General features: G+C 53.2%; 35 protein-coding genes (1 of these 35 cut by a window edge). 7 read left to right on the top strand and 28 right to left on the bottom strand.

Annotated elements, in window-relative coordinates; genetic code table 11:
* Window positions 1–154: 154 nt before the first annotated feature.
* The 6 genes from ACAN56_RS31900 to ACAN56_RS31875 all read right to left on the bottom strand — a co-directional run bounded on the left by ACAN56_RS31900 (window position 155) and on the right by ACAN56_RS31875 (window position 10321).
* The gene (locus tag ACAN56_RS31900; RefSeq protein ID WP_038596658.1) at window positions 155–1171 is read right to left on the bottom strand and encodes a glycoside hydrolase family 130 protein; all 1017 of its coding nucleotides are present in this window, start codon (window positions 1169–1171) and stop codon (window positions 155–157) included.
* 2 nt (window positions 1172–1173) lie between these two features.
* A complete protein-coding gene (locus ACAN56_RS31895; protein WP_379147837.1) occupies window positions 1174–4323 on the bottom strand; it encodes an alpha-mannosidase in 3150 nt (1049 codons plus the stop codon).
* Between the two features lie 3 nt (window positions 4324–4326).
* Complete coding sequence (locus ACAN56_RS31890; RefSeq protein ID WP_379147835.1) at window positions 4327–6630, bottom strand: glycoside hydrolase family 3 N-terminal domain-containing protein; 2304 nt, start codon at window positions 6628–6630, stop codon at window positions 4327–4329.
* Window positions 6631–6793: 163 nt separating this feature from the next.
* Window positions 6794–8404 (bottom strand): extracellular solute-binding protein, encoded by a 1611-nt coding sequence (locus ACAN56_RS31885; protein WP_379147833.1) that lies wholly within the window; start codon window positions 8402–8404, stop codon window positions 6794–6796.
* 38 nt (window positions 8405–8442) lie between these two features.
* Window positions 8443–9354, bottom strand: a complete 912-nt coding sequence (locus ACAN56_RS31880; RefSeq protein ID WP_038596669.1) for a carbohydrate ABC transporter permease — start codon at window positions 9352–9354, stop codon at window positions 8443–8445.
* Window positions 9355–9370: 16 nt separating this feature from the next.
* Entirely contained in the window at window positions 9371–10321 is a 951-nt protein-coding gene (locus tag ACAN56_RS31875) for an ABC transporter permease (RefSeq protein WP_038596672.1), read from the bottom strand.
* A 357-nt stretch (window positions 10322–10678) separates the two neighbouring features.
* Between ACAN56_RS31875 and ACAN56_RS31870 the strand changes: the two genes are divergently transcribed.
* Together ACAN56_RS31870 and ACAN56_RS31865 are read left to right on the top strand one after the other, a co-directional pair.
* Window positions 10679–13432: an alpha-mannosidase gene (locus tag ACAN56_RS31870; RefSeq protein ID WP_379147830.1), complete on the top strand. Its 2754-nt coding sequence runs from the start codon at window positions 10679–10681 to the stop codon at window positions 13430–13432.
* A gap of 28 nt (window positions 13433–13460) precedes the next feature.
* Window positions 13461–14741, top strand: a complete 1281-nt coding sequence (locus ACAN56_RS31865) for a glycoside hydrolase family 125 protein (protein WP_379147828.1) — start codon at window positions 13461–13463, stop codon at window positions 14739–14741.
* Between the two features lie 180 nt (window positions 14742–14921).
* On the opposite strand, the gene deoC is transcribed toward ACAN56_RS31865, so the two are convergent.
* Complete coding sequence (gene deoC / locus ACAN56_RS31860; RefSeq protein ID WP_340896456.1) at window positions 14922–15599, bottom strand: deoxyribose-phosphate aldolase; 678 nt, start codon at window positions 15597–15599, stop codon at window positions 14922–14924.
* Between the two features lie 285 nt (window positions 15600–15884).
* On the opposite strand from deoC, the gene ACAN56_RS31855 reads away from it, so the two are divergent.
* Both ACAN56_RS31855 and ACAN56_RS31850 read left to right on the top strand, forming a co-directional pair.
* Window positions 15885–16226 (top strand): hypothetical protein, encoded by a 342-nt coding sequence (locus tag ACAN56_RS31855; protein WP_038596681.1) that lies wholly within the window; start codon window positions 15885–15887, stop codon window positions 16224–16226.
* 9 nt (window positions 16227–16235) lie between these two features.
* The gene (locus ACAN56_RS31850) at window positions 16236–17240 is read left to right on the top strand and encodes a ketoacyl-ACP synthase III (RefSeq protein ID WP_038596683.1); all 1005 of its coding nucleotides are present in this window, start codon (window positions 16236–16238) and stop codon (window positions 17238–17240) included.
* Between the two features lie 95 nt (window positions 17241–17335).
* Here ACAN56_RS31850 and ACAN56_RS31845 read toward each other — a convergent pair whose 3' ends face one another.
* The 8 genes from ACAN56_RS31845 to ACAN56_RS31810 form a co-directional block, all read right to left on the bottom strand.
* Window positions 17336–18166 (bottom strand): prohibitin family protein, encoded by an 831-nt coding sequence (locus ACAN56_RS31845; RefSeq protein ID WP_340896452.1) that lies wholly within the window; start codon window positions 18164–18166, stop codon window positions 17336–17338.
* A 112-nt stretch (window positions 18167–18278) separates the two neighbouring features.
* Window positions 18279–19124 carry a hypothetical protein gene (locus ACAN56_RS31840; protein WP_379147825.1) on the bottom strand — a complete coding sequence of 282 codons (846 nt, stop codon included), beginning with the start codon at window positions 19122–19124 and terminating at the stop codon, window positions 18279–18281.
* 108 nt (window positions 19125–19232) lie between these two features.
* Complete coding sequence (locus ACAN56_RS31835) at window positions 19233–20687, bottom strand: SulP family inorganic anion transporter (protein ID WP_379147823.1); 1455 nt, start codon at window positions 20685–20687, stop codon at window positions 19233–19235.
* Between the two features lie 194 nt (window positions 20688–20881).
* Window positions 20882–21958, bottom strand: coding sequence for a bifunctional 3-deoxy-7-phosphoheptulonate synthase/chorismate mutase (locus ACAN56_RS31830; RefSeq protein WP_076114024.1), 1077 nt, complete (start codon window positions 21956–21958; stop codon window positions 20882–20884).
* 492 nt (window positions 21959–22450) lie between these two features.
* Window positions 22451–24712, bottom strand: a complete 2262-nt coding sequence (locus ACAN56_RS31825; RefSeq protein WP_379147820.1) for a PAS domain S-box protein — start codon at window positions 24710–24712, stop codon at window positions 22451–22453.
* Between the two features lie 152 nt (window positions 24713–24864).
* A complete protein-coding gene (locus ACAN56_RS31820; protein WP_379147818.1) occupies window positions 24865–25860 on the bottom strand; it encodes a phosphotransferase enzyme family protein in 996 nt (331 codons plus the stop codon).
* A gap of 216 nt (window positions 25861–26076) precedes the next feature.
* Window positions 26077–26466: a response regulator gene (locus ACAN56_RS31815; protein ID WP_379147816.1), complete on the bottom strand. Its 390-nt coding sequence runs from the start codon at window positions 26464–26466 to the stop codon at window positions 26077–26079.
* A 144-nt stretch (window positions 26467–26610) separates the two neighbouring features.
* Window positions 26611–27285 (bottom strand): Na-translocating system protein MpsC family protein, encoded by a 675-nt coding sequence (locus ACAN56_RS31810; protein WP_342437284.1) that lies wholly within the window; start codon window positions 27283–27285, stop codon window positions 26611–26613.
* Window positions 27286–27501: 216 nt separating this feature from the next.
* Between ACAN56_RS31810 and ACAN56_RS31805 the strand changes: the two genes are divergently transcribed.
* Complete coding sequence (locus ACAN56_RS31805; RefSeq protein WP_076114027.1) at window positions 27502–28044, top strand: glutathione peroxidase; 543 nt, start codon at window positions 27502–27504, stop codon at window positions 28042–28044.
* Window positions 28045–28166: 122 nt separating this feature from the next.
* Here ACAN56_RS31805 and ACAN56_RS31800 read toward each other — a convergent pair whose 3' ends face one another.
* The 9 genes from ACAN56_RS31800 to ACAN56_RS31760 all read right to left on the bottom strand — a co-directional run bounded on the left by ACAN56_RS31800 (window position 28167) and on the right by ACAN56_RS31760 (window position 36663).
* Window positions 28167–28511: a 4Fe-4S binding protein gene (locus ACAN56_RS31800; RefSeq protein ID WP_379147813.1), complete on the bottom strand. Its 345-nt coding sequence runs from the start codon at window positions 28509–28511 to the stop codon at window positions 28167–28169.
* Window positions 28508–30115, bottom strand: a complete 1608-nt coding sequence (locus ACAN56_RS31795; protein WP_379147811.1) for an FAD-binding protein — start codon at window positions 30113–30115, stop codon at window positions 28508–28510. The genes ACAN56_RS31800 and ACAN56_RS31795 overlap by 4 nt, the downstream gene beginning before the upstream one ends.
* 44 nt (window positions 30116–30159) lie before the next feature.
* Window positions 30160–30960, bottom strand: coding sequence for an alpha/beta hydrolase family protein (locus ACAN56_RS31790; protein ID WP_379147809.1), 801 nt, complete (start codon window positions 30958–30960; stop codon window positions 30160–30162).
* A 24-nt stretch (window positions 30961–30984) separates the two neighbouring features.
* Window positions 30985–32052, bottom strand: coding sequence for an ABC transporter substrate-binding protein (locus tag ACAN56_RS31785; protein ID WP_379147807.1), 1068 nt, complete (start codon window positions 32050–32052; stop codon window positions 30985–30987).
* Between the two features lie 65 nt (window positions 32053–32117).
* A complete protein-coding gene (locus tag ACAN56_RS31780; protein ID WP_038596708.1) occupies window positions 32118–32450 on the bottom strand; it encodes a 4Fe-4S dicluster domain-containing protein in 333 nt (110 codons plus the stop codon).
* Window positions 32447–34057 (bottom strand): FAD-dependent oxidoreductase, encoded by a 1611-nt coding sequence (locus tag ACAN56_RS31775; RefSeq protein WP_379147804.1) that lies wholly within the window; start codon window positions 34055–34057, stop codon window positions 32447–32449. The genes ACAN56_RS31780 and ACAN56_RS31775 overlap by 4 nt, the downstream gene beginning before the upstream one ends.
* Window positions 34058–34080: 23 nt before the next feature.
* On the bottom strand, window positions 34081–34968 hold the full coding sequence (locus ACAN56_RS31770; RefSeq protein WP_379147802.1) for an ABC transporter permease: 888 nt from the start codon (window positions 34966–34968) through the stop codon (window positions 34081–34083).
* A 15-nt stretch (window positions 34969–34983) separates the two neighbouring features.
* Entirely contained in the window at window positions 34984–35787 is an 804-nt protein-coding gene (locus ACAN56_RS31765) for an ABC transporter permease (RefSeq protein ID WP_379147800.1), read from the bottom strand.
* 99 nt (window positions 35788–35886) lie between these two features.
* On the bottom strand, window positions 35887–36663 hold the full coding sequence (locus tag ACAN56_RS31760) for an ABC transporter ATP-binding protein (RefSeq protein WP_379147798.1): 777 nt from the start codon (window positions 36661–36663) through the stop codon (window positions 35887–35889).
* Window positions 36664–37081: 418 nt separating this feature from the next.
* Here ACAN56_RS31760 and ACAN56_RS31755 point away from each other — a divergent pair, with 418 nt between their 5' ends.
* On the top strand, window positions 37082–38188 hold the full coding sequence (locus tag ACAN56_RS31755; RefSeq protein ID WP_038596717.1) for an LLM class flavin-dependent oxidoreductase: 1107 nt from the start codon (window positions 37082–37084) through the stop codon (window positions 38186–38188).
* Between the two features lie 152 nt (window positions 38189–38340).
* Here the strand turns inward: ACAN56_RS31755 and ACAN56_RS31750 are convergent, their stop codons facing one another.
* A complete protein-coding gene (locus tag ACAN56_RS31750) occupies window positions 38341–38580 on the bottom strand; it encodes a hypothetical protein (RefSeq protein WP_038596719.1) in 240 nt (79 codons plus the stop codon).
* 4 nt (window positions 38581–38584) lie between these two features.
* Window positions 38585–39586 (bottom strand): TIR domain-containing protein, encoded by a 1002-nt coding sequence (locus ACAN56_RS31745; RefSeq protein WP_379147795.1) that lies wholly within the window; start codon window positions 39584–39586, stop codon window positions 38585–38587.
* A gap of 160 nt (window positions 39587–39746) precedes the next feature.
* On the opposite strand from ACAN56_RS31745, the gene ACAN56_RS31740 reads away from it, so the two are divergent.
* Entirely contained in the window at window positions 39747–40877 is a 1131-nt protein-coding gene (locus tag ACAN56_RS31740) for an N-acetylmuramoyl-L-alanine amidase family protein (RefSeq protein WP_038596724.1), read from the top strand.
* Window positions 40878–40888: 11 nt separating this feature from the next.
* On the opposite strand, the gene ACAN56_RS31735 is transcribed toward ACAN56_RS31740, so the two are convergent.
* On the bottom strand, window positions 40889–41893 hold the full coding sequence (locus ACAN56_RS31735; protein WP_379147792.1) for an HD-GYP domain-containing protein: 1005 nt from the start codon (window positions 41891–41893) through the stop codon (window positions 40889–40891).
* Window positions 41894–42025: 132 nt separating this feature from the next.
* On the bottom strand, window positions 42026–42966 hold the 3' portion of the coding sequence (locus ACAN56_RS31730) for a response regulator (RefSeq protein WP_038596728.1). 640 nt of this gene lie beyond the right edge of the window; 941 of the gene's 1581 nt are visible here — the last part of the coding sequence; its start codon lies beyond the right edge, outside the window; it ends in the stop codon at window positions 42026–42028.

The raw sequence follows: 42966 nt of genomic DNA, 5'->3' as shown, positions 1-42966 counted from the left end.
TCTTATATGCGGGTTCGTATCACCAAGAATTTCCGACCTACCTTCGCCAGCCCACTACCCAGTATCGCCCATATTTTCATTCCTCAGTGGTGCCGCGCAGCGGCATGGGGGTCTTATATTTGAAGCTAAGGCCCCACTTTGTGGGGTTATTTTGCTACTGTGCTTCCTTCAGGATATGCTCTACCAGCTCATCCAGTGGAACGGTTGCGAGCGCAATCGCCGTGTCCGTTACCCCGTAATAGATGTAAAGCAATCCGTCTTTGACTACATTCCCAGTCGGGAAGATGACATTGGGGATCTGAAAACCGAATTTCTCATAATACGTCTCCGGCTCCATAATGAAATTATGTGTCCGGGCAATGATCTTCTCCGGCTGCTCCAAATCCAGCAGCATGGCTCCTACACGGTAGACAATGTCCTCATCGACGCCGTGATAGAGCACCAGCCAGCCCTTGTCTGTACGTATCGGAGGTGTAGAGCCTCCGATCTTCCGCGATTCCCAGGATAGATTCCCGGCTGTGGCAAGCAGCTTGGGTTCTTCCCAATGGATAAGATCCTCGGAGTACGTAATCCACATGGCCGCCTTCTCGGTTCCGTAGGCTTCACCCACGTATTCCTCGGGACGGCGCAGCAGCACGAATTTGCCGCCTATTTTCTCAGGGAACAGAATATTATCCCGGTCATTGATATCCAGTGGTGTCGTGTCCGCAACAAACTCCCAGTCCAGCAGATTATCCGATTTCAGAATGGATGACCGGGTCAGCCAATGCCCCTCCTCTTCCCCCCAGCCATCCGGGTATTCCGGAATGGAGCGCTCCGGGACACCCGCCCCGGTAGGATAATAGCTCATGGCGCAGGGGCGCAGGGCATAGTTCAGATAAAAGGTTCCGTCGATTTTGACAATCCGCGGGTCCTGCACACTGCCGTAAGGAAATCCCAGCATATCGGGTGTCACAATCGGCTCATCCTTCACATGGGTAAAGTTCACGCCGTCCTCGCTCTCCAGCAGGCCCAGAAAGTTCTTGCACGGGGTCAGGGAACCTGCGGTGCGCTCGATCATATAGAATTTCCCGTTATCGATGATGACCGCAGGATTGAAGACCGTAACCTTTCGCCATTCATAACCGCCAGGGACGACGATCGGATTATTCGGATGTCTTGTGATTTGCATGTCTATTCCTCCTGCGAATAATGTTCATGGTATAGTTTGATTGTTTGAACCTCATAGGGTTTAAAAGAAAGCGGGATAACTCCGCCGGAAGATTCCACGGGACCCGTCTCAGTCTCCAGCAGATTCACCCGGCAGGCGCGGATATCATCAGCCTTCCAGTTCAGAACGGCCGTATCTCTGCTGCCTGCGGATTCATACAGCCGGACAATGGTCCCGCTGCCGTCCTCTGCACTCTTGATCGTATCGAGCACCACATGCCCGCTCTGAAAACCAAGCCAGGCATAGGTACCGGGATAGCTGCCAGGATGAGACTCTTCGCTGACCGCCAGCAAGGGTTCGTTCAACTCCGCCGCTTCCCGCACAACAGCACTCTGACGCCATTCGCCAGCGTGGGGATACAGAGAATACGTAAATTCATGTTCCCCCTGATCCGCATAGCGGTCCGGCCAGCGCGGGGCGCGCAGCAGTGAGAGGCGCAGCACCCCGTCATGGATGTCATAGCCGTATTTGCAGTCATTCAGCAGACTGACGCCATAGCCTCCCTCGGACAAATCCGCCCAGCGGTGGCCGCAGACCTCGAATTGTGCCTGCTCCCAGCTGGTGTTGCGGTGGGTCGGACGCTCCAGTGCTCCGAACGGAATCTCATACGTAGCCTTCGCGGCCACAATGTCCACCGGAAAAGCAGCCTTCAGCACTTTGTGCTCCTCTTTCCAGCTCACACGGGTCTGAAAATCTACCCTGCGGCTGTGCCGGGGCAGAATGATCTCCTGCTCAATCAGGGATTCATTCAGCTGCCAGCGGAATTTCAGCACCGTCAGTGCAGGTCCGCTGACCAGGACCTCCCGGTCCAGCAGCTTCGCCCGGCCTGCAGGCTGCTGCTCATAACGCGGGTCCAGGTCCCAGGCATCCCATAGAGGGGGAGTATCATGATAGAACTGCAGCTGGTTGCCGGTCTGTCCGGGCTGAAGCAGCTCCCGGCTGGCACTCTTGTCGTACCAGCGGCTGATTTCCCCGTCTTCATTAAACTTAAGAATATAATGCTCTGTCTCCCATTGCTCCGGGAAGGCTTCTCCGGCGCTGAGTTGTCCCTGAGGCTCATGCCGTCCGCCGGCTTGTTCCGCTTCCCGCAGCCAGAATGTCCGGCAGCCAAAGGCGGGGACCCTGCGGACCCGGACTGCCAGCGTATAGCTGCCGCCGGCTCCATCCGTGTTCCAGCATTCGCTATCCAGCAAGCCGTCTTCATCGAACGCCTGCACCGCAGTCAGACTGCTGTCCCCCTCAAGCCGGATCAGCTCCGTCCGCTCCCAGCCCAGGCTGTTGAAGACTACATAGGGACGGCCCTCCCCCGAAGTATCCACTCCGCTTGCCAATGCACGGAGTGAAGTGTCCAGCACCTGCTGGCCCAGGCTGAATATTTCCGCGTATTGCTCCCGCGAGGTGGTGTACACTTCCGGAATTGAAGTACCCGGGATGATGTCATGGAACTGATTAAGCAGCAGCAGCTTCCATCCTTCGGCAAGCTCCGGATATTCCGGTTCCAGATGCTTCAGAAGCCCGCTCTTTTCCGCGAGTACGCTCCAGATCTCTGCTTGCCGGTACAGGACCTCCGCTTTGCGGTTGCTGCGTTTATTAAAGGCATGTGTAGTGAACGTTCCCCGGTGAAGCTCCAGATAGAGGTCGCCGTGCCATGCGGGAAGCTCCGGCTGGCGCAAGCCGATCTCCGAGAAAAAAGCCTCCGCAGTAGAGAATCTGCTGACGGGCTGGCCCGGCGTCAGGCCGGTACGGGCCACGTATTCCAGCATTTCATGGGTGACCCCTCCTCCGCCGTCACCGTGGCCGTAGAGCAGCATCAGCTCATCATGCCGGTCCTTCTGGGCATAGGCCTGCCAGTGCTCCTGGACATCCTTCGGATGGGTATGCTCGTTTACCCCGTGGTTCTGATAGGCCACGATCTTCGTTCCGTCAATGCCGACCCAGTGGAACAGCGTATGCGGGAAGGGATTGGTATCATTCCAGCCGAGCTTGGTTGTCATGAAATAATCAATTCCAGCCTGCTTCAACAGTTGTGGCAGAGAAGCGCAATAGCCGAAGGTATCAGGCAGCCATTCAATCGTGGACCACTTGCCGAATTCCTCCATATAGAAGCCCTGACCATACAGCATCTGCCGCACCAGCGATTCCCCGCTGGGGATGTTTAAATCCGGTTCCACCCACATGCCTCCGACCAGCTCCCACCGGCCCTCGGCAATCCGTTCCTTAATCCGTTCGTACAGCTGCGGATAGTTCGCCTTGGCAAAGGCATACAGCTGTGGCTGGCTCTGGGAGTAGCGGAAGTCCGGATACTTATCCATCAATGCGCAGACCGTAGAGAAGGTCCGGCTGACCTTGCGTACCGTTTCCCGGACCGGCCACAGCCAGGCAATATCAATATGCGACTGGCCCACCATGTGCATCGTCCCGGCGGACAGCCCATCTGACCTTTCCGCCGCTACCTCCGCCCGCAGCTGCTGTTCAGCACCTGCGATGGCATCGCTGTCACGGAGCAGATGCTCCTTCATGTAGAGCTTATCCATCACCCGCTCCAGCGCCTTCAGGGTACGTATGCGGCGCATATCCTCTACAGGCAGCAGCAGGGCCGCTTCATGCGCCGTCTTCACCGTATGCAGCAGGCTGTATACGGGAGGATTCACACGCACAAGTGTGAATTCGATCCCGGTCAGCGGCGGCTTAATCACCGCCTGGCGGTTCAGGGGATCCTCCGGCTCAGGCACCGGATCATACAGCTCGATACCGAGCTGAAGCTCCTCTCCTGCAGCGCCGGGAGGCAGAGGAATGAACCAATGATTGCTGTCCAGGCCATGGTGCGGCACTCCATTAATACTCAGGAGGCCTTCCCCGCGGCCCAGATAGAGCAGTGCAGTCTCTTCGCGCGGCCAGTCTTCCGGAACCGCGACCTGATGCTCAAGGAAATACGTGGTACCATAGCCTCCGTCGAGCCGTGAAATCTTGTAATTCTGATGAAGCTCCTCTTCGTGCTCGTATAAGCCGGGAGAGACGTAGCGGGACCTCTGCAGACTCCATTCCTTCAGCTCTATCTTCTCCGCCCACTGGCCTTCCGCCAGCCAGCCGATAAAACGGTTCATACGCTTCATAGCTCAGACTTCCTCCCTGACATGGAGCGGTGCCGTCAAATATTCTGCGGAGTGAGGTCCCGCCATGATCGTAAATTCCCCTGTCTCCACGATCCGCGTTAAATCTGCCGATACGTATTCCAGTTGCTCCCTGCCGACCTTGAACGTAACCGTCTGCATGTCTCCCGGCTGGAGGCTGATCTTGCGGAAGGCCTTAAGCTGCTTCTCAGGACGCGTTATGCTGGAGGCCAGGTCTGAAATATACAGCTGAACCACCTCACTCCCCGTCCGGGCACTCGAATTGGTTACATCAACGGATACACGCGCTTCACCATCCGCAGAAATGACGGAGGGCTCCACCTTCAAGTTGCTGTATTTGAATTCGCTGAAGCTAAGTCCGTAGCCGAACGGATACTCGGCATTAAAGTCCGTCTCCAGGTACCGCTTGCCTCTCGTCCGCCGCTTGTAGTAATACACGGGGAGCTGACCGGCATGTTTCGGAATACTGATGGTCAGCCGCCCGGAAGGGTTCACTGCGCCGAAGAGAATGTCGGCAATGGCATGCCCGCCTTCCTGACCGGGGTACCAGGCTTCCAGAATGGCATCGGCATGCTCTACAATCCATGGCTCGGCAATTGGACGGCCATTGATATAGACCACAATCAGCGGCTTACCCAGCTTGTGGATTTCCTGCACCAGCTCAAGCTGCACGCCCATCAGATTCAGTGTGGCACGGTCAATGCCCTCGCCGCACTCCATATCACTCCAGGAATGTTCGGTCACGACAGAAGCACCGGTGAGCAGATCAATCGTCCCTTCGCCAAAGTCTCGGCTACTTGAGCCGCCAATCGCCATCACAACGGCATCCGCCTCGGCTGCACAGGCCAGTGCATGCGCGAAGCCTTCCCGGGAATCGCCTTTAATCCGGCAGCCCGGAGCATACAGCACTCTGTCCAGCCCGCCGCCCAGCGCATTTCGAATCCCGTCCAGCACAGTGACAATAGCGCCTTTGGGCTGAGGCGAGGTATAATCGCCCAGCTGATTGTACGATGCATCCGCATTGGGTCCTATAACTGCGAGCTTCCCGATCCGCTTGCTTAGCGGCAGCGTTCCGCCCTCATTCTTCAGCATAACAATGCTCTCGCCGGCAATACGCCGCGCCAGCTCCCGGTGCTCCGGCTTGCCTATAGTCCACTCGGCCTGCTCAGGATCGGCAAAGGGACGGTCGAACAGCCCGAGCTTGAACTTCAGCTCCAGAATCCGGGCAGCAGCGCGATCCAGGTCGGACTCCTGCAGCCGTCCATGCTGGATAGCGCCGGAAATATGCTTCTCGAACATCTCCCCCGACATCTCCATATCGATTCCGGCCAGCAGCGCCTGGACCACCGCCGCTTCCCCGCTGTCCGCTGTGTTATGCCCGTTCGTCAGCATGCCCAGCGCTCCGCAATCCGTGATCACGAACCCGTCAAAGCCCCATTGTTCCCGCAGCACATCCTGCAGAAGATATCGGTTCGTCGTGCAAGGAACACCGTCAATTTCATTGTAAGCAGTCATAATAGACAAGGCTCCGGCTTCCACCGCTTTACGGAAGGGCAGCAGATCCACCTCATGCAGCTCGCGGAGCCCCATATGCACGGGCGCGGAATTCCGTCCGCCTTCCGAGCTGCCATAGGCGGCGAAATGCTTCAGAGTCGCCAGAACGGAGTCATCTGCATCCAGCCGGTCGCCCTGCAATCCCTTTACCGCCTCCACTCCCATCGTGGCAATCAGGAACGGGTCTTCGCCAAAAGTCTCCTCTGTCCGCCCCCAACGCGGATCCCGCACCACATCCAGCACCGGCGAATAGGTCGCCGCTCCGCCCTGGCTGCGGGTCTCGAGTGCCACTACCCGGCACATCTCCCGGTACAATTCGGGATTCCACATACTACCCAGGGCCAGCGGCACTGGAAATACAGTCGCACCAATAGCCATATGCCCGTGTGAGCATTCCTCGCCGAACAGGATCGGAATGCCAAGACGGCTCTCCTTCATGGCATAAGCCTGAATGGCATTAACCGCCTCCGCCCCCTCCTTCGGGGACAAGCCCGTCTCCAGTGTGACGCCAGTCCATGGATCTGCACGCAGAGTTCCATACAAAGAGCCAACGCCTCCGCTTGCGACCTGTCGCTTGAAGGCTTCCGTCATCCCCGTGGTTCCGTTCGGACGCTTCTCATAACATTGCCACCCGAAAGGCTGGACTAATTGCCCAGCCTTCTCTCCAAGTGTCATGCGCTGCAACAGGTCCTGTACCCGATCCGCCACAGGGCTTGTTTTATCCTTATAGATCATTTCTACAGCACCTTTCTGCAATAGACAATCATGCCGCTCTTTGGCGGCACTTCAGAGGATGAAATTTCGAAGAAGATAGCCCTCAATTTGGCTTCGCCAAATTCGAGGCTTCCATAACAATGTCCTTAGTATGGACACTGTTATTTCAGGATAGAGACCTGAATTAGTTGGATTTCCAGCGGTCATATGCAGCCTGATTGATCTCAGCCACACGCTCACCGCCCATTTTCTTGACAGTCGCCACATAATTATCCCAGCCGGAGAGCGGCTCGGCACCGGTGATGAACTTCGCTTCCATCTGCTTCACATACGTGCTCAGATCCGAATTCAGACTGCTGATTTCGGTCTGCTCTTCCACGGTGAGGAACAAGGCCGGGAACGGAATCCGCGCTCCCTTATCGAGAAGCTTTTGCTTAGTCTCCTGCTCCACCCAAAGGTCAAAGTCCGTCTTCAGACCCTTGTTGATATCATCCATGGAGAGGGTTGGGGCCGGGATGCCGTAGTTAGGCGTCAAGGTCGCCCGGTAATCTTCCATTTCCTTGCCGTCCGGTACAGGCAGGTACTCCTTGACTCTATTTTCTTTATCAGTGTAATTCCAGAGTGTTCCCTCCGGCCCTTTATTGAAGAACAGCGCGCCTTCATAGGAATACAGATAATCTACCCAACGGATGGAAGCTTCAGGCTGCGGGTTGCTCTCGGAGATGGCGAACGCGCCGGTAGTAATCCCTCTGTTCTTGGCAATCGCCGGGGCGGCAACCGATTCGCTGTGAACCGGCGCGAACATCGGATCTGCCGTCGAAGGCTCTCCGCCTTTAGTCATATAAGCATGCCAGTCGGAGAACAGGGCAACGCGGTTGTCCTGCGCTTTGGCCTTTTTCTGCTCTGCGGTCTGCGAGAAGCTCTCTTGATCCAGCAGCTCTTCGGACCACAGACGGTTCATGTAGGTCAAATACTCCTTAAAGCCTTCCTCAAGCGGTGTATAATGCACCGTGTCGTTGTCATCCACGTAGATTTCTTCCTCATAGATGCCGAAAGCGCCCAGCAGCCATGTGCGGATATCGCGGAGATTCGCTGCGGTTGTCGTCACCGAGGAGATGGGAATTTCGTCTGCGACACCGTTGCCGTTCGGATCTTCCTCCTTCACACGCTTCAGATAGGTATACAGCTCTTCGGTCGTTTCAGGAAGCTTGTCAATATTCAGCGCCTTCAGGAAATCCCCGTTATACCACATCGGGTTGCGGTACCAGTGCTGGCTGAGCTCCACCACCGGCAAGGAATAGATATGCCCGTCCGGTGCTGTAATCGACTTGCGGACATCGGGATTCTCCTCCAGCAGCGCCTTGAAGTTCGGGGCATATTCATCAATCAGATCCTCCAGGGGAATCAGGATACCCTGTTCTCCATAATTCATCTGTTCTGCAGTCGTCAGACCGGCAGCATAAAAAATATCCGGGTAATCCCCGCTCGCAAACACCAGATTCTTTTTGGTCTCAAAGCTGTCCTTCGGCGCATTCTGGTATTCCAGCGTAATGCCGGTAAGCTCCTGCATCTGCTGAAGCACAGCCATGTTCTCCCAGTTCTGAATCCCTACATCCGGTGCCAGCATCGTTAACGTAACGGGTTCATTTACAATCGGAAATCCTTCCTTGCTCACAGTGACTTCTGCGGTACCGCTGTTCGCTGCCCCTTCTTTCGAATTGCCGCAGCCTGCCAGCAGTGTCAGGATCACAGCCGAAGACAGCAGAAGCTTCCATGGTTTACGTGTGGTCTGCATAGATGATTCCTCCCTTATTATCATTAGATTTTATACACTTACCCTTTGACAGAGCCAATCATGACCCCTTGGACAAAGTAACGCTGCAGGAACGGATAGACAGCCACAATGGGCAGGGTGGAGACGACAATGACTCCATATTTGATCAGCGATGCCGTTTCTGCCTTCGAATTCATGGCCATCGCCACCTCGCTGTTAATCGCGGCACCCGTGGTTTCGGCCGACATTTCCTGAAGGACAAGGATCTGACGCAGAACCATCTGCAGCGGATACTTGGCTTCATCATTCAAATAGATCAGGGACGGAAAATAACTGTTCCAGTGGCCTACACCATAGAACAAGGCCATAACGGCTACAATCGGTGCGGATAGCGGCAAAATAATGCGGATAAACAGCTTCAGATTGGTACAGCCGTCAATGTGCGCCGCTTCCTGCAGCTCCTTAGGGATGGTCGTCTGAAAAAATGTGCGGGCCACGACAATGTTCCAGACTGAAGCGGCCACCGGCAGTATCAAAGCACCCATACTATTAATGAGGCCCAGGTTCTTGACCAGCAGATACGTCGGCACCAGTCCGCCGCTGAAGAACATCGTGAACAGAATGATGCCCATAAACAGCTGGCGTCCGACAAAATCAGATCTGCTGAGCGCATAAGAGGCCGGCAGGGTAACGGCGAGATTGAGCAGGGTGCCTGCCGCCGTGTAGATAATTGTGTTCAAATAACCATTCCATATCTTAGGGTTCTCAAAAACAAGCCTGTAGCCGTCCAGAGTCACATTCTTCGGAAACAGCCACATGGCCCCCGAATTGACGTCCTGCGGGGAGCTGATTGAAGCGCTGAGAATATAGATCAGCGGATAAAGGACAACCACCAGCGCAAGACATAAATAAATATAGGTGCTGATCAGAAACAGCTTATCCCCCCTGGATTCTTTCATTGCAGTAACCATAGACTTCAACTCCTTTCTACCAGAGGCTGTTCTCACTGGTGCGTTTGGCAATCCGGTTGACGGTAACCAGCAGAATGACGTTGACCACCGAGTTGAACAATCCGACAGCCGTTGAGAAACTGTATTGGGCGTTCACCAGGCCGGCGCGGTATACATAGGTGGAGATTACATCGGAAGCTTCCATATTGAGCGAGTTCTGCAGCAGCAGAATTTTCTCGAAGCCAAGGCCGAGAATATTACCCATATTCAAGATCAGCATGATCGTAATCGTGGGCACAATTGTCGGCAGATTGATATGCAGCACCCGTTTGAGCCGGCTCGCTCCATCCACTATAGCTGCTTCATGCAGCTGGGGGTCTACGCCCGACAGGGCCGCAAGGTAAATAATGGTCCCCCACCCCGTGCTCTGCCAGACGCCCGAGAAGACATACACCGTCTTGAACCAGGCCGGATCGGTCAGAAACTGTGCAGGCTGAAATCCGAGGAACTCAATGACCCGCACAATCATTCCGATGGAGGGTGATAAAAAGGTAATGATCATCCCCGCCATGACAACTACAGAAATGAAATGCGGTGCATAGGTGACCGTCTGGACCGTTTTTTTGAACGGACCGTTGCGGACCTCATTGAAGGCCAGCGCCAGAATAATCGGCAGCGGAAACCCGATCGCAAGTTCATAGAAGCTGATGCTGAAGGTATTCCAGAGCAGATCCCAGAAAAAATAGGAATTGAAGAACCGTTCGAAATGGTCAAAACCAACCCATTCACTGCCCGTGATTCCTTTGGAAGGCACGAAGTTCTTAAAAGCAATCTGGATGCCGTACATCGGACCATAATGAAAAACGAAGAAATACAGTAATGCGGGAAGCATGAACAGATAAAGCTCCCAGTTTTTCCAGATCCTTTTGCCAAGGGACTTGTTCTTCAATGAAGGACTTCCGGATACCGCAGCGTTACTCCCCTTCATTCTTCCACTCCTCTCTATGTTAGTTTACGTAACATTAAGTCGTATAGCTGCTTCGCATTCTTCACAATGCAACTCTTGCTAACGCTTACAACACAAATTGTAGTGAAACTAAGCTGACATCGTAAATATGTAGGTTCTGCATTGTCATGTTAAGGGAGTGTAAAACCGCACTGCTGCGGCACTTTCCGGCCTGCTCTGCTATTGTCACCTTCATATGGCCCACCGCCTGAAATGTGTGAATTATGAACCTCCCTCCGGGCTGCAAAAGTTACATATTGTGATCACAGGACAGGTATGCAAACATTTGCTACGAATGCCTGACTAAATGATTGACTGACGATATAGGAGGTTTCTGTTATGACCCGTACAACCGCCCACCTGATCTCCCACACGCATTGGGACCGGGAATGGTACATGCCTTACGAGCGTCATCATGCTCTGCTGGCGAAGCTGATGAATGAACTGCTGGAGACCCTGGAGAAGGACGAACGCTACCGTTATTTCCACCTGGACGGACAGACCATTATTATTGAAGACTATCTTCAGGTGCATCCTGAGAAAAGAGAAATCCTGGAGCAATTCATCCGTGAAGGACGCATTGTCATCGGACCCTGGTATGTGCTTCAGGATGAATTCCTGACGAGCTCGGAAGCCAATGTCCGCAATCTGCTGATCGGCCATCAGGATGCGGCCAAGTATGGCGTCATCTCCAAGCTGGGCTATTTTCCGGATTCCTTTGGCAATATGGGACAAGCGCCGCAGCTGCTCCGGCAGGCAGATATTGAGACTGCAGTGTTCGGACGCGGTGTGAAGCCGACTGGCTTTGACAATATGGTCGGTGAGCTGAACAGTGCAAGCTATGAATCACCTTATTCCGAAATGTTCTGGGAGTCTCCCGACGGCTCAAGCGTGCTTGGACTGCTCTTCGCGAACTGGTACAGCAACGGTAACGAGGTGCCTGTGGAGGCGCAGGAGGCCACGGCCTTCTGGGACAAAAAGCTTGCCGATGCCGGTAAATATGCCTCCACCCCGGAGCTGCTATTCATGAACGGCTGTGATCATCAGCCTGTGCAGCGCAATCTCGCCGATGCCCTGGAGACCGCCAGGGAGCTGTATCCGGATGTGGATTTCGTCCATTCCAGCTTCGAGCAGTATTTGCAGGCGCTTAAGCCCTCGCTGCCTGAAGATCTCGTGACCGTGAACGGCGAGCTGCGCAGCCAGCACACCGACGGCTGGGGCACGCTTGTGAACACCGCTTCCGCCCGCGTCTACCTGAAGCAGATGAACCAGCGGGGGCAGACCCTGCTGGAGAAGGGCGCCGAGCCTCTGGCTACACTGGCTTATCTGGTCAGCGGGAAGGCTTACCCCCATGCATTGCTAACCTACGCCTGGAAGACCCTGATGCAGAATCATCCGCATGACAGCATCTGCGGCTGCAGCGTGGATGAGGTTCACCGCGAAATGATTGGACGCTTCGAGAAGAGCAGACATGTGGGTGAAGCCATTATTGAAGAAAGCCTGAAGGCTATAACCGGAGTTATCGGTACTGCAAACACGGCTTCCTGGGGAGAATCCGCCATTCCGGCAGCCGTCTTCAATACCACAGGCTGGGAACGCAGCGGTACGGTAAGTGTGGAGATCATTGCCGCCAAACGCTATTTCAAGGAAGGGCCGAACCCGGCGGCGATTGCCGAGGCGCTGGACCGGCTGCCGCTTGATCTGGGCAACGGCCGGCTGCTGGACAGTGAAGGGCGGAGCATTTCCTGCCGGGCGGAAGATCTGGGCACCCAGTTCGGCTATGAGCTGCCGGACGACCAATTCCGCAAGCCTTATATGGCCCGCAAACTCCGTCTGACCTTCGAGGCCGCACAGGTACCACCGCTCGGCTACAAAACATATGCCTGGATACAGTCACCGGATGTCCGTACCGAAGCTGCTGCCAGTCCACTAAGACTCATGGAACAGGGAATGGCCAACGACTTCCTCGCTATTGGGATCCGGGAGGACGGCTCCTATGATGTAACGGACAAGCATACCGGTAAAGTCTTTAAGGGACTCGGCGTCTATGAGAACTGCGGCGATGTGGGGAATGAGTATGTGTTCCGTCAGCCGGAGGGCGATGTACCGCTGACTACCCGTGGCCTCACGGCCCGGATCTCTCTTGCCGAGCATGAACCCTACCGCATTACCTACGAAATCGTCCATGAATGGGAAATCCCGGCTTCCGCCGATGCTGCGTTCGCGGAAGAGAAACGCAAAATGGTTCCGTTCCGGCAGCGCAAGGCAGGCCGTTCCTCGGAGAAAGTGCCGCTGCGGATCGTGACCCGGATCAGCCTTGAGGCTGCAGGGACCGGCATTCAGGTCTCTGCCAAGTTTAATAATCAGGCCATGGACCACCGGCTGCGCGTCCTCTTCCCTACTAGACTTGCCGCCTCCACCCTTCTGGCCGATTCCATATTTGAAGCGGCGGAGCGCAATATTGCTCCGGCTTCCGATTGGATCAATCCAAGCAACGCCCAGCATCAGCAGGCTTTTGTCAGTGTGTCGGATGGCAGCGCCGGACTTATGATCGCCAACAAAGGACTGAATGAATACGAGGTCCTGCGCGACGGGAGGAATACCATTGCTGTGACTCTGCTGCGCAGCGTGTCGGAGCTGGGGGACTGGGGTGTGTTCCCTACACCGGAAGCCCAGTGCCTGGGTGAGCATACCGTAGAATTTGCGGTTCGTCCTTATGCCGGTGATGCTGCCGAGCCGGAGGCTTTTGCCTGGGCCTATCAATATCAGGCCCCATGGTTCACTGCCCAGACCGGCTGGCAGCAGGGCTCCTTGCCTGCCGAGTATCAGCCGCTGGAGTGGCAAGGCCGCACACTGGCCCTCTCCGCATTCAAAATGTCCGAAGCAAATGAGGACGTTGTCCTGCGGTGGTATAATCTGGCGCACAGGGAGCAGGACTTTACGCTTAAGGCTCATTTTCCCGTACAGGCTGCATACGCCAGTGATATTCTGGAGCGGCGGAACCACAGGGAAGCATCAGACGAAGGAATCCTTCGCAGTTCCGTCAGCAAAGCCCAAATTGTCACCTATGCGCTGCAACCGTTACAACCCTAATATCAACCATACCAGGAGGAGTTAGACTATGAACTTGCCAGCTTCCATTACCCAATATCTGAATGAAGCCGACGAACGGCTTGCTCACCATCCGAAATTGCAAAAACTGTTCCGTAACTGTTTTCCGAATACGCTGGAGACTACAACCAGACTGCTTGATGACGGCACTACCTTCGTATTCACGGGGGATATTCCGGCCATGTGGCTGCGTGATTCCACTGAACAGGTGCGCCATTATATTCCTTTTGCCAAAAATGATCCTGAGCTTCAGCGGACTCTCCGCGGCCTGATTGCCCGGCAGATGTTCTATGTCAATATCGATCCGTATACCAATGCCTTCAACGAAACAGCAAGCGACAAGCATTACCGGGACACCGACGACTGCAATCTGAATCCGTGGATGTGGGAGCGTAAATACGAGCTGGACTCCCTCTGCTTCGTCGTACAACTGGCTTACATGTACTGGAAGGAAGCGGAGCAGACCGACATCTTCGATCCCGCCTGCTGCCAGGCGCTGACCTCCATCGTGAACGTTATAGAAACGGAGCAGTATCACGGGGAAAAATCGCCGTACCATTTCATCCGGCAGACGCTTCAGGATACGGAGACTTTGTACAACAACGGACGCGGCATGCCCGTCAATTACACCGGCATGAGCTGGTCCGGCTTCCGTCCAAGCGATGACAGCTGCGAATTCGGCTACAATATTCCCTCAAATATGTTCGCCGTGGTGATTCTGGGGTATATCCGTGAGATCGCAAGCGAGGTGTACAAGGACGAAAGACTGGCGGCCCGGGCTGCAAAGCTGCGCAAGGAAATTGACTTCGGCATCCGTACCTACGGAATTGTAAACCACCCGAAATACGGCAGAATCTACGCCTATGAAACAGACGGCTACGGCAATTATTCCCTGATGGATGATGCCGGAACGCCGGGACTGATGTCCATTCCTTATATTGGTTATGTGGGTGTGGAGGATGAAATTTATCAGAACACCCGCCGGTTTGCGCTCAGCTTCGACAACCCTTTCTATTTCGAAGGTAAACATGCCAAAGGGATCGGCAGTCCGCATACGCCGGGAGGTTATGTTTGGCATATGGCGCTGTCCATGCAGGCGCTGACGGCAGACAATGATAAGGAGATCAAAGAACTGATCGATATGCTTATACGGACCGATGCGGATACCGGATATATGCACGAAGGCTTCCACCCTGACGATCCCGCCGATTTCTCGCGCGAGTGGTTCGCCTGGTCCAACAGCCTGTTCGCCACCCTGGTCAGCAAAGCGATGGACAAAGGACTGGTCTAATCTGAGCTGCACCAGTCGTACCTTCCTTCAATGGATATTGCAGCGGAAAACACTACCCTAGTTAATGATGTGAATTATAGAATCGAGTCCTGCCTTTAGAAAAAAACCGGCTGCGCCGTCCTTTATACAAGGATGGCGCAGCCGGTTTTTTGTAGCTGGAGTAGCTGGACTGCATGAACTTTAATAGCTGCTTTGGCTCTGTTCGCCTTTGGCAATAGCCACGCCGCCACTAGTGCCGATTCTTGTCGCTCCGGCTCCAACCATAACAAGGGCATCCTCTGCGCTGCGCACGCCGCCGGATGCTTTGACGCCGATGTCCGGACCGACTGCCGCACGCATCAGTGCGATATCTTCCTTGGTGGCTCCTCCGGTTGAAAATCCGGTCGAAGTCTTCACATAATCCGCTCCCGCTTCAACAGCAAGCTTGCAGGCACGGACTTTCTCCTCATCGCTCAGCAGGCAAGCCTCGATAATGACTTTGGTTAATGCTTTGCCGCGGGCTGCATCAACAACAGCAGAGATATCACGCTTCACCAATTCATCATTGCCATCCTTCAAAGCGCCGATGTTGATCACCATATCGACTTCACCTGCGCCTTTTGCTATTGCATCGGTTGTTTCAAAGGCCTTTGTTTCCGGTGTTGAAGAGCCTAACGGGAAGCCGATAACCGTGCATACTTTTACCTCAGGTGTATCTTTCAAGACTTCATGGGCAACAGATACCCATGCCGGATTTACGCAGACTGAGGCGAACTTATAGGCTTTGGCCTCTTCCGCCAACTTGATGATATCTTCTTTCCGTGCATCCGCCTTCAGCAGCGTATGATCAATGATCCCGGATAGTGTAATTTCACTCATTATTAATTCCTCCATAGCAGTAGATATTCTCATACCCTGTAATCATACCAATAGAAGAACGCTTTGGAAAGGCGAGGGAGAACGATCTGCACCTTTCAATATGCTTCTATGCACCTCTCCGCGGAATAGATTGATCCCTATTTTTATAAATATAAAAAAATAAAAAGTTTAATTATGCTAAATAAACCTTTTCAAAACAACGATAATAATTATATGGAATTATTAGTTTCCATATTTTTCTGGATTGATTTCACAACTATTTTGTAGAAGGAGATGTTTGGACAGATGGGTAGTTTTAAATTCGCAACGAACACCAAAGAGCACAAACTAGATGTACAAGTCGAAGGAACCATGTCAGAGGAGGACGCAGGACGGTTTATTCAGGAATATAATCAAACCGTAAGCAAGTTTGACCCTACTGAATATGAGATTGTCCTGGACTGCACTACGCTGAATGTTTCTTCTCCGGATGTGCTGCCTATGCTGGAGCAATGCTATATTCTGTACCAACAATCCGGGTTCAAAAAAGTAGTCTTCACGATCGCCAAAAGTCCGGTGCTGAAAATGCAGCTTAGCCGGGTGGCTCGCTCCACAAAACTGGCAAACTATGAAATTATCGAAGTGTAGGTGAAGCTGATGAAACATACCGGAGAAAACATTAGAATCCGCAATGCCGCGTACTACCATCCACAGCACATTGTTGGCAATGATTATTACCTTGATCATTTCGCGCAAATGGGGAAGGACATCAAGCGGTTCCTCGAAGTGATGGGCCGCAAGAATAGATACATTATCAAGGACGAAAATGAAAATTCGCTGACGATGGGATTAAAGGCGGCACAGAAGGTGCTTGAGGATGCCGGTCTGCAAAGTGAAGATCTCGATATGATTGTGTTCGCTTCACAGACACCGGAGTATACTTATCCTACCAATGCCCTGCTGCTGCACAACAAACTGCAATGCAAGCATCGCACCATTACTCTGGATTCCAATGCCAATTGCGCCGGTATGGTAGCGGCTGTTGAACAGGCGAGCCGTTACATGCAGTCGAACCCAAGCATCCGTTATGCGCTGATCACAGGGAGCGACTACAGCTCGGTCAACTGCAATACGGACGATGAAATCACCTATCCTAACTTTGGAGATGCGGCGGCCGCCGTTATTCTGGAGCGGAGCAGTGAAGCTGGGGGATTTACAGATTCCTTGTACTATACAGATTCCGAAGGCTGCGAGAACATTATGTTTCCAGCATGCGGATTGTCTAACATCTATCGCGAAGATATAACAGCAGAGCAGATTCGAATCCGCTGGACGCCGTTTGACGGTACCGTATGCGTAGATGCGGCCATAGCCGATATTAAAGAGCTGCTGAGCCGCAACGGCCTGACTACCGATGATATCTCCGCCTTCTGCCTGTCCCAATTCTCACTCAAAAACATTGAGCTGATTCAAGAGGGGCTCGGCCTTAGTGAAGAGAAATTCATCTATGTTGGCGACGAATTCGGCTATACCGCCACAAGCAGTCCATTTATCGCCTTTCAGCGTGGAGTCGAGGATGGACGGATCAAACGCGGGGACTATGTCTTCTTCTGGTCCGTAGGCGCCGGCTGGCAAATTCCGACGATGCTCTTCCAATACTGATTAACGGGAAACCGGACAAGCTATCTTCTTAAAATCATGCAAAGAGCCTTGCTCTCATTCTGGAGCAAGGCTCTTCTTTATGCCGTAGCCAATGGTTACTTTTGCGTCAGCGAATCAATGTCCACAAATGGCGTGGCCCCGCCAGTTACCGACGGCAGTACGCCGTTCCATTTCTCCAGCGCTTTCTCCTGGACTTCAATTTGCTTCAGCTGCACCAGCTCAGGTGTAACCTCCTGCTTCTTCAGTCTTAAGGATTCGGCCTCCGCCTGTGCCTGGGCAATCTTCTGTTTGGCTTCTATCTCAATCCGCCGGAGATCATTCTCCGCCTTCAGCGCCTGCTGCTGGGCGACCTGCTTCGCTTCAATCGATTGGTTGAAGGCATCGGAGAATTTGAAATTGACAATGTTGATGTCATTAACGACTAGATCATATTTGGCCAGCCGTGCAGTGAGCAGACCACTGATTTCTCCCGCCACGGCATCACGCCGTGTAATCAGATCTTCTGCGGGGTATTTAGCCGTTACCTCCTTCACAATCTCCTGAATCGCCGGGTTGATGATCACGGCATCAAAATTGCCTCCAATATTATTCATCAGATTGTAGGCAGAGTCTTTACTGACGGAATAGTTAACGGCTACATGGGTAGATACGGGCTGAAGGTCCTTGGACGATGCCGTAGTGTCCGTCTCCGCTTTGGTTACCTGCGTGTTGACCTGAATCACACTCTGGAAGAAGGGAATTTTCAAATGAATGCCCGGTGTCAGCATATTGTTGTTCAGTTTGCCGAAGGTTTTGTACAAACCTACATGCCCGTACTCTACGGTAGCAAATGAGTTGGCGGCGATTAGCCCCAGAACCAACACCGCCGCCGCGATGCCTATGAGTTTGCCTGGCCTAGTCTGCTTCAATTTCGGATTAATCTCCATGATTGTTGAAACCTCCCTAATTATGCTCTGCTTGGTATTGTTAACCTTTTATACGGTGGTGCAGCACCAGCGGTCGCAAGGAATTTTTTGCAGGGAAGTATTCTATATTGTATTAGGGAGAAGTGGCTACCGGAATCATTCCTTCCAGAGTAATGCGGTATTCTCTCGTTATCTCCCCGCCGATGTCGGAGGCTTCGTAGACCAAATCGTCTCTAAGCACAACGGAATTGGCCTGCAAGGCGTCATTAAGGTATATAAATTCAGCGTACCCGCTGTGATAGCGGTATACATATGCGGTCATCGGTGTTCCATGTGCTGCCACTGCTTCCCGGTATCCATCGCCGTCAACATCCAGCTCCCGGGTATGGCCTGTGTCTATTCGCAGCATTTCCGCCGGTGTCCCCTTATTATCTATATTGTAGTAATTGCTAAGCGAGTTGTTCGCTCCCAGGCCGCCGGTGATTTTGAGCACCCGGTCCTTAAAAAGATTAGTCACCTCTACCTGTATATCCTCTACCTTACGGTAATTGTATGTTCCAACGGAGCCAAGGCTGAAATGCCCCTTACTTGTGTCTAAATCTGCATATACATAGTCATCATCTTCTGCCTGCGTATAGACAGTTATCTGAATCCCGCCAAAATCGTCCAGCCTTGTCTGTGAAATCACTTTGCTGCCCGCAGGGAGCCCTTTGGAGGTCTCAAGCACGGTAGCTTCTTCCACCCGCTGCCAATCCAGTGGAATCAGCCCCGCTCCGTTCTCCGGATCGGAGCTTACCTCCGGCGGCGGAGAGGATATGCCATCCCCACCGCCGGGTACGGCTGCAGCCGTTGCCGTTGACTGGGGAGCGGCTGTAGCGCGGAGTTCCGCAGTTTCTTTGCCGGACGGCAAGCAGCCGGATGCCAATGTCAGCAGCGGCACAAGCAGCACTGCGGTTATTCTTTTCAGGATGAGATTCATTTCTCCACTCCTCTTCTGCCGTGAATATCACCGTTCTTCTATAATATATAAATAGCAGCCTTCTCCATAGAGAAAGCTGCTAAAAAGATGAATTATGAATCATATGATTTACGAATGTCCGCCGGATAAGGACAAGCCAACCCGCTTTACCAGCTGTGTGCTTTCCTCGTTTAATCCGGTAATCGTAACCGTTTTGCCATACGCCGCATACTTGCTGATCGTCTTGGCAATGGCGCCAGCCGCTGACTGGTCCCATACATGGGAATGTGTGAAGTCGATCCTGATGTTCTCCGGATCGCCCTCATAATTAAACTCATGAATAAAGTGGCTTGTTGTACCGAAAAACAGCTGGCCGGAAACGACATATGTGGCCATATCGGCGGATGTCTGGACGCTCAGGGAAATCGAGGCTATTTTCCAGGCAAACGTCAGGGCACTGAGCAGAACACCAAACAACACCCCGATGGACAGATTATCCGTTAGCACGACCGTAACAACCGTTACAATCATTACCAGCGCATCGCTTAGCGGTACGCGGGCCAGCGTCTTCAGCGAGCCCCATTCAAAGGTGCTGATACACACCATGATCATGACGCCTACCAGCGCTCCCATTGGAATTTGCTTAACGATATCACCGAGAACGAGGATGAGGAACAAGAGGAATATCCCCGACACAAAGGTGGATAGCCGGGTGCGTCCACCCGATTTCATGTTGACCATCGATTGGCCGATCATCGCACAGCCTGCCATGCCTCCGAAAAAGCCCGTGACGATGTTCGCCAATCCTTGCCCCTTCGCTTCACGGTTCTTGTCGCTTCCGGTGCCGGTTATATCGTCAATTAAAGTTGCCGTCATCAGCGATTCCAGCAGCCCGACCACAGCGAGTGACAGTGAATATGGCAATATAATGAGCAGCGTATCCAGTGTAAATGGCAGCTGAGGCAGATGGAACAGCGGCAATGCCGATGTTATCTCTCCCATATCCCCCACGGTCTTCACATCCAGATCAAGCACAATACTGAGCACTGAAACGATAATAATTGCCACAAGCGCCGAAGGCACCGCCTTGGTGAAACGCGGAACCGTATAGATGATGAGCAGAGTCAAGGCTACAAGGGCATACATCACCCAGCCTTGGCCCTTGAAATGCGTAAGCTGTGCCATAAAGATCAGAATAGCCAGCGCATTGACAAAGCCGGTCATGACCGGCTGCGGAAGAAAGGTAATAAATCTCCCCAGCTTGAGCATCCCCATCACGATTTGGAAAACTCCGGCTAATACGGTAGCTGCGAACAGATACTCAATTCCGTGCTGGATTACCAGACTGCCGACCAGCAGCGCCATTGCGCCGGTGGCTGCCGAGATCATGCCCGGTCTGCCTCCGGCAAACGATGTTACAATTGCGATGCAGAAGGAGGCATACAAACCGACCATCGGGCTTACTCCGGCAAGGATCGAGAACGCAATCGCTTCGGGAATGAGTGCAATCGCCACCGTCATTCCGGAAAGAACATCGCTCCGTGTATTGGAAAACCACCCGTTATTTAATTTTAGCTGCTTCAAGCTTCTGTTTCCTCCTGTTTCTGCTATGGTTGATTGGACTGTTCCGAACAGCCCGGGCCGGTGCAACGCCAATGTTTCTTATTGTACCTGACCCGCCATAACCTCCACAAAAGTGCAGCCTGTACTTGTAAGCGTTTATTTCTGTCTTTTTCTCGCATATGCTGCGAAAATCAAGTCCATTCAATAGATTTAAATTACCGGTATAGTCCTGAAGCCTTAACCTCATTGAAGAAGGTATTGAATTCCTCGATATTAAGCTGCTGCGCAGCATCCGACAATGCAGTCGCCGGGTCGGGATGAACCTCGACCATGATGCCGTCGGCTCCGGCGGCGAGTGCCGCTTTGGCGCAAGGGATCAGGATATCCTTGCGTCCGGTGGAGTGGGTCACATCGACCAGCACCGGCAAATGGCTCTCCTGCTTCAGGATCGGCACGGCCGAGATGTCCAGTGTATTACGCGTCCACTTCTCGTAAGTGCGGATACCGCGTTCGATCAGCATGACCTGGGTATTTCCGCGTGACATGATGTACTCAGCTGCATGGAGGAATTCTTCCATCGTTGCAGCAAGCCCGCGTTTCAGCAGAACCGGTTTATTCAGTTCTCCAGCCGCCTTGAGAAGCTCAAAGTTCTGCATATTGCGTGCGCCGATCTGGATAATATCCACATAATCCAGCGCCGGCTCCAGATGTGCCGGATCGACGATTTCACTGATCGTCAGCAGGCCGTATTCATCAGCCGCCTCACGGAGAATCCGCAGCCCATCCATGCCAAGGCCCTGGAAATCATACGGCGAAGTCCGGGGCTTGAACGCTCCACCGCGCATTACGCGGATACCGGCCTTTTGCAGCGCCGCGGCCACCGTACGGGTCTGCAGCTCGCTTTCTACGGAGCAAGGGCCTGCTACCATCAGCGACGACAAGCCGCCGACGGTCACATCGCCCGGCAGGACAATAACGGTGTCCTCTTTGTGGCTCTTGCGGCTGACAAGCATGCTTTTCTTGTGCTCGGCAGACTGCAAATCCAGAGAAGCGGAGAAGATTTGCTTGAAGAGGCTGCGGATCGTTCCGCTTGTGAAAGGTCCTTTGTTGCCCGCTACCAGCTTCTCCAGCATCTGTTTTTCCCGTTCCGGATCGAACTTCGGCACGCCTTGCTTTTCTTTAACTACACCAATTTCCTGAACTACCTGGGCACGCTCGGAGATCAGCTCCAGCAGCTGCTCATTAATTTCATCCAGGCGGGCTCTCAGCCCATCCAATTCCACGTTGCTCATTACCTTCCACTCCCTCTTCTCGATTAATTCAAACTATGAACGCAAAAAGGCACCCCGTCGCAAGGGACGAGGAGCCGTGGTACCACCCTTATTTAGGATTAATCAAAAACAACCGCCGGCACAAAAAATGAAAGCTCATTTCCTGCCCGGGATTAACCCTATCTTACACCCGATAACGCGGGGCGCGGGCCTCCCTACCCATACTTGCTGCAGCAAATACTTCAGGGGCCGACTCGGAAGTGAACTTCGGCGCTAATCGTCTCATGAGGGTGCTCTCAGTCTCCGGCACACCTTCCCTGTTAAGATCCGCTTCTAGCGCTTACTCTCTTCGTCATTGTCATTTGTGTTATATGCCGGCGCTTCTTCTGCGCCGGTTGATGCTATCTTAATCAATAAGATCCTCTGATGCAAGACATCAATGTACCGCTTCGCAGCTTTAAGCAACTAAAATAACCTTTAATAAGATTAAGCGCCCAAGCCTGTTTTTTCGCCTCAGAAAAATTTCCCGATGATATTCGAAATAGCTTCGCTTCTCAGCGGCTTGCTGATATATTCATCCATCCCGGCCTCTAGACAAAGCTCACGGTCACCCTTCAGCGCATTTGCCGTAACCGCAATAATTACCGGAAGCTTCTCCTGCGGAAACGTCTGTTTAATAACCCTGGTAGCTTCCAGCCCATTCATCCCGGGCATCTGCACATCCATGAAAATAATGTCATAGTCCTTGCTGCCGGCCATCTCCACTACCTGCAGTCCGTCTACCGCAACATCAACAGCGTAGCCCCGCTTCTCCAATATTTTGCGCAGCACGATTCGGTTAATTTCATTGTCTTCGGCCACTAATATACGCAGCTCCCGGCCAACCGGACCCAGGCTTGGCAACTCGGTACCCGGTTCTCCGTCTGAACCTTTGTCCTCCTCGCGAAGCACCACAGTGAATACAAAGGCCGCACCGTTCTCTGTGCCGGTATCCAGTGCGATGCTGCCGCCCATCAGTTCAACAAGCTGTTTGGTAATGGCCAGGCCCAGGCCTGTTCCTTCATGACGCCGGCCCATAAATTGCTCAAGCTGATAAAACGGCTCAAACAGCCGGCTCCGGGAGTCTTCCGGGATACCAATCCCGGTATCAGCAACAGTGAATTGCAGCGTAATGCCATCCGCGGCCTTTGCCGCAGACCGGACCTCTATTGTGACACCTCCGGTATAGGTGAACTTCACTGCATTGCCGACTAAATTGAGCAGAATCTGCTTCAGCCGCTCTGCGTCGCCTATCAAATGCTCCGGCACTTCAGCACCCATCGTAACCTCAATGTACAACCCCTTCGCCTCCGCCTTAAGGAGCAGCAGTTCGAGCGCGGAGTCCATGCAGTTCCTCAGCACAAAGGGCTCTTCGTGCAGGGCTGTTTTGCCCGCTTCATTCTTGGAGAAATCCAGAATATCGTTGATGATATTCAGCAGCGTATCACCGCTCTGCCGGATAATATCGAGATATTCACGCTGCACGGAGCCCGGTTCACTCATGTCCAACAGCAGATCAGTCATCCCCAGAACCCCATTCATCGGTGTGCGGATCTCATGGCTCATCATCGCCAGAAACTCGCTTTTGGCCTTGTTCGTATTCTCAGCAATCTCCTTGGCAATGAGCAGCTTCTTCTGCTCGGTAATATCCTTCACGATAATATAGAATCCGACCCGCTCCTCGTTGATGATGATAGGGGCGATCGTTGTCAGCACTTCGACGGTATGGCCGTCTTTATGCCAGATCAGATTGATGTTCCGCTCCTTGCTGTTGTTCTCATTGCAATAACCGATTACATCATGCAGATGATGGGTGCCGATAATCAGACTCACACTCATTCCGACCATTTCAGGGATGGTGTAGCCTGTCAACTGGCAGGCTTGTTCATTTCCGTTTATGATATTGCCCTGCAGATCCAGGGAAATAATCGCATCATGATTATATTTTTTCAGAGAGGTATACCGCTCGATGGATTCCTGCAGCATCGTCTCTACAGCTTTGCGCTCCGTTACGTCACGGCCTACCGCAAGCACGCTCATGCTATTCCCATCCTCAATTAAACGCAGGGTGAATTCAATCCAGAGGTATCGTCCGTCGGCATGGCGGATTCGCAGCTGGATGCTCTGAGCATCCACGGGCTCAGAGAGCTCCAAAACGGTAAGATCCTCATGGTGAATCAGCCCGCGGATATCGCGTCCAATCAGCTTCTCCGGCTCATACCCCAGCACCTCCTGAATCGAAGGTGAACAATACAGGCAAATGTTGTCCAAAGTGGAATAATACACAATATCCCTTATGTTCGCGGCGATCAGCCGGTAGAGTTCATCACTCGGAGGAGGGGTGATTCCGGAGGTATTCCCCTCTGGAATCTCAGCCAAATGGATTAAATAATGCAGCTTCTCCCCCGTACAAGGATCGCTGATAAGCACAGCATGCAGAAGCAGCTGGACCGGTGTGCCGGCGGCACGGATCAGCTTAATTTCACATTCAAAAAAGGGGGCCTCTCCTGCTTGCAGAGCCCCCATCATCTTTTTATACACCGCCAAAGAATCATTATGCAGAAACTCACCGAATTCATGCTCCAGGAGCTGTTCCTCCGAATACCCCAGCATCAAAACTACCGCGGGATTTATACGGATCCATTTCTCATCCATAGAAAGAAAAGCTACTCCAACCTTTCCCGTTTTGTACGCCTGTCCAAAGCGGGAATATACCTCCGCATGCTGTCTTAACATCTGATCCACCACCCGTTTGTGGAGTATTGAGTGAAATTCACTTATTTTAAAACTTCAATATAAATATCTTGTATAATCGGGCGAAAGTCAAATGTTATTCCCGCTTTTTCAGCTTAAAATTCAAGGCATTAGATATTCACTTTCCGCAGGTCTTAGAATGAATAGTAAACTTCTTTTCCGGCAAGAAAATCCCTGCACAGGGTATCGCATACTTTTGCTGCGTCCTCTTTAATCCAGCCATTCCGGTCAGGGTCATGGATAAAAAATAGATAGCTGATAAATATATCCATGAAAATCAATCCTTCAATATACCGTACCTGATCAAAAGTGAAAGTGGACCTTGAAGCATAACCCAGCAATAGGGTTTGCCTTAATTCGCTTGGAAGGATGGAAGATGCGCTGCCCAGGTCAAATAGGTAATAGCCATAACCGAACAATCCAAAGTCTATATAACAGGGACCCTCATTTGTAATAATGACATTCCCAAGTTGAACATCGGCATGTATGAGCCCCCACTCTTGTTGAGCATCCAAATCCCTCAGTTGGTCCTTTACATATTCCAGAACCTCCTTAATGATCTCATAGTGCTCTTGACTGTACAGGCTGGCTTCAATTCCATATCTAAGTTCCTCAATCGCACTATCTATTCTTGCTGCGTCATATACAGGTCTGGTTAGCGCCGGCAGTGCGGATTCCCGTGAAAAATGATGCAGATCCGCCAGCTTCTCCCCTAATGCATAAACAATCTGCCCTATGTTGTCTTCCTGCAAAGTAAGCGTTGACCCCTCTATCCACTCCAATAAGGTTGCATAACAAGAACCAAATTCATTGGCTGTGTATTCTGAAACAAACTGGCCCGCACGGTTAACAGAGGGTTTCTGCACCCGCAGGCTGTTCTTTTGGGATAATCCCTGAAGTAAGTACATTTCTGACTGTAAGCCTTCAAGCGTATGCTGTATACCAAACAGACCTGCTGTTGCAGGTTTATGTATGCGCAGCAAATATTGTTTGCCCTCGCTTGTATCTGTTACCTTAAACGTCATATTTTCATTATGTCTTATAAATTCAATCGCCGGTTCCGAGATAGAATAAAGCGCAAGCGCTTCTTCTGCATGATGTATCAAGTCGTCCACAAATTCAGATTCCATTATATAATCCCCGTTCCTGCATTTTCCTTTTAGTTTATCATAGGTTTAATCCCGGCTACGCGGGCAAGAACAGTTAAATACAAAGAAGCCCTTAACAAAGCGGCTTCGTAATAATCCTTATAGAACGGCTTTTTGCCGGCAAACCGGCCTTCCGGCGGAGTTCTCCCCAGTGCCCCACCTTTGATTGCACACCCTTGCTCTAATCCCGGTCCGGCCTCAGGAACCCCCTGTTAACAGAGCTTCCACTGTTTCCGTAACGGCTTTGACCTGAAAGGGCTTCGTAATATACCCGGCAAAACCTGCACCTTTGGCCCGCTCAATATCCAATCTCTGGGCAAAGGCGCTGATCGCCAAAACCGGGATATGCCGGGTCTCCTCTTTCGACTTCAAAGACTCCAATGCCTCATAACCACTCAGGTCGGGCAAGCCAATATCCAAAATAATCAGATCCGGCAGCTTCTGCCTGGCAATCTGCAGACCAAGCTTCGCCGTATCAGCTTTCAGCAGTAATACGGAGGGCAGATTTCTTTTGAAGATATGATGCATTAAATCCATGTTGAGCTCATTATCTTCTACATAGAGCACCGTCTGCTTGTATTCCCCCATTCATCAAGTCCCCCTAAATGTTTGATGCGCAATATACCTAGTCAGGGAAAAATAAAAAAGCCGAAGAAAGGGTCATCTCCCCCTTCTTCGGCTCATGTTCGGCTCATTTGCATGTCCGACCCATTTCCACCTCATTTATGATATTTAATGAAAAGTATATGCTATCACACTGGTATCCTTGTCGAAATCCCAATCCACATAAATGTCAGACAGCTCCTTGCCAAGCATCGGCGCAATTGTGGTGGTATCCTCCAAATAACGTTTTTCCATTTTGCGTTTCGTTGTTTTGAGTGTATTCTCATAGCCGAGGCCAATCAGTTCCTTCTCCAGAGGAATCAGAATTCCCTCACGCTTGATGATCAGAGTGCGCGGGCCAAGCCACCAGGAGTCGGTAAATTCCGGTTCCTTCTGCACTTTCCTGCTCACTTCATTAATCTGGGCATGGACTTCTTCACGCCCGGCATAATCGTCGACAGCCACTCCGCTGTGCTTGATGAGTGCAACGATCATTCCTGACGCATTATGTATGCCCCAATCATAAAAAATCTCGCTGACCTCAATAGCCATCTTGTCCTTCAGGTAAGCCGAAAGCTCGGGAAGCAGTGATTTCATCAGGAGCTCCCGCGTGTAGCGGAACGCCTGCTCCTCTTCCTTGTTTAATAAAAATCTCTCCACAGGCCCGATAAAATTGCGGATATGCATGGCGATGCATTGCTCTCCGATAGATGCATGTATGGATTCGGGGCCTTTCCCGAAGCGCTCTCTCAGCAGTCTTCCTGTGTAACTGGAAAGTTGGCTAGTAAGTTCTGTAGTACTCATCAAATTTCCTCCAGCATTATATTCTTTTGTCTGTGTCTAACTGTATGGGGAGACTCTCCGCCTGCTGAAGAACGGTTCGTACACCTTAGTATAATCTCAACTGCCAGCTTCGTACACACAAAAAAATCACTGCAGAATTTGACACACAAAATTATATTGTGTACAATTTAATTAATAAAAATATTTCATTACATATTGCGGAAGGATGATTCAGCAATGAGCATATATCAATATACCGCACGCAACATTCGGGGCAAGGAAACCAGCCTTGAACAATACAAGGATAAAGTCCTGCTGATTGTGAATACCGCCAGCAAATGCGGGTTCACTCCCCAATATTCCGACCTTCAGAAGCTCTATGAGAAATATCAGGATGACGGATTTCAAATTCTGGGATTTCCCAGCAACCAATTCGGGGAGGAACCCGGAACCAACGAAGAAGTAGACGTCTTCTGTCAAATTAACTACGGAGTTAGCTTCCCCCTATTTGAGAAGGTTGATGTGAAAGGCGAAAATAAACATCCCCTGTTTCACTATCTGACCGGTCAGGCGGGCTTTGAAGGCTTTGATGAAAGCAATGCCAGCGGGAAGCTGCTGCATGCCATGCTTCAGGAGCGTGAGCCTGCAACACTGGCTGACGACGAAGTGAAATGGAATTTCACCAAGTTTCTTATTGACCGTAAAGGCCAAGTTGTGAAGCGTTTTGAATCCTACAGCGATCCGCTGGACATTGAGCCGGCTATTCAGGAACTGCTGTAAAATAGTTCAGCTGCATAGTGCCTGCTAATATATGGATACGACAAGAGGGCGTCCCGGAAGCCTTTCATTCACGGCTTCTGGAACACCCTCTTTATGCTTACAAAAGAACCGAATGGCTTGTTTCACTTGCCACGGTACGTTTCAGTGAACACTTCAAAGAACGGCGTAGTGTCCCTTTCCGCCATTGTATCCTGTACCCCGGGACTCCAGCCAATCTCCGCCCGCCAGCTTCCGAGCAGCCCGGAAGCAATCAGCTCCTGCTCATCCACCGCAACCTGCTCATCTCCCTGGGGCGCTACATAGAGCGCATCCGCCGGACAATAAGCCTCGCACATGAAGCAGGTCTGGCAGTCCTCCTGCCTGGCGATGACCGCAAGCTTGCCCTGCATCTCGAATACATTCGTCGGGCATACCTTGACGCATAACCTGCAGCCGATGCAGCGGTCCTTGCTGACCAGTTCGATCATATCGCCTGCCCCTCTCTGCGCACATTCAGCTCATGGGCATGCGGCACTCTTTCCGTGCTGATGCCGATTCGGTCTATGCCGGACAGAATCAGCCGGTGGGTCTGGCGGATATCCAGCTCCGGATATTCAGCCAGCCGCTGGAGGCCCCGGCTTTCCTTGCGGGCCAGCGCAGCGGTGTATATCCAGCGGCCGACATTCAGCATGGCGGCTGCTTCCCGCGACTGCACTATGCCCTGCACCGTGGCGGGAGGCCGCCCGGCCAAATAGGGCATCAGGCTGTCCAGCCGCTTCAAGGCTGCGGCAACGACAGGTTCGCTGCGGAAATAGTTAATCTGCAGCGGCAGAATTTCACGCTGGACGGCCGCGATCAGCGGCCTTGCCTCCAGCGTTTCCGGCGCATCGGCGCCGGCCGGCAGACCATAGCGGCCTGCCGCGGTAAGCTGCCGGGTGTCCGCCTGCCGCGACTGGGACAGCGCATGCCGCGCGGCTCCCTGGCCGGCCCAGCTTCCGCTGCATATGGCCCAGGAAGCGTTGTAGGCCCCGCCGCCGGAAATGGCGCCGGTTACCTTCTCGCGGGATGCGGCATCCCCGGCCGCATACAGGCCGGGTACCGTTGTCGCACAGTCGGTCCCCGTCAGGCGCAGGCCGCCCGTACCGCGCATCGTGCCTTCATAACGGAGCGTGAGCGGGAATTTATCCTTGAACGGATCAATCCCCGCCCGCTCCAGCGGCATGAAGAAGATCGGGTGGGCACGGCGCAGAAATTCGCGTTTCTCCGCTGTGTCGGCCAAATCCAGCGAAGCATAGACCGGACCTTTCTGCATCAGTTCCGGGATGCTGCCAAAATTGCGGTCGCCCTGGTGCAGCGGCTTGCCCGCCGCATCGTACAGCGTCGCCCAAGCCAGCATCCGCCCGCGCGTCACCGTTCCGCCTTCAAAGCTTGGCGCATACTGCCGGCTGAATTCCATGCCCGACAGATCGGCACCGGCTTCGGCCGACATCAGCAGCCCCTCGCCTGTGAGCACGTTGCAGCCCAGACCTTTGCTGAGAAAGGCACAGCCGCCGGTAGCCATCACCACGGCGTTCGCCCGTACCTCCCAGGCTTCGCCGGTCAGGCGGTTGATCCCCCGCGCGCCGCCCACGCCATGTTCATCATGCAGCAGTTCCAAAGCGGGAGACTGATCCCAGATCTTCACTCCCGCCTTACGGACTACCCGCCGCATAATCTTCATATACTCCGGGCCGTGGAGATGGGTCCGCAGCGGATTTCCCGCTTCATCCTTGGGAAAGGGATACCCCCAAGCCTCAACCCGTTCCAGACTCTGCTCCACCTGATCCAGCACACGGTGTATCCAGGCATTCTCCGAGAGGTACCCTCCGGCTTTAAGCCTGGCCTGAACCGCCGCTTCACGCAGCTCGGCTACCGGAGGGATCACGAGCAGCGTGGTGCCGCCCGGAGCTGTGGCGCCGCTCGTTCCCAGATACCCTTTATCCGCCAGGATGACCTGCGCTCCCACTGAGGCTGCGTTCCATGCCGCCCATGCCCCGGCTGGACCTCCGCCCAGCACAAGCACATCCGTTGTTATTTGCTGCTGCTGCGGCATTTCATTACCTCCCAAAAGTTTCACTTGATCATTTCCGGCCTGCTCTAGCCCAGTTGTTCATGCAAAAATCCCAGTGTCACCGCCACGGCTTCATTCAACTCCGGGGTCGGGCCTTCGTAAGGATCTACGGTGTTGAAGGTGTGGTCAGCACCTCTTACCGAATAATAACGGTGCTGCGGTGCCTGGTCCCGGAAACCTGCATTCTGCTGCAGCAGCGATTCCCTGTCCTGGTCGCCCTGGATGATCAGCACAGTAGCAGGTAGCGACCTTAGAGCCTCCTCCAAATTAAAACGTCCCTTATTCCGCTCCACATCTTCCTGAACGGCATAGTCCTGTGGAGTCAATGCCGGCCCCCCGTCAGCCTGAGAACGGGGTGGTGCAGAACCGCCGTTCCAGACCACCAGCGCCTGCACTTCCGGATGCTCGGCAGCGAACACAATATTGCCGCCGCCCGCACGGCTGTGCCCGAGAAGGGCCAGCCGCTTAAGGTTGGCCTGCTCCGCCAGCGGCAGTCTGCCGTCCTGCAGACTGCGCAGCACCTGCTCCAGGTCTTCCAGTTCCCGGCTCAGCGTAGCTGTTTCCGCGAGTTCTTGCGGTCCGAGCCCTGTTGCGCTGCGGGCAGCAATACGCGAGAAGTTGAAGCTGACGGTGTAGAAGCCGCTTTCCGCAAGCCTGCCGGAAATCTCCGGCCAGAATGCCCAGTTCTTATGACCCCGGAAGCCGTGGGTGATCAGGACAACAGGCTTCAATAACTCGCCGGGAGGAACCCTTACTTCGCCCTCCAGATAAAGTCCGTTATCCAGCGGCAGCTTGAAACGCTCAATCGTCAAAGTTTCCTTTCCCATACGTTACCTCCTCCATATAAAAATTTATTGGAGCTGCCAATCGCTGATATTGAAATCCTTTTTGGCCAGCTTCTCCTCCACCAGGAAGTTCTTCGTACCCTGGAGCAGCTTTAAGCCATCTTCAGTGAAGGCGGTATCCTTGATATCGCTGATCGGATTCACCTGCTTCGCCAGCTCGGGTGTGGTATCGCCGATTTCGGCCAGGAATTCGTAATACTCCTCTTCATGCTGCTTCAGATCGGCCAATGCCTTCTCCCGCGCCGCATTCCAAACCTTCGGGAAATCCGGAAATTTCTCCAGATATTCCTCCGACACAACGGTAGCGCTGGAGCCGAGCAGATCAGGATGCTTCGAAGCATCATCCAGATGGGTGTAGCCTTCATCAATCAGCTTCAATGCCGGAACACCGAGATTGGTCGTAGCATCCACATCTCCCCGTGCAAGTGCCGCCGTAGCATCGGGAATCAGCATATGAACCAGCTTATATCCTGTGACGCCCTCCTGCTGGAGCAGGCCGACCACATAGCGGTGCATAAAGGAGCCTTTTTGAATAGCAATGGTTTTACCCTGAAGATCCTTTACGGTCTTCGGCCCGTCCTTCTTGCCGATCAGGTAGCCGACGGTATGGGCTGAGGATTGTGAGATCAGGCGTGTTTTTGCGCCGGAGGCATAAGCTATAATGGCCGGAGTGTCCCCTAGACTGCCGAAATCCAGTCTGCCGCTAATCAGCGATTCCGTCTGGTCCGGTCCGTTCGGGAAGCCGGTCAGCTTCACTTCGGTAATGCCGTATTTCTTCAATTCCTCCTGGATAATGCCTTTATGGAACCCCCAGCCTTCCGCGCCTCCCGGAACGTTCAGCTTATTCGAGCCGATAAAGCCGAAACTCAGTACAGCAGGCGCATTACCGGCTGTCTCACCACCCGCCGCCTCTGCAGTATTGGTGCCGCCTCCCGTTGCCGAAGAAGCCTCTTTGCCGGAGTCTGCATTATTTCCGCAAGCCTGAAGCACCAGCATGACCATAACCACACTTGCGAGAAGTGTGTAGCGAATCCCTTTTCCCCATCCGCCTTGAATCTCTCTGTACGTTTTCATTGTCCTGATCTCCCCTCAGTCTTCTGCTGAATGATTTTATTCGTGCTGTTTCTTCCGCGGGATTCTCAGAACCCCGCTCTGGCCGCCAGTTTATACATAAAGTCATGACTTGCCACCGGCTGTCTGCCCTTGCCCCAACCGACCTTCTCGCGGTAACCGCCAAGCAGTCCCTGCTGCTCCAGTTCCGCCTCCGTCACACCGGTAAGCTCTTCGGAATCCGGCGCTACGTATAAAGCATCTGTAGGGCAATACAGCTCACACATGAAGCAGGTCTGACAATCGCTTTGCCGGGCAATGACAGGAATTCCGTTCTCCACCCGGTCAAAGACGTTCGTCGGACAGACAGACACACATTGATTGCACTCTACACACCTGGCAGCGCTGATGACTTCAATCACAACAGTACACTCTCCTTCGCAACCTCTTCTGTTTTCACCCAGACCTGATCCAATCCCCCGCTGATCAGCCGGTGATGCTGACCGTTATCCGTTTCCTTGTAATCCTCCCGCTTATGCATCCCCCGGGTCTCTGTCCGGGCAAGTGCAGAGCTGTACATCCAGCGCGCCGTAGCCGTCATCGCTTCCGCCTCGCGCGCTTTAACCCCCTCCGGTGTACGCTGGATTTCCCGGCTCCGCTGCTCTTTCCACAGTCCGTCCAAGCGTTCCAGCGAAGAGGTCAGCCCCTGCTCGGTACGGAACAAATTGATGTCGTAGGGTTTGACCTCTGCCTGTACAGCGGCCACCGCCTCAGACGCTCTGGCTGCCGCTCCCGGCTTCACCTGCTGGTGAACCAGCGGCGAGGAGGACAGCCCTGCTGGTGTGCGGTGCGCCGCATGTTTCCCAAGCTCCAGCGCATAAGCCGCCGCACCTTCTCCGGCGAAGGAGCCGGAAGACATGGCCCAGGCGGCATTGTGACTGCCGCCTCCGGTGAAGCCGCCGCAGATCAGCTCGCGGGTAGCCGCATCCCCGGCGGCATATAATCCCGGAACGCCGGTGCTGCAGTTCTCATCCGTAATGCGAATGCCGCCTGTGCCGCGGACTGTACCTTCCAGCCGCAGCGTCACCGGAAAAGCGTCCTTGAAGGGATCGATTCCCCGGCGGTCAAAGGGCAGGAAGAAGTTCGTCTGTGCGACTCTCAGCAGCGGTCTCAGATCCTCTGGGGCACCGTCCAGTTTGGCGAATACCTGGCGGCCCGCCAGCAGATTCAGGGCAATAACCGAGCGGCCTTTCTTGGAGCCTGCCCCTTCCACTACACTGCCGTCCTCATAATAGAAGCTCGCATAGCTGTAATAGGCCGTCTTCGTCACTGACGAGAAGGTCGGGCAGATGGCATAGGCATTGGAGAATTCCATGCCTGAGAGGCTCGCTCCGGCCTCGGCGGCGAACAAATAGCCGTCACCGGTGAGGACGTTGCAGCCCAGCGCTTTGCTCAGGAAGGCGCAGCCTCCGGTCGCGATCACCACTGCCCCCGCCTGAACGCTCCAGGTCTCCCCGCTCTGGGTCTGCACTCCGGCTGCTCCGGCTACACCGTGCCCGTCGGCCAACAGCTCCAGCACCGGGCTATGGTCCAGAATCTTCACACCCGCTCTCTTGACCAGCTTGCGCATTAGCCGCATATATTCCGGTCCCTGCAGGCTTCTGCGGTATGGGTTGCCCTGTTCATCCAGCGGGAAGGGATACCCCGAAATGCCCAGCCGGTTCATATTGTCGTAGGTGCGGTCCAGCACCCGGTCCATCCAGCGGTGCTCCGCCAGCTTTCCGCCCATGGAATAGCGGCTGGCCTTCGCCTCTTCACGCAGTACGGCGTCCGGCTGCACATACCAGACCCCTGTACCTGACGGGGCAGTTGCCCCGCTGGAGCCGCAATAGCCCTTATCGGCAAGAATGACCTTCGCCCCTTTAGCCGCAGCCGTTAGGGCCGCCCATGTTCCTGCGGGACCTCCGCCGATCACCAGTACATCCGCCGTCAGATTCAAAGAGTCCTTTATTGCCGAAATATGATTCATTGTCCTAGCCCCCTATGGATTCATTAGCCTTGATAGCTGTCACGCCAGTACAGGAATTTGCGCTCAATGGCGCGGAACAAAGAGTCAATCAGCTTGCCAACCACCGCAAAAATGATAATGCCTACAAAAATGACTTCCGTATTGGAGTTCTGCTTCGCCTCATTAATCAGAAATCCCACCCCCGACTGCGAGCCGATCAACTCGGCGACGACAAGGCCAATCCAGGCCACCGCCATCGAAAGACGCAGGCCGAGCAGAATGCCGGGCAGCGCCGCAGGCAGAATGAGCCGCCGCAGCCTCTGTATATGGCTGAAGCCCAATACCCGGGCGACCTCAAACAGCTTGTTGTCCACACCCCGGATGCCCATAAAAGTATTGATATAGAGCGGAAAAAACGAGCCGCTCATAATAATGACGGTCTTCGAGATTTCGCCAAAGCCGAACCAGAGAATAATCAGCGGCGCAATCGCCAGATGCGGAACCAGCCGCAGCACCTGGACACTCGGGTCCAGCAGGTACTCTGCACTGCGGAACAGCCCGGTCAACACCCCGAACAGCAGACCTAGAAGGCCGCCAATCAGAAAACCGAGACCCGCCCTCCCGATACTGACACCCAAATGTTGGGTAAGCTCCCCGGTACCCGCAAGGCCCGCAAAGGCCGAAAGAATCGACAGCGGCGCCGGCAGAAATTCCGATGAAACCAGTCCGGTGCTTCCGGCAATCTGCCAAACGGCTAAGACCGCAACCGGAATTGCGGCTCCGGTTCCCCAATCTGCAAGAAGGGATTTCAAGCGGAAGGAAGGGAGTCTTCCCGCATTATTACGCGCAGTAATAGGTGCCGTACCGCTATAATCACGCGCCTCCCTTGCCCCTTTGGCGGCCTTGACTACCGCCTCTATTCCATCGCTCATGATGTTGTTCTCCTCCTATCCTTGATAGCTGTCCCGCCATCTCAGCAGCCGCCGTTCGATCAGACGGACTATGGTATCACTCAGCAGGCCGGCAGCGGCAAATATAATAATTCCCACGAACACTACAGGCGTGTCTGCAAACTGGCGGGCGTCGGACATCATGTATCCGATTCCTGAAGTGGATGCAATCAGCTCAGCCACTACCAGTCCCAGCCAAGACAAGCCCAGCGACAGGCGGACGCCAAGCATTATGTTCGGGACCGCCGCCGGCAGCACCAGCCGGAGAATCTGCTGCATCCGGCCGAAGCCAAGCACCCTGGATACTTCAAACAGCTTGTTGTCAGTCCCGCGGATGCCCATAAACGTATTGATGTATACCGGAAAAAAAGCTCCTTTGGCAATCAGCAGCACCTTGGATTCTTCACCGATGCCAAACCACAGGATGAACAACGGCACTACGGCCAGACTCGGTATCATCCGGATCATTTGCAGGGAGGGATCCAGCAGCTTCTCCGATCTGCGGAACAGCCCGACCAGTACACCGAACAGCAGGCCAAGACCGCCGCCGAGCAGAAATCCTGACAATGCCCGGATCACGCTGATCCGGAGGTTGATCCAGAGGTCTCCGGTGGAAGCGAGCGAGATGAACGACTGGGCAATGGTATAAGGGGTCGGGAACAGCATCTCCGAGATCATTCCATAATGTCCAAGGGTCTGCCACAGAATCAGCACACTTCCCGGCAGCAGCATACCAAGTCCGGCAATGGCCGCTTTTCCGGGTCTTCCGGGGGTTCTGGCCGCGATGGCCCGATTGCTCATAAATATCCCTCCTTTTATCATATAATTCACATCATCTAAGTCGGATAAAGGACAACACAAATCCCTTGTTTCCGTAAAATCGTTTCAGTAAAGACAACCTTAAATCCCTGCCCCGTCAGTCAGCTCAAGCTCATCCACCTTCTCGAAATAATTCAGCACCTTCAGACGCAGCTCTTGAAAAGAGGTAGTCGTCTTCTTGCGCGGATAAGGCAGATCGACCGGAACGACCTTGCGGATTTTGCCCGGGCGCGGCTCCAGAATGACTACCCGGTTGCCCAGAAAGACAGCTTCATCAATGTCATGGGTTACAAAAATCATCGTGGTCCGGTTCCGCCGCCAAATGTCCAGCAGCACCGTCTGCATATGCGCCCGGGTAAATGCATCCAGAGCGCCAAACGGCTCGTCGAGCAGCAGGATCTTTGGATTCCGCAGCAGCGCCCGGGCAATCGCCACACGCTGGGCCATCCCTCCCGACAGCTCGCGGGGATAGGACTTTTCGAAGCCGGTCAGTTTCACCAGTTCAATCAGCTCATCCACCTTCTGCCGGATGTCCGGCCTGCCGAGCGGCAGGTCGGAGGCGATATTCTTCTCCACGGTAAGCCAGGGAAACAGGCGATGCTCCTGAAAGATAAACCCCTTATCAATACCCGGACCGCCAATCTCCTCACCTTCGAGAGTCACACTGCCGGTATAACCGGTATCCAGACCGGCGACGATGCGCAGCAGCGTGCTTTTGCCGCAGCCGCTGGGTCCAATCACTGTAATAAATTCGCCTTCCGCTACATGCAGATCAACCTCATGCAGTGCCTGTACCTGCCCGCCCGCTGTATCAAAACTCTTGTTCAAATGCGTAATAGACAGCAAAGCTTCACCCATTCATGCTCCTCCTTCCAATTGGCAAACCCAAATTCTACACAAAAAAACAGAGGGACCTCGTGTAAACTAACACGGGCACCTCTGTCTGAACAGTCGGCAATTAATAATTCAAAGTAAAACTATTGGAATTTGTAAATTTAAAATATCATCTATCTACAGGTCTGTCAACAAAAATACACATTTCGTTTACAGCCAAAACGCTGTTTACTTAAGTACATTAATTCAAGCAAATGCATTGAATAGGCTTCTTCTGAAGATACTCGACTGAAAGCCCTCCACGGTTCACAGAACATTTATCATTTACTCATATACTTACATTTTGTAAGCAGTTATGTTATAATCATCAATATTCCTTCTCACACCGGACCAGTTACCATTTACTATATTTAACATTCTATTGAACAAGGGGTCAGCATTTATGAATAACAGCGTTCCGCAAGAAAACGTGCCGGAGTTTGAATTCGGTATTTACACACTCGGCGATATCGTAACCGATTGCCATACAGGTCAGACCATCAGCCCCCGGCAGCGTCTCCATGAAGTCATCGCAGCGGCTAAGCTGGCTGATGAGGCTGGGCTGGACGTGTTCGGTGTCGGTGAGCATCACCGGCTTGATTTTGTCATCTCCTCGGTGCCGGTTGTACTCGCGGCAATTTCGCAGGCCACGAAACGGATCAAGCTGACTAGCGCCACAACGGTGCTGAGCACCATTGATCCGGTACGGGTCTTCGAAGACTTCGCCACACTCGATCTGCTGTCGGACGGCCGGGCGGAGATCATCTCCGGACGCGGTGCTTTTCTGGAATCCTTCCCCCTGTTCGGATACGAGCTGGAAGATTACAAGAAGCTGTTCGCGGAGAACCTTGATCTGCTGCTGGAACTCAATCAGCATGAAGTCATGAACTGGGAGGGAACCTTCCGCTCCCCGCTGAAGAATGCCGAGATTGCCCCGCGGCCTTTGCAGCGGAAGCTCCCGCTCTGGGTCGGCATTGGCGGTTCGGCCGAAAGTGCCGAAAGAGCCGGTACGCTTGGTATTGGGATGGCTATCGCCATTCTCAGCGGCAGTCCTGAACCCTTTCAGAATCTTGCCGAAACCTACCGCAGAAGCGGAGCCAAAGCCGGTCATGCCCCAGAGGACTTAAAGATCGCCATCACCAGCCACGGATATATTGCGAAGACGTCACAGCAGGCGCTGGACGAGTACTATCCTTACTATTACAGTTACCGCAATGCCATCAGTCCGCATCCGGGCCAGGAGTACGGAGTATCCCGCAGCGATTTCGGGCGTTTCGTCTCTCCTGTTAACACGCTTGCCGTTGGCAGTCCGCAACAGATTATAGAGAAAATCCTGTACCAGCATGAGCTGTTCGGCCATAACCGCTTTATGACCCAGCTGGACATCGGCGGACTCCCCTTCAACAAGGTAGCGACGGCTATTGAGCTGCTAGCCACCGAGGTGGCACCGGTCGTGCGGCGGGAAATTGCCAAGAAGCGTAGCAGCCGGTCTTCGCACCAGGAAATCTAAGAAACTGGGCGTACCCAAGTGGAAACTGCTTTTTTTGCAGGACGGTATCGTTCAGCGAGAAATAGAAGGATAATTTATAGCGTGAAGCATATAAATCGCTTATATTTACGAAAAAAGGGGTCTCCGGCTGATGCCGGAGACCCCTTAACTATTTAGGCGAATGAAGGCTTGCTGTTGTCGACCTTCCCGCTGATAAGCTTCTTGTATTCCTCATCTCCGCCATCCAGCGATGGCGCAATATATACGTGGCCTGCCGAAGAAGCTGGCTTTGCGGCCCGGCCTGCACTTGCCTTGCCCTTAGAGCGCCGTGTCCCTCCGGAACTGCTGCCGTTGCCGCCTGCGGATCGGCGGACCGCACTGGACAAACTGACTACACCCTTCATATTCTTCATGCTCCTAGTCCCCTCCCACTAAATAATTGACGGTACGGAACAAATCGCGGTTGTAAGCAACCACTGCGGTAAGATCCTCCGCAGACAGCCCGTCGTTTCCCGAGAAATGCACAGAAAGGACATGCTGCTCACCTAAAGGATAGCATAGGATATATACCTCGGCAACTTCAGTACGCTGAAAAAAGGTCCATTCCTTGCTCAGATAAGCATCGAGCACACCGGGCCGTTTCCCTTTGTCTTCACTTAATGAAAAAGGGTAACAATGCCCACGGCCCACATTTCCTCCAACCTGTATCAGACCTTCCTTCTCACTTTCCCGCCAGAGCGCGGCGCCAATCACCCGGCATTGTCCGGGCGGCAGAAAGGAATTGCGGATAGCCTCGCTGAGCGCCTGGTATTTCTCTCCACCCTGAGCTCCGGCCACATTACTATTATATTGCCAGAAGAAATGAAGGATACTTTCCTTGCGCCTAAGCTCCAAGCCCAAATGTTCCAATTCCTTCAGGGGATCGCGGTAGCTCCCCTGCTCCTGAATAATGTCCAGGATCTTCCCGCAGCTGACATCAACGGCTGCCACCGGATTATCATGCTGCCATTCATACTCCAGCGGGGTGAGTCCGGACAGATCGGATAAGAGATGATACTCTTCGATATTCTTGCCGGGAATCAAATCCGTGCGCGGGGCTACCCGGTCCGGAAGCAGGCAAAAGACACGTCTGCGCCGCAGCCTGGCCCAGAACAGCCCCATTTCGAACTGTGTATTATCACGGGTGACATAATAATATTTGCCGCGGATTTGAGCCACATCATCAGGTGAAAAGACGAATACGGCAAAATCGCTTTCATCCAGATGTCTCTCCAGCGCCTCCATCGTATATTCATTCGCACGGAAGGCATTGGCATACCAAGGATTAACCTCGGTTTCTCGCTTTAGCTGTTCGTGGATCGCCCGGGCGTAACGGATGGATTCCCTGGATGATCCGATGAATAGTTTGGGTCTGGTCACGACGGCACTCCTTTACAAACTTTTCCAATATGAAACAATTATACAGTGCTTTGCCGCTTTGGAACAGAGGTTTAATTTCTATTAAATTTTAACCAAATCCTTTTCTTTGACCGATGAAACGGGTAATAGACATTTATCCATCCGGGAAGAGAGGAAATTTATGAACAAATTTATACATACCGCAGTGCTGGCAGCCTGCTTGCTCACTGGAAGCATGCTGCAGCCTGCAACCAGTTCCGCTGCAGGAGCCTATACAGCAAAAGTGAGTGCAAGCTCCCTCAATGTACGCAGCGAGCCGGCAGCCAATGCGGCAGTTACAGGATCCTTAAAAAGCGGCGCACAGGTGACCGTTACCGATGAACAGCATGGCTGGGCAAAAGTGCGGTCCGGTTCAATCTCCGGCTGGGTTGCGGGGTATTATCTCATAAAAGTGAGCGGGACAGGCGGTGAATCCCGTGCAGCAGTTGCTGTATCCACATCCGCCAAGGCCTCCGGAAGCGGCGGCAGCACAGCAATGGTTACGGCTGATTCCCTGCGCATCCGTGGAGGTCCGGGAACCGGTTATAAGATACTCGGAGCGTTAAAGGCAGAGGACTCCGTAACTGTTCTGCTGCGGCAGAACGGTTGGGTGCGGATCCGCACCGCCAGCGGGGAGACCGGCTGGGTCGCAGCACAGTATCTTGCCAGCGGAAGCTCCGCGAGTACAGGAAGCGGGAGCCGAACGACTGGCAGCCTTAGGCAGACTGGCGGGATCAATGGCAAGCGGATCGTCATTGATCCGGGTCATGGCGGCAGCGATCCCGGCATGCTCGGCACATCCTTTGACACGTTGGAGAAGGATCTGAATCTGCAGACGGCATTGTATGTCCGCGACTACCTGACAGCCAAGGGAGCCCGTGTGGAGCTGACACGTGCCCAAGACCAGCGCCCTTCCCTCGCCAGGAGGGTGCAGATCGGGCAGTCTGTAGGGGCGGACGCTTTTGTCAGCATCCATTACAACTCCTCCCCGAAGAATGTAAGCGGCACGCTGACTTTTTATTACTCGGAATCGGATGATCTGCGCCTGGCACGCTCCATTGAGAACCGGCTCGGGCAGGGCATCGGCTTGAAGAGCAATGGAGTATCCTTCGGCAACTACCATATTCTGCGGGAGAACAACCTTCCGGCAGCACTGGTGGAGCTCGGGTTCCTAAGCAACCGGAACGATGAAGCGGTCGTCCGCACATCTGCCTATCAGAAAAAAGCCGCCAAGGCAATTGCCGAGGGGCTGGCGGACTATTTTAAAGGTTAATGGCGAAACGGCTAAATACTGATTTCTTTGATCTTGAGATCCCTCATTTTTCCAAGGTCGATATATTCACCATCTATCTTGATTAAGGGCGTTTCGATGTTATGGGGATTCAAGTAGACAATTTCACCGACACGGCCGTCGGTTAAGATCACATCGCGCCCGACGGTCCGTTTCACAATATTCTCCAGGAACACGGAGACCACATGCGGGTCAAGCGCCCCAAAGCTGCCTCTCCTCATCTGCTCCACAATGAGATGGAACGGCATAGCTTCATGATAGGGCCGCTTGGAGGACATCGCATGAAAGATGTCGGCAACGGCAACGATTTTGCTGTAGGAATCAATCTGTTCCTCCTTCAGCCCCAGCGGATAACCCTTGCCGTCATTCCTTTCATGATGCTGGAGCGCGGTCAAGGTGATATGTGAATTAGCCCCCGTTGTCTCCTTCAACATCTCATAGCCGAAAATCGTGTGCTTTCTGACGAGGGCGAATTCTTCGGTAGTCAGCTTGCCCGGTTTATTCAGCAACTCGGGAGGAATTTTGAGCTTGCCGATATCATGCAAGGTTGCAGCTAGGGAAAGCACCGACAGCTCCGCCTGCCCCATATTCATCCATCTGCCAATCAATGTGGATAACACACCTACGCCAATATTGTGCTGGTATGTATAATCGTCCTTCCCCTGAATCGCTTCGAACAGTGCAAAAATATCGGGAAGGAGTGAAATCTCCTGAACAACCGGTACAACATCCTTTCTTATATCCGCCAATGGAACTTTGCGGGTTAATCTGAAAGAATTAAACAAATCCTTCGACACTTCCACCACACCGTTAACCATCTCGCGGCAGGCCGGCGTCTGTGGTTGTTCATCGGTGAATACGATATCCAATGTATTGATTCTTTGCTTGCGGATGAGTTCCAAATGCTCTGCGTTCAATATGCTTCTTGCCGGTATTACAGTTACACCGTACGCATTGATCAGATCATTTTTGAGGATTCTGCCTAAATAACTATCCATACCATACCAACCCTCCCATTTAACCGATAAAATGATGTGCGATATCTGTATGACTATTATCGGTAAAAGATGGGGAATTCTGAAATTTGTAGGACCGCTCCATTTTTTGTCCATTGTGGAGTGGTTATTTCGCTACAGAGAGTCCTCCTGCTTGCGGTATTCACGAGGAGTCTGCCCGGTCGATTTCTTAAAAACCCGGCTGAAATACTTCTCATCCTCATAGCCGACCAGCTCTGAAATCTGCGACAGCCGCAGGTTTGTATTTTGCAGCAGCGTCTTGGCCTTGTCTATTCTCAGTGCAGTTAAATAATCGGACAGATTCTCCCCGCTGATCTGTTTGAACTTGCGTGAGACATTCTCCCTGCTGATAAAAAAGCGCTCGGCGATATGCTGAAGCGTCATGTCCTTGGCGTAGTTCTGATTGAGGTATTCCCGGATTTCCTGAACAAGCCGGCTGTCCGGTGTCTGGGAATTCCCTTTCCACAATCGCTGCAGCATAGTCTTAAACTGATTCCGCCAGTTCTCAACGGAGAACATCCCCTCTTCGTCATAACACAGCTCAAAGGCAATCTCCTCATTCTGCCGCCAGCGCATCAGAACGGCGCGGATCTCTTCCTGCTGGTGCAGAAAGTTATTCTCGGTGAGCAGCGACAGCCCTGAAAGCTGATCGGCCCATTCATCAACCACCCGTTCCATTCTCTGCAGATCCCCCGATAATACGGCCACTCTGAGCTTGTCCAGCAGTGATTCCAGCACGTGGTCTTCCACAGACCCACTCTCCTCCGTCAGCTCCCTGTAATGATAAATGCGCCCTTCCCGCTGAAGGAGATTGCGCTCACTCAGGCCTTGACGCGCCTGACGGAAGGCGTTTTGCAGTCCTTCGGGAAAAGCCACGGGCCGGCTGAGTCCAATATCCACCTGTACCCCATAAGTCTGTTTCATCGATTCATTGATAAGCCGCACCCACACTTCCACATCCAGAGCCGCCGTCCAGAAAAGAATGACAATATCGGTGCCGGCCTGCCAGCTGCGAAAGGCAAAGCCGCTTCTCCCGGGGGAGATCACCTCATTGC

Origin of the sequence: Paenibacillus paludis (assembly GCF_042610515.1) — a bacterium.
GTDB lineage: Bacteria > Bacillota > Bacilli > Paenibacillales > Paenibacillaceae > Paenibacillus_AQ.
This window is presented reverse-complemented; position numbering and strand designations above follow the sequence as displayed.

Bases quoted from the DNA above. Each gene is read 5' to 3' on its own strand.
- ACAN56_RS31900 (WP_038596658.1), bottom strand. From the start codon at position 1,171: ATGCAAATCACAAGACATCCGAATAATCCGATCGTCGTCCCTGGCGGT.
- ACAN56_RS31895 (WP_379147837.1), bottom strand. From the start codon at position 4,323: ATGAAGCGTATGAACCGTTTTATCGGCTGGCTGGCGGAAGGCCAGTGG.
- ACAN56_RS31890 (WP_379147835.1), bottom strand. From the start codon at position 6,630: ATGATCTATAAGGATAAAACAAGCCCTGTGGCGGATCGGGTACAGGAC.
- ACAN56_RS31885 (WP_379147833.1), bottom strand. From the start codon at position 8,404: ATGCAGACCACACGTAAACCATGGAAGCTTCTGCTGTCTTCGGCTGTG.
- ACAN56_RS31880 (WP_038596669.1), bottom strand. From the start codon at position 9,354: ATGGTTACTGCAATGAAAGAATCCAGGGGGGATAAGCTGTTTCTGATC.
- ACAN56_RS31875 (WP_038596672.1), bottom strand. From the start codon at position 10,321: ATGAAGGGGAGTAACGCTGCGGTATCCGGAAGTCCTTCATTGAAGAAC.
- ACAN56_RS31870 (WP_379147830.1), top strand. From the start codon at position 10,679: ATGACCCGTACAACCGCCCACCTGATCTCCCACACGCATTGGGACCGG.
- ACAN56_RS31865 (WP_379147828.1), top strand. From the start codon at position 13,461: ATGAACTTGCCAGCTTCCATTACCCAATATCTGAATGAAGCCGACGAA.
- deoC (WP_340896456.1), bottom strand. From the start codon at position 15,599: ATGAGTGAAATTACACTATCCGGGATCATTGATCATACGCTGCTGAAG.
- ACAN56_RS31855 (WP_038596681.1), top strand. From the start codon at position 15,885: ATGGGTAGTTTTAAATTCGCAACGAACACCAAAGAGCACAAACTAGAT.
- ACAN56_RS31850 (WP_038596683.1), top strand. From the start codon at position 16,236: ATGAAACATACCGGAGAAAACATTAGAATCCGCAATGCCGCGTACTAC.
- ACAN56_RS31845 (WP_340896452.1), bottom strand. From the start codon at position 18,166: ATGGAGATTAATCCGAAATTGAAGCAGACTAGGCCAGGCAAACTCATA.
- ACAN56_RS31840 (WP_379147825.1), bottom strand. From the start codon at position 19,124: ATGAATCTCATCCTGAAAAGAATAACCGCAGTGCTGCTTGTGCCGCTG.
- ACAN56_RS31830 (WP_076114024.1), bottom strand. From the start codon at position 21,958: ATGAGCAACGTGGAATTGGATGGGCTGAGAGCCCGCCTGGATGAAATT.
- ACAN56_RS31825 (WP_379147820.1), bottom strand. From the start codon at position 24,712: ATGTTAAGACAGCATGCGGAGGTATATTCCCGCTTTGGACAGGCGTAC.
- ACAN56_RS31820 (WP_379147818.1), bottom strand. From the start codon at position 25,860: ATGGAATCTGAATTTGTGGACGACTTGATACATCATGCAGAAGAAGCG.
- ACAN56_RS31815 (WP_379147816.1), bottom strand. From the start codon at position 26,466: ATGGGGGAATACAAGCAGACGGTGCTCTATGTAGAAGATAATGAGCTC.
- ACAN56_RS31810 (WP_342437284.1), bottom strand. From the start codon at position 27,285: ATGAGTACTACAGAACTTACTAGCCAACTTTCCAGTTACACAGGAAGA.
- ACAN56_RS31805 (WP_076114027.1), top strand. From the start codon at position 27,502: ATGAGCATATATCAATATACCGCACGCAACATTCGGGGCAAGGAAACC.
- ACAN56_RS31800 (WP_379147813.1), bottom strand. From the start codon at position 28,511: ATGATCGAACTGGTCAGCAAGGACCGCTGCATCGGCTGCAGGTTATGC.
- ACAN56_RS31795 (WP_379147811.1), bottom strand. From the start codon at position 30,115: ATGCCGCAGCAGCAGCAAATAACAACGGATGTGCTTGTGCTGGGCGGA.
- ACAN56_RS31790 (WP_379147809.1), bottom strand. From the start codon at position 30,960: ATGGGAAAGGAAACTTTGACGATTGAGCGTTTCAAGCTGCCGCTGGAT.
- ACAN56_RS31785 (WP_379147807.1), bottom strand. From the start codon at position 32,052: ATGAAAACGTACAGAGAGATTCAAGGCGGATGGGGAAAAGGGATTCGC.
- ACAN56_RS31775 (WP_379147804.1), bottom strand. From the start codon at position 34,057: ATGAATCATATTTCGGCAATAAAGGACTCTTTGAATCTGACGGCGGAT.
- ACAN56_RS31770 (WP_379147802.1), bottom strand. From the start codon at position 34,968: ATGAGCGATGGAATAGAGGCGGTAGTCAAGGCCGCCAAAGGGGCAAGG.
- ACAN56_RS31765 (WP_379147800.1), bottom strand. From the start codon at position 35,787: ATGAGCAATCGGGCCATCGCGGCCAGAACCCCCGGAAGACCCGGAAAA.
- ACAN56_RS31760 (WP_379147798.1), bottom strand. From the start codon at position 36,663: ATGGGTGAAGCTTTGCTGTCTATTACGCATTTGAACAAGAGTTTTGAT.
- ACAN56_RS31755 (WP_038596717.1), top strand. From the start codon at position 37,082: ATGAATAACAGCGTTCCGCAAGAAAACGTGCCGGAGTTTGAATTCGGT.
- ACAN56_RS31750 (WP_038596719.1), bottom strand. From the start codon at position 38,580: ATGAAGAATATGAAGGGTGTAGTCAGTTTGTCCAGTGCGGTCCGCCGA.
- ACAN56_RS31740 (WP_038596724.1), top strand. From the start codon at position 39,747: ATGAACAAATTTATACATACCGCAGTGCTGGCAGCCTGCTTGCTCACT.
- ACAN56_RS31735 (WP_379147792.1), bottom strand. From the start codon at position 41,893: ATGGATAGTTATTTAGGCAGAATCCTCAAAAATGATCTGATCAATGCG.